49 protein-coding genes and 4 tRNA genes (1 of these 53 only partly in view) are annotated in these 48904 nt (G+C 70.3%); 38 read left to right on the top strand and 15 right to left on the bottom strand.

What is annotated here, in order from left to right; translation table 11 throughout:
- Positions 1-129, top strand: partial view of an alpha/beta hydrolase family protein gene (locus ACFWJ8_RS02550; RefSeq protein WP_378808515.1) — the 3' portion only. Its footprint begins 1026 nt before the window's first position; only the last 129 of its 1155 coding nucleotides appear in the window; the start codon falls outside the window, past its left edge; it ends in the stop codon at positions 127-129.
- A gap of 10 nt (positions 130-139) precedes the next feature.
- Here ACFWJ8_RS02550 and ACFWJ8_RS02555 read toward each other — a convergent pair whose 3' ends face one another.
- Both ACFWJ8_RS02555 and ACFWJ8_RS02560 read right to left on the bottom strand, forming a co-directional pair.
- Complete coding sequence (locus tag ACFWJ8_RS02555) at positions 140-577, bottom strand: SufE family protein (RefSeq protein WP_378808516.1); 438 nt, start codon at positions 575-577, stop codon at positions 140-142.
- 47 nt (positions 578-624) lie between these two features.
- On the bottom strand, positions 625-1530 hold the full coding sequence (locus ACFWJ8_RS02560; RefSeq protein ID WP_378808517.1) for a sulfurtransferase: 906 nt from the start codon (positions 1528-1530) through the stop codon (positions 625-627).
- 192 nt (positions 1531-1722) lie between these two features.
- Between ACFWJ8_RS02560 and zapE the strand changes: the two genes are divergently transcribed.
- The 4 genes from zapE (at position 1723) to ACFWJ8_RS02580 (ending at position 6001) form a co-directional block, all read left to right on the top strand.
- Positions 1723-2751, top strand: a complete 1029-nt coding sequence (zapE, locus tag ACFWJ8_RS02565; protein ID WP_378808519.1) for a cell division protein ZapE — start codon at positions 1723-1725, stop codon at positions 2749-2751.
- A 197-nt stretch (positions 2752-2948) separates the two neighbouring features.
- Positions 2949-4217: an ammonium transporter gene (locus tag ACFWJ8_RS02570; protein WP_378808522.1), complete on the top strand. Its 1269-nt coding sequence runs from the start codon at positions 2949-2951 to the stop codon at positions 4215-4217.
- A gap of 114 nt (positions 4218-4331) precedes the next feature.
- Entirely contained in the window at positions 4332-4862 is a 531-nt protein-coding gene (locus ACFWJ8_RS02575) for a type II toxin-antitoxin system PemK/MazF family toxin (protein WP_378808524.1), read from the top strand.
- 38 nt (positions 4863-4900) lie between these two features.
- Positions 4901-6001: a serine hydrolase domain-containing protein gene (locus tag ACFWJ8_RS02580; protein ID WP_378808526.1), complete on the top strand. Its 1101-nt coding sequence runs from the start codon at positions 4901-4903 to the stop codon at positions 5999-6001.
- A gap of 42 nt (positions 6002-6043) precedes the next feature.
- Here ACFWJ8_RS02580 and ACFWJ8_RS02585 read toward each other — a convergent pair.
- Positions 6044-6119 (bottom strand) — tRNA-Val (locus ACFWJ8_RS02585).
- A gap of 157 nt (positions 6120-6276) precedes the next feature.
- On the opposite strand from ACFWJ8_RS02585, the gene ACFWJ8_RS02590 reads away from it, so the two are divergent.
- The 4 genes from ACFWJ8_RS02590 (at position 6277) to ACFWJ8_RS02605 (ending at position 7458) form a co-directional block, all read left to right on the top strand.
- Positions 6277-6349: transfer RNA gene (locus ACFWJ8_RS02590), tRNA-Gly, on the top strand.
- Between the two features lie 53 nt (positions 6350-6402).
- A tRNA-Cys gene (locus tag ACFWJ8_RS02595) sits at positions 6403-6473 on the top strand.
- A gap of 26 nt (positions 6474-6499) precedes the next feature.
- A tRNA-Val gene (locus tag ACFWJ8_RS02600) sits at positions 6500-6571 on the top strand.
- A gap of 386 nt (positions 6572-6957) precedes the next feature.
- A complete protein-coding gene (locus ACFWJ8_RS02605) occupies positions 6958-7458 on the top strand; it encodes a hypothetical protein (RefSeq protein ID WP_378808529.1) in 501 nt (166 codons plus the stop codon).
- On the opposite strand, the gene ACFWJ8_RS02610 is transcribed toward ACFWJ8_RS02605, so the two are convergent.
- The 7 genes from ACFWJ8_RS02610 to ACFWJ8_RS02640 form a co-directional block, all read right to left on the bottom strand.
- The gene (locus tag ACFWJ8_RS02610; protein ID WP_378808532.1) at positions 7442-7846 is read right to left on the bottom strand and encodes a hypothetical protein; all 405 of its coding nucleotides are present in this window, start codon (positions 7844-7846) and stop codon (positions 7442-7444) included. The two genes, ACFWJ8_RS02605 and ACFWJ8_RS02610, sit on opposite strands and share 17 nt — an antisense overlap.
- 64 nt (positions 7847-7910) lie before the next feature.
- Positions 7911-9284, bottom strand: coding sequence for a hypothetical protein (locus tag ACFWJ8_RS02615; protein WP_378808534.1), 1374 nt, complete (start codon positions 9282-9284; stop codon positions 7911-7913).
- Complete coding sequence (locus tag ACFWJ8_RS02620) at positions 9281-9580, bottom strand: hypothetical protein (RefSeq protein WP_378808536.1); 300 nt, start codon at positions 9578-9580, stop codon at positions 9281-9283. The genes ACFWJ8_RS02615 and ACFWJ8_RS02620 overlap by 4 nt, the downstream gene beginning before the upstream one ends.
- Positions 9581-10369: 789 nt before the next feature.
- Positions 10370-11335, bottom strand: coding sequence for a helix-turn-helix domain-containing protein (locus tag ACFWJ8_RS02625; RefSeq protein ID WP_378808539.1), 966 nt, complete (start codon positions 11333-11335; stop codon positions 10370-10372).
- Positions 11332-11556: a hypothetical protein gene (locus tag ACFWJ8_RS02630; protein ID WP_378808542.1), complete on the bottom strand. Its 225-nt coding sequence runs from the start codon at positions 11554-11556 to the stop codon at positions 11332-11334. Before ACFWJ8_RS02630 ends, ACFWJ8_RS02625 begins: the two co-directional genes overlap by 4 nt.
- Before the next feature lie 239 nt (positions 11557-11795).
- Positions 11796-12044, bottom strand: a complete 249-nt coding sequence (locus tag ACFWJ8_RS02635; RefSeq protein WP_378808544.1) for an excisionase family DNA-binding protein — start codon at positions 12042-12044, stop codon at positions 11796-11798.
- Positions 12045-12218: 174 nt separating this feature from the next.
- Positions 12219-13406 (bottom strand): tyrosine-type recombinase/integrase, encoded by a 1188-nt coding sequence (locus ACFWJ8_RS02640; RefSeq protein ID WP_378808546.1) that lies wholly within the window; start codon positions 13404-13406, stop codon positions 12219-12221.
- Between the two features lie 294 nt (positions 13407-13700).
- Here ACFWJ8_RS02640 and ACFWJ8_RS02645 point away from each other — a divergent pair, with 294 nt between their 5' ends.
- From ACFWJ8_RS02645 to ACFWJ8_RS02655, 3 genes are all read left to right on the top strand, one after another.
- The gene (locus tag ACFWJ8_RS02645) at positions 13701-14381 is read left to right on the top strand and encodes a DNA alkylation repair protein (protein ID WP_378808549.1); all 681 of its coding nucleotides are present in this window, start codon (positions 13701-13703) and stop codon (positions 14379-14381) included.
- A gap of 143 nt (positions 14382-14524) precedes the next feature.
- Positions 14525-16519, top strand: coding sequence for a threonine--tRNA ligase (gene thrS, locus ACFWJ8_RS02650; protein ID WP_378808551.1), 1995 nt, complete (start codon positions 14525-14527; stop codon positions 16517-16519).
- A gap of 65 nt (positions 16520-16584) precedes the next feature.
- Positions 16585-17169: an HIT family protein gene (locus tag ACFWJ8_RS02655; protein ID WP_378808668.1), complete on the top strand. Its 585-nt coding sequence runs from the start codon at positions 16585-16587 to the stop codon at positions 17167-17169.
- Positions 17170-17220: 51 nt separating this feature from the next.
- On the opposite strand, the gene pdxY is transcribed toward ACFWJ8_RS02655, so the two are convergent.
- Both pdxY and ACFWJ8_RS02665 read right to left on the bottom strand, forming a co-directional pair.
- The gene (gene pdxY, locus ACFWJ8_RS02660) at positions 17221-18072 is read right to left on the bottom strand and encodes a pyridoxal kinase PdxY (RefSeq protein ID WP_378808553.1); all 852 of its coding nucleotides are present in this window, start codon (positions 18070-18072) and stop codon (positions 17221-17223) included.
- Between the two features lie 7 nt (positions 18073-18079).
- Positions 18080-19420, bottom strand: coding sequence for an aminotransferase class I/II-fold pyridoxal phosphate-dependent enzyme (locus ACFWJ8_RS02665; RefSeq protein ID WP_378808556.1), 1341 nt, complete (start codon positions 19418-19420; stop codon positions 18080-18082).
- 141 nt (positions 19421-19561) lie between these two features.
- Here ACFWJ8_RS02665 and pdxS point away from each other — a divergent pair, with 141 nt between their 5' ends.
- From pdxS to ACFWJ8_RS02720, 11 genes are all read left to right on the top strand, one after another.
- On the top strand, positions 19562-20452 hold the full coding sequence (gene pdxS / locus ACFWJ8_RS02670) for a pyridoxal 5'-phosphate synthase lyase subunit PdxS (protein ID WP_378808559.1): 891 nt from the start codon (positions 19562-19564) through the stop codon (positions 20450-20452).
- Between the two features lie 2 nt (positions 20453-20454).
- The gene (gene pdxT, locus ACFWJ8_RS02675; RefSeq protein WP_378808561.1) at positions 20455-21072 is read left to right on the top strand and encodes a pyridoxal 5'-phosphate synthase glutaminase subunit PdxT; all 618 of its coding nucleotides are present in this window, start codon (positions 20455-20457) and stop codon (positions 21070-21072) included.
- 10 nt (positions 21073-21082) lie between these two features.
- Positions 21083-21604: a hypothetical protein gene (locus tag ACFWJ8_RS02680; protein ID WP_378808563.1), complete on the top strand. Its 522-nt coding sequence runs from the start codon at positions 21083-21085 to the stop codon at positions 21602-21604.
- 72 nt (positions 21605-21676) lie between these two features.
- Positions 21677-22438, top strand: coding sequence for a YebC/PmpR family DNA-binding transcriptional regulator (locus ACFWJ8_RS02685; protein WP_378808569.1), 762 nt, complete (start codon positions 21677-21679; stop codon positions 22436-22438).
- Between the two features lie 81 nt (positions 22439-22519).
- The gene (gene ruvC, locus ACFWJ8_RS02690; protein WP_378808572.1) at positions 22520-23101 is read left to right on the top strand and encodes a crossover junction endodeoxyribonuclease RuvC; all 582 of its coding nucleotides are present in this window, start codon (positions 22520-22522) and stop codon (positions 23099-23101) included.
- A 66-nt stretch (positions 23102-23167) separates the two neighbouring features.
- Positions 23168-23794, top strand: coding sequence for a Holliday junction branch migration protein RuvA (gene ruvA, locus ACFWJ8_RS02695; RefSeq protein WP_378808575.1), 627 nt, complete (start codon positions 23168-23170; stop codon positions 23792-23794).
- A complete protein-coding gene (gene ruvB, locus ACFWJ8_RS02700; protein WP_378808577.1) occupies positions 23787-24812 on the top strand; it encodes a Holliday junction branch migration DNA helicase RuvB in 1026 nt (341 codons plus the stop codon). Before ruvA ends, ruvB begins: the two co-directional genes overlap by 8 nt.
- Before the next feature lie 83 nt (positions 24813-24895).
- Positions 24896-25357, top strand: a complete 462-nt coding sequence (gene yajC, locus ACFWJ8_RS02705) for a preprotein translocase subunit YajC (protein WP_378808580.1) — start codon at positions 24896-24898, stop codon at positions 25355-25357.
- Positions 25358-25400: 43 nt separating this feature from the next.
- Positions 25401-27125: a protein translocase subunit SecD gene (gene secD / locus ACFWJ8_RS02710; RefSeq protein ID WP_378808582.1), complete on the top strand. Its 1725-nt coding sequence runs from the start codon at positions 25401-25403 to the stop codon at positions 27123-27125.
- The gene (gene secF / locus ACFWJ8_RS02715) at positions 27125-28117 is read left to right on the top strand and encodes a protein translocase subunit SecF (protein WP_378808585.1); all 993 of its coding nucleotides are present in this window, start codon (positions 27125-27127) and stop codon (positions 28115-28117) included. The genes secD and secF overlap by 1 nt, the downstream gene beginning before the upstream one ends.
- Before the next feature lie 101 nt (positions 28118-28218).
- The gene (locus ACFWJ8_RS02720) at positions 28219-30468 is read left to right on the top strand and encodes a RelA/SpoT family protein (protein ID WP_378808587.1); all 2250 of its coding nucleotides are present in this window, start codon (positions 28219-28221) and stop codon (positions 30466-30468) included.
- On the opposite strand, the gene ACFWJ8_RS02725 is transcribed toward ACFWJ8_RS02720, so the two are convergent.
- The 3 genes from ACFWJ8_RS02725 to ACFWJ8_RS02735 all read right to left on the bottom strand — a co-directional run bounded on the left by ACFWJ8_RS02725 (position 30455) and on the right by ACFWJ8_RS02735 (position 33148).
- Entirely contained in the window at positions 30455-31015 is a 561-nt protein-coding gene (locus ACFWJ8_RS02725) for a hypothetical protein (RefSeq protein WP_378808590.1), read from the bottom strand. The two genes, ACFWJ8_RS02720 and ACFWJ8_RS02725, sit on opposite strands and share 14 nt — an antisense overlap.
- 132 nt (positions 31016-31147) lie before the next feature.
- Entirely contained in the window at positions 31148-32731 is a 1584-nt protein-coding gene (locus tag ACFWJ8_RS02730) for a DUF349 domain-containing protein (protein ID WP_378808593.1), read from the bottom strand.
- A 123-nt stretch (positions 32732-32854) separates the two neighbouring features.
- Positions 32855-33148 carry a dioxygenase gene (locus ACFWJ8_RS02735; protein WP_378808596.1) on the bottom strand — a complete coding sequence of 98 codons (294 nt, stop codon included), beginning with the start codon at positions 33146-33148 and terminating at the stop codon, positions 32855-32857.
- Between the two features lie 130 nt (positions 33149-33278).
- Here ACFWJ8_RS02735 and ACFWJ8_RS02740 point away from each other — a divergent pair, with 130 nt between their 5' ends.
- From ACFWJ8_RS02740 to ACFWJ8_RS02810, 15 genes are all read left to right on the top strand, one after another.
- Positions 33279-34640 carry a replication-associated recombination protein A gene (locus ACFWJ8_RS02740; protein ID WP_378808598.1) on the top strand — a complete coding sequence of 454 codons (1362 nt, stop codon included), beginning with the start codon at positions 33279-33281 and terminating at the stop codon, positions 34638-34640.
- Positions 34641-34838: 198 nt separating this feature from the next.
- Positions 34839-35468: a 30S ribosomal protein S4 gene (rpsD, locus tag ACFWJ8_RS02745; protein ID WP_141894533.1), complete on the top strand. Its 630-nt coding sequence runs from the start codon at positions 34839-34841 to the stop codon at positions 35466-35468.
- A gap of 104 nt (positions 35469-35572) precedes the next feature.
- On the top strand, positions 35573-35869 hold the full coding sequence (locus ACFWJ8_RS02750) for an ATPase (RefSeq protein ID WP_345543230.1): 297 nt from the start codon (positions 35573-35575) through the stop codon (positions 35867-35869).
- Positions 35870-35950: 81 nt separating this feature from the next.
- A complete protein-coding gene (gene alaS, locus ACFWJ8_RS02755; RefSeq protein ID WP_378808603.1) occupies positions 35951-38608 on the top strand; it encodes an alanine--tRNA ligase in 2658 nt (885 codons plus the stop codon).
- The gene (gene ruvX, locus ACFWJ8_RS02760) at positions 38605-39072 is read left to right on the top strand and encodes a Holliday junction resolvase RuvX (RefSeq protein ID WP_378808606.1); all 468 of its coding nucleotides are present in this window, start codon (positions 38605-38607) and stop codon (positions 39070-39072) included. Before alaS ends, ruvX begins: the two co-directional genes overlap by 4 nt.
- On the top strand, positions 39072-40844 hold the full coding sequence (gene mltG, locus ACFWJ8_RS02765; protein WP_378808609.1) for an endolytic transglycosylase MltG: 1773 nt from the start codon (positions 39072-39074) through the stop codon (positions 40842-40844). Before ruvX ends, mltG begins: the two co-directional genes overlap by 1 nt.
- Positions 40811-41689 carry a shikimate dehydrogenase family protein gene (locus ACFWJ8_RS02770; protein WP_378808611.1) on the top strand — a complete coding sequence of 293 codons (879 nt, stop codon included), beginning with the start codon at positions 40811-40813 and terminating at the stop codon, positions 41687-41689. Before mltG ends, ACFWJ8_RS02770 begins: the two co-directional genes overlap by 34 nt.
- 30 nt (positions 41690-41719) lie before the next feature.
- Positions 41720-42964 (top strand): chorismate synthase, encoded by a 1245-nt coding sequence (aroC, locus tag ACFWJ8_RS02775; protein WP_378808614.1) that lies wholly within the window; start codon positions 41720-41722, stop codon positions 42962-42964.
- Positions 42948-43478: a shikimate kinase gene (locus ACFWJ8_RS02780; protein ID WP_378808617.1), complete on the top strand. Its 531-nt coding sequence runs from the start codon at positions 42948-42950 to the stop codon at positions 43476-43478. Before aroC ends, ACFWJ8_RS02780 begins: the two co-directional genes overlap by 17 nt.
- Positions 43475-44551 carry a 3-dehydroquinate synthase gene (aroB, locus tag ACFWJ8_RS02785; RefSeq protein ID WP_378808620.1) on the top strand — a complete coding sequence of 359 codons (1077 nt, stop codon included), beginning with the start codon at positions 43475-43477 and terminating at the stop codon, positions 44549-44551. Before ACFWJ8_RS02780 ends, aroB begins: the two co-directional genes overlap by 4 nt.
- Complete coding sequence (locus tag ACFWJ8_RS02790) at positions 44548-45078, top strand: GNAT family N-acetyltransferase (RefSeq protein ID WP_378808623.1); 531 nt, start codon at positions 44548-44550, stop codon at positions 45076-45078. Before aroB ends, ACFWJ8_RS02790 begins: the two co-directional genes overlap by 4 nt.
- A gap of 101 nt (positions 45079-45179) precedes the next feature.
- Positions 45180-46769 (top strand): MFS transporter, encoded by a 1590-nt coding sequence (locus ACFWJ8_RS02795; protein WP_378808625.1) that lies wholly within the window; start codon positions 45180-45182, stop codon positions 46767-46769.
- Between the two features lie 21 nt (positions 46770-46790).
- Positions 46791-47249, top strand: a complete 459-nt coding sequence (aroQ, locus tag ACFWJ8_RS02800; protein WP_018170792.1) for a type II 3-dehydroquinate dehydratase — start codon at positions 46791-46793, stop codon at positions 47247-47249.
- 45 nt (positions 47250-47294) lie between these two features.
- The gene (locus tag ACFWJ8_RS02805) at positions 47295-47954 is read left to right on the top strand and encodes a TetR/AcrR family transcriptional regulator (RefSeq protein WP_378808628.1); all 660 of its coding nucleotides are present in this window, start codon (positions 47295-47297) and stop codon (positions 47952-47954) included.
- A complete protein-coding gene (locus ACFWJ8_RS02810) occupies positions 47951-48808 on the top strand; it encodes a 3-hydroxyacyl-CoA dehydrogenase (protein WP_378808631.1) in 858 nt (285 codons plus the stop codon). Before ACFWJ8_RS02805 ends, ACFWJ8_RS02810 begins: the two co-directional genes overlap by 4 nt.
- Positions 48809-48904 lie beyond the last annotated feature (96 nt).

Here is a 48904-nt window from a genome sequence, read left to right on the forward strand (position 1 = left end):
CGGCCGGACCTGGTGGAGCTGCAGGTGTTCGAGGTCGCCCGCCACACCAAGCTGTGGAACTACGACCAGGAGCGGTGGTCGGACAGCATCCGCGCCTGGCTCGAGCGCCAGGGCCTCGCGGCCGACTGAGGCGCGATCGTCAGGCCGCGGACTTCGCGCGCACCTGACGCTGTGCACGCAGGAGCATGCCGGTCATGCCCGAGATGCGCAGCGGTGACACGACGCGCGTCAGACCGAGCGTCTGCGGGTAGTCGCCCGGGACGGCCAGCGCCTCGGCGGCCGAGAGTCCGGTGAGGCCCTGCACGAGGATGCTCGCGAATCCGCGGGTCGTCGGAGCCTCGGGTGGCGCGGTGGCGTGCATTGCGACGACGCCGTCGGTATCGACGTCGACGATGATGTACACCGGCGACTGGCACTCCACGACGCGCTCGGCGAGCTCGGGGTGCCCCTCGTACTCGGCGGGCACGGCCGGCAGCTCATACGAGTACTCCAGCAGCAGCTGCAGCCGGTCGGACTCGGAGAGCTCGAGGAACTCGTCGCGGATCTCGGCGAGGCGTTCGGGAAGTACGTCAGTCATCTCGACCATTTTCCCACGTGGAGAAGGCGTGGGGTGGATGCCGCCGATCAGCGCCCGGGGACCTCACCGGGCTCGGCGCCCGTCACGATGGGCACGCGCACCGCGCTGCCCCACTCGGTCCACGAGCCGTCGTAGTTGCGCACGTTCTCGAAGCCGAGCAGGTGGGTGAGTACGAACCACGTGTGGCTCGACCGCTCGCCGATGCGGCAGTACGCGACGATCGCATCGCCGTCCGCCAGGCCGGCCTCGCCGCGATAGATGGCGTCGAGCTCGGCGCGGGGCTTGAACCCGCCGTCCTCCGCGACCACGCGCGCCCACGGCACGCTCTGCGCGGTGGGGATGTGCCCGCCGCGCAGCGCGCCCTCCTCGGGGTAAGCGGGGGCGGAGGTGCGCGAGCCGTCGTACTCCTCCGGCGAGCGCACATCGATGAGCGGTCCGGCGCCCAGGTGCGCGAGCACGTCGTCCTTGTATGCGCGCAGCAGCGAGTCGTCGCGCGTGACGACCGGGTAGTCGGCGGGCGCCGGCTTCGAGGCATCCGTCGTGATCGGCCGTCCCTCGGCGATCCACTTGTCGCGGCCGCCGTCGAGCAGGCGGACGTCCTCGTGGCCGAACAGCGAGAACACCCACAGGGCGTAGGCGGCCCACCAGTTGTTCTTGTCGCCGTAGATGACGACCGTGTCGTCGCGCGAGATGCCCTTACTGCTGAGGAGTCGCGCGAAGCCCTCGCCGTCGACGTAGTCGCGCACGACGGGGTCGTTGAGCTCGGTGTGCCAGTCCACCTTCACCGCCCCGGGGATGTGGCCGGTCTCGTAGAGAAGCACGTCCTCGTCCGACTCGACGACCACGAGCCCCGGCCGTCCGAGCCGTTCCTGAAGCCAGTCGCCGGTCACGAGGCGGCCCGGCTCGGCGTACTCGGCGAACTTCTCGGACGACGTGTCGATCTCGACGGACATGGCTTCTCCTGCGGTTCGGTGCGCCGGGATGGCGGCGCTGGTGCGGACGGCGGCCTCACGGCTGACGATGGGCACAGGGCTGACGGTTAGGGTTGAACCGTCGACTCCGACCCTAGATTCCCACGTGCCCGCGCGGCGCCGCGACGTAAGACTCCGTCACAGGCTCCCGTGAGACCGCGACAGAGGACCCGCATGACCGTCTCCGCCACCCGCACCGGCATCGTCCATCTCACGGAGCGCGCCCCGCAGCTCACCGGCGCCGAGATGGTGGCGGCGCTCGTCCCGCCGCCCCAGTTCGCGAACGCGACGTTCGACACGTACCGCGCCGATCCGGCGTACGCATCGCAGCAGGAGGCGAAGGACCTCCTGATCGCCTTCACCGGCGGCGGCACCCCCGTGAAGGGCGGCCTGTTCCGCCGTCCCAAGCGTCCCGAGATCAAGCCGGGCGTCTACCTCGACGGCGGCTTCGGCGTCGGCAAGACGCATCTCCTGGCCTCCGTCTACCACGCCATGCCTGCGCGCCGGAAGTACTTCGGATCGTTCATCGAGTACACCGCCCTGGTCGGTGCCCTCGGCTACCAGAACACCGTCGAGCTGTTCCGCGGCTCGGACCTCCTGTGCATCGACGAATTCGAGCTCGACGACCCGGGCGACACGATGGTCATGACACGCCTGCTCGGCGAACTGGTCGCCTCCGGCACGCGGCTCGCCGCGACCTCCAACACGCCGCCCAACGCCCTCGGCGAAGGGCGCTTCGCGGCACAGGACTTCCTCCGCGAGATCCATGCCATGGCCGCGAGCTTCCAGACCGTGCGCATCGACGGCACCGACTACCGGCACCGCGCCGTCGACGGCCACGCGACCACACTGTCCACCCCCGAGTACGAGGCGGCCCTCGCGGACGTGGCGACCGCTGGGCTGGTGTCCGACGACGACTTCGACGGCCTCGTCTCCCACCTCGCGCACGTGCACCCGTCGCGGTACATCCGGCTCATCGACGGCCTCGCCGTCGTCGGGCTGCGCGGCGTGCAGCCGTTCACGGACCAGTCCGCCGCGCTGCGCTTCGTCGCGTTCATCGACCGCGTGTACGACGCCCAGCTGCCGATCCGTGCGACCGGCATCTCGCTCGATCTGGTCTTCCCGGAGGAGATGCTCGCCGGCGGGTACCGCAAGAAGTATCTGCGAGCCATCTCGCGTCTCGTGGCATCCACTCTCGCCTGAGTCCGCCGCGCGCGGCCCAGCCGGTTCGAGCCCGATTCACGGGCTGCGCGGAGCGTGCCGAAACACGATGTTTACGCTCAGGACCCTCGTGTAACCGACGGGAAACACGGGATGGTCCGCTGCGGAAACGGCGCCTCGCGACACTGAGGGGACCCGACGCTATCCTGCGTCCCCCCGCAGAGAGGTTCTCCACCGAGATGGATCAAGGCAACACCGCATTCATGCTCATCGCGGCTGCGCTCGTCCTGTTGATGACGCCCGGTCTCGCATTCTTCTACGGCGGCCTGGTGAAGGCCAAGAGCGTCATCAGCATGATGATGCTCAGCTTCGGCGCACTCGGCCTCATCGGCGTGCTGTGGGTCGTCTACGGCTACGCGATCGCGTTCCCGGGCTCTGAGGGGCTCATCCCGCCGTGGTCGATCGACTGGTCCGCCATCGGGCTCACCAGCCTGCTGGAGGTTCCGGAAGGCGCCGCCTACCCGCCGCTTGCTTTCGTCGCGTTCCAGGCGACGTTCGCGATCATCACGGTCGCGCTCGTCTCGGGCGCCATCGCCGACCGCGCCAAGTTCGGCTCGTGGATGATCTTCGCTGCGATCTGGGCGACCATCGTCTACTTCCCGGTCGCGAGCTGGGTGTTCAACTTCGGCCTCGCCGATGACGGCAGCTTCGCGTACGGCGGCTGGATCACGTACGGCATGCAGGAGGTCTTCGGCGTCGGGGCGATCGACTTCGCCGGCGGCACCGCAGTCCACATCAACGCCGGTGCGGCAGCTCTCGCCCTCGCCCTCGTGCTCGGCAAGCGCCTCGGCTTCCAGAAGGGCGTGCACGTCCCGCACAACCCGCCGTTCGTCCTCCTCGGCGCAGGCCTGCTGTGGTTCGGATGGTTCGGCTTCAACGCGGGCTCCGAGCTCGCCGCCGACGGCACGGCTGCAGTCGCGTTCGTGAACACCATCGCCGCCCCGGCCGCTGCGCTGCTGGCATGGCTCGTCGTCGAGAAGATCAAGGACGGCAAGCCCACGTCGGTCGGCGCCGCCTCGGGCGCCGTGGCAGGTCTCGTCGCGATCACCCCCGCGTGCGCCTCGCTGACCCCGATCTGGGCCATCGTCCTCGGCCTCGTCGCCGGTGCCGTCTGCGCCCTGGCCATCGAGCTCAAGTACAAGTGGGGCTTCGACGACTCGCTCGACGTCGTGGGCATCCACCTCGTCGGCGGTCTGCTCGGCACGCTGTACCTCGGCTTCTTCGCCAACACGACGGGCCTCATCTACAGCGGAAACCTGACGCAGCTCCTCGTGCAGGCGATCGCCGCCGTCTCGGTGCTCGTGTACTCGTTCGTGCTCGCCTACGCCATCGGCTGGGCCATCGAGAAGACGATCGGCTTCCGCGTGAAGAACGAGGACGAGGTCGCCGGGATCGACACGGTCGTGCACGGTGAGGAGGGCTACGTGCTCGAGGGCGCCCGCGCCTGACCCGTCCCTGACCCCGAAGGGGGCGTCGCGGTTCCCCCCACCGCGAGGCCCCCTTCGGCGTTCCTGCGCCGCCGCCGGCGCGTGGATGCCGCACACGGCCGTTATCGTGATCCCGTGGCCCGCGGCATCCTCTCGTCCCTGTTGAACCTCGTCCTTCCGTCCCGCCGTCCATCGACGCCCACGGCGCCCGCCGCGTCCGGGCACGTCGTGGCCGGACGCTCCGGCGACACGGCGACGCGAGAGATCGACCCGCCGCACCGGTCCGCCCTGCGGATCACCTACAAGCCCGTGCACGACGCGGATCCCGACGCCGGCGAGATCGTCTGGACGTGGGTGCCGTACGCGGAGCGCGACGGTCGCGGAAAGGACCGGCCCGTGCTCGTCATCGGGCGGCGCGACGACGACACGGTGTACGCCGTGAAGCTCACCAGCAAGGCGCACGACGGCCAGCGGGACTTCCTGCCGATCGGGTCAGGTGCGTGGGACTCGCAGGGCCGACCGTCGTGGGTCGACATCGACCAGTTCTACCTCGTGCACCGCGCCGGCATGCGGCGCGAGGCCGCCGCGCTCGACCTGGAGCGGTTCGTCCGCGTTGCGGACGCCCTGCACCGCCGGTACGGCTGGGCTGTGGGGGAGCCGCGCTAGGCTGAGCGCGCCCCGGTCCGCCGACGGAAGGTGCCCGCGTGTCCGAGACCCTGCGCGGTTTCCTCGCCCGCCATCTCGCGGCGGGCACCATGCCCGGAGCGGTGGGACTCTTCGGCGACGACGCACCGTTCGCCATCGGTCGCGACGCCCCGGACGGCAGCGAGATCCGGACGGATGCCGTCTTCCGCATCCAGTCGATGACGAAGGTCGTCACCGCCGCCGCGACGCTGCGCCTGGTGCAGGACGGTACTCTCGCGCTGGACGATCCGGTCGCGACCTGGCTGCCCGAGCTGAGCGCGCCGCGGGTCCTGCCGCACCCGGACGCCCCGCTCGACGAGGCCCGACCGGCACGACGGCCGATCACCGTGCGTCACCTGCTCACCAACACGTCCGGCTTCGGCATGATGACGACCGACTCGCCGCTGCGAACGGCGATGGCCGATGCACGTCTCGAGGCCGGAGCGGAGCCCGTACCGCTCGGAGCGCAGGACTGGCTGGACGCGCTGGCCGCCCTCCCGCTCGCGTTCGAGCCGGGGGAGGGCTGGCGCTACCACCACTCGTTCGGGCTTCTGGGCATCCTCCTGGGGCGTCTGGACGCCGGCACCGCCGAGGAGGTCCTGCGGGCCACCGTCTTCGACCCGGCCGGCATGACCGACACCGGGTTCACCGTCCAGGCGGGCGAGGAGCACCGGCTCGTCGCGGCATATCGGCGCAGTCCGGAGGGTTTCGTCGAGACGGACCCGGCGGCCGCCGGGTTCTTCGTGGATCCGCCGTACGACGTGAGCCACTCCGAGCTCGTCTCCACCGCTGCCGACTTCGGGGCGTTCCTGCGTGCCCTCCGGGACGGCCGTCTCATCGACCGCGCGCTCGTGGACGAGCTGAGCCGCGACCAGGTCCCGGACTCGGCCAAGGCCGACGACAGCTTCTTCCCCGGGTTCTGGGAGGGCACCGGGTGGGGGTACGGCGTCTCCGTCGTGACCGACGGGGAGCACCGAGGCCGCTTCGGGTGGTCCGGCGGTCTGGGGACGGACTTCTTCGTGGATGCCGACGGCACGATCTGTGTCGTCATGACCCAGGTCGAGATGGACGAACAGGTGTTCGCCATGCTCGGGGAGCTGCAGGGCGTCGCCTCGGCGTGAGGCGGGAAACCGAAAACCCCCGGCGAACCGGGGGTTTTCGTGTGGTGGGCGATACCAGACTCGAACTGATGACCTCTTCCGTGTGAAGGAAGCGCGCTACCAACTGCGCCAATCGCCCGTTCCCCAAGGGGGGACGAGTATCGATAGTACCGGATGCCGAGGCATGCCTCGAACCACAACGGTGTGACACGCGCGGGCTGCATCTGGTTTTGCATGCAGCCGAACGTCGGCTAAAGTCTTACAAGTGCCCGGCGCGAAAGCGAAGGGAACGAAATGCGGATGTAGCGCAGTTGGTAGCGCACAACCTTGCCAAGGTTGGGGTCGCGAGTTCGAGTCTCGTCATCCGCTCAAGTGCAGGGATCCTTTCCAGGGATCACAGCACGTGGGGTCAAACCACACGCGGTGGCGTGGCCGAGCGGCTAGGCACCGGCCTGCAAAGCCGTTTACACGGGTTCGAATCCCGTCGCCACCTCGCCGACAACTTAACAGCCTTTTCAGGCGCGATTGGCGCAGCGGTAGCGCGCTTCCCTGACACGGAAGAGGTCACTGGTTCGATCCCAGTATCGCGCACGTACTGAAACCCCCGGTTTACCGGGGGTTTTCTGCATTCCGCTGTGCGGGATTTCCGGCGCGTGGGACATACGTGGGAGATCGCTCACCGGGTTCCCCCTCGCGGTGCATCATCGTCGTGACGTTGCGACAGCGGGAATCGAGCACCGGACGGTGACGATTCGTCGGCGTTGCGCTTCGAACGCATAGGGCACCGCCCGGCAGCCTCCACAGACCCCCCGCACCCCACCGTTTCCGATTTTCGAGTGTGGTATCCGGGCCTGTCCGTCGATACGGACGACCGGTATCCCTGGAGATCGCCGGTGTCCGGCGGGGACACCATCCCCTCATCCTCAGTCGGGTTTCTGTATCCCCATATCGGTGTCTCGGCGGGATACCGTCCAGCCATGAAGCAGGGGCGGAAGCTGCCCGCGGGCAGGGTGAACAACATCGACCGCAAAGCCGTGGAGGCGTGGACGATGCGCGTCGCGGGCTTCACCTGGGAAGAGATATCCCAGCGCGTCGGCTACGCGAACAGGCACAACACCATCCGCGCCGTCCGGGACTACTTCGGGGAGCTGCCACAGATCGACCGCGAAGAGCTGCGGGGCATCGCCAGAGCGCGCGGGGAGTGGCTGTGGCGGCACGCGGCAGAAGACGTAGAGAAGCGGCGCCCCGGCGCGGTGCGGGCGGCCGTGGCAGCCCTGCAGCGACAGGCAGCGTTAGACGGGCTGGACGTGCCTCAGGCGCACGTGCTCGTCACGCCGACGGAAGCGGAGTACCAGATGTTGGTGGCGCGCATCCTTGGCGCGAGCGGAATCGAGGCTCCGACTGAACCCGACGTGCTGGAGCTGCCTGGGCTGGAGAGCACGCTGGATCAGCGCGGGAGCGCTAACCCGTCTTCTTGACGAACTGGTTCACCTTGATCGTGGTTCCTGATGCGGCACACGCTCGCTCCACAGCTGTGAGGCTGTCGTTGAACTCGTCGATGTTCCCGTAGATGAGAATCTCGCTGACTTTCGGCCAGCCATCGACGACCGCGAGCATGCGATCTGACACGGTGCCCTCAGCCGTCAGCGCAATCTCATCGAACGCGTCGCGTGTGTCGTCCCATGCCGTCGCCACGTTGTCTGCGTCCAATGCATCGCCCATCGAGTTGGTCGCAGCTTCGAAGTCTTCGCATGCTTGCGCGTTGGGATCCTGTGTCGGTGTCGGTGTCGGTGTCGCGGCGCCCGATGCGCACCCGGTCAGCGCGAGGAGGAGGGCGATCGCGCAAATGCCAAGTCGGCGCTTCATGGGGCTCAGCGTAGCTTTCGGGGTACACATCCGCAGTGCAGAGCCCTCGTGCGAGGCGCACAGCTCACCAGTGCGCGGGTACCTCCACCTCCCGCTGCGCGCGTTCCTGGGCTCCCCGTTGGCTCAGCTCGCGTCGCTCGTCGTGGATCTGGGCGAGCCCGGGCTGTGCCCATGACCACGCCTGATCGACCCCGGCACAGTCTGCGGCGTGGGATCGGCAGTACGGGGTCACCCGTTCATCGGCCTCACTACCCAGCCCGATCGGCTCGCCGGTGAGCGCCTCCCAGACGACGCGGCGAATGCCCTGCGCATCGGTCGGGGCACCCCGTCGCTGCCAGACGGCGTGACAGACGCCGCACAGCGGCGCTTCGGACCCGTCGGGCCACGTCAGGGCAGCGGCGTGCATCGGCTCGGCGCTGCGGTGCCACCGGCGGGCCTCACGACGCCCACACAGCCCGCACGCGCCGTCATCGGATGCTCCAGGGGTGCTCGCACGCTCCGCGACGCTCAGCGTGTCCAGGAGCTGCCTGCGCTCGTCGTCGGTGACGTGTCCCCACGGCGTGCCGGTGCCCTGTTCGCGTTCGATCGCGAAGACGAACACCCCGACCAGTCGCAGCGGCGTCCCGGCGGCGTCCAGCTCCCACCTGCGCAGCATCGACAGCGCCGCCCGCGCGTCACGTTCGGCCACCGGGCGACCCGCGAGCCGGGAGAACGCCTCAGCAGCGATCTCGCCTCGCCGGGCAGCGTCGGCGCACGTCGCGCAGGCGCGGGTCCACTGCATGGCCCGCGGAGGCTGGGCAGCCGCCCACTGTTCGCGCAGGACCTTCACCGCGCGCTCCGGCGTCTCGCCGCCAGCAGGGTGCGGAGGGATCAGGGGCCGCTCGGGCTCCACGGTGCCCTCACCGGCAGCGGCGATGCCTCCGCAGTACCGGCACCATGCCTCCGGGAGCTGCGCGCGTCGTGCACGCTCGTCAGAGTCCAGCGAGATCCGCTCGCGAGCACGCTGGAGCACACCCCGACGGGCAGGCTTCGGGCTATTGACGGTCTGGTCAGTGTCGGGCTCGGTCATCGGTTCATCCTTCGGGGTCGCGCAGTCGGGGCAGCGGGTGAGGATTGCGACGGCGTGCGATCCGAGCGTGATGACGTCCTGCCGTCCGCCGGCGGTGTCGGCCGCGCCGCACAGCGCGCAGCAAGCGCCGGCCTGCGCCCGCGACAGTGCGCACGTGGGGCACTCACTGGTGATGATCGGCCCGCCGGAAGCGTCAGCGGCGCCCAGAACACGCCACAGCGCCGGGTGCGGGCATTCCACGGGGCTTGAGTCCGCCAGGGTGCGCAGCCACACCCGGGCGCCGTCGTCCAGCTCCGCGGCGCCGACGGGCACCAGACCGGACTCCAGCGCGGCGGTGAACATCAGGTTCTCCGGGGTCTCGTCCATCATCGGCCGGGCCATCCCGCCTCGAACGCATCCAGCGAAGCATCTACCGCGCTGACGCTGCGCTGCGGGTCCAACCCGTGCGCCGTCATCGACTTCCTCAGCGCCGACTCCAGGCGTGCCCGCACCTGCGGCCAGGGCTCGAGCGGTGACGTCGGCCAGGGATCGAGCACGCTGTGTGCAGCGGCGGCCGCGAGCGCCTCCACGGGCACGCTCAGCTCCGCGAGGATCTGCCCGGACGGGCCCACGATGCGCGCGGGCACCATGTCGCGCTCAGGGTCGGTGTGGTCGTGCGTGGTCATCGGTTCTCCTTCGGGGTGTCTCGCCGTCGTGGGCCGGTCAGCCCGTGGATCGCTCTGGTGTCGCGCTCGTCGCCCGGGAGGATGCCCAGCACCGCGCGGAAGGCGTCCGAACCGCAGTCGCGGCAACGCCCGCCATCCCGGCTCCCGCAGCGTTCGCACGTCGGCTGTCTGATCACCGTGTTCTCAGGCATCGCATCTCCTTCACTGCCTCAGATCTCGGGATTCCTCGAGCGGCTGCGTGGACTTCCCTCGTCGCACGGGCTGAGCACATCTGCCAGGGCAGCGCCGGTCGTCGTCGGCTGGCAGGTCGGCAGCGCAGTCGAAGGACGACCGCAGCGCAGCGGAGGTCGGCCGCGTCAACCGAAGCGAAGCGAAGCGCGACAGCCCCGATGCGCGGTCCGGGTGCTGGGAGCTGCCGACAGCCCCGAGCTGGTGCGGCACCGTTGCGTGGGCGCACGCCTGTCGCTCGTCCGGCTGTCCGCCGCTGGGATCGGGTCCGGGATCCCTGGCGCGAGCGTCGTCGACGTGTGCGGTCCTCCTGGCGGGCTGCGGTCTCGTTCATTCTGCCGCCCTGGCGGTGTCGCATGGGATACAGCGGGTCGGGTACAGCTCGCCACGGTCTAGACGTTCGTGCAGTGTCCGGCAGGAACATACCCACTGCCTCCCGTCGTCGGCGTGCAGCCGGTGCTGCGCAGTGCAGTCGTGCGCGCACAGCATCGCAGCGAGCGTCGGCAGGTCGGGTGCGTCGAGCAGCCACCTCTCCCGCAGGCAAGTCACCCACACACGGCATCACCGTTCTCCGCTCTCCAGCTGCGCGATCAGACGGGCCACCAGCGCCAGATCCACCCTGTCCGCCAGGTCCGATCCGGGCGGGCTGTTCGCGGCGATTCGCGCACGGATCTCCGCGAACCTGTCACCGGCCATCCCCGGCTCCGCAGGGTCATCGTCAGGGCTCGCCGAGACCCCGGAATCAGCGTTCCGCGCGCCGCCAAGAAGGGGGTCTCCGTGGGCGCGTTCAGAGGCGACCACAGAACGCGCGCGAGGCCCGCTCTTAACGGAATCGCCTGTGGTTACTTCATCTGTAGCGGAAGTGACTACCCCTGAGGTAGCCACAATCGGGGGTTCCGCCTGACGCCCGGTCTCAGATTGTGACTCTCTCTCTGAGTCACAATCTGGGCCATTTGTGACTACCCCTGAGGTAGTCACAAATTCCACCGTCCCGGAGGCTCTGAGGGCATCCTCCGGCAGTGCCGCGTCGCCGTCCCCGGGATCCCTCCCCGATCCGTGCCCGGTTGGGTCCGGTGGGGCGAGGTCGAGCAGCACCGGGGCATCCGGAAGGACGTTCGGGGGAGGGGTGTCGGGCGGAGCGCCGTCGCCGCCATCCGGGACGGAATCGACAGCTACCCAGTCGGACGAATCCGGCGGGAGAACCGCGCGCCGGGTCGGAGCTTGGAGAGTGCTCTTCCGCAGCGGTACCGGCATCCGACGCGGGACCCTGTACCCCGTCGAGAGCGCACCGCGAGGATCGCACTCGATCGAGATCAGCTCCAGCTCGATCAACCGAGCGAGCTTGAGCTGCACGGTGCGCAGACTGAGGTTGATCTCCGCTGCCAGCGTCCGCGCGGCGACCGTCGCGTCACCGTCGGGGTCGGCGTGCGCGCACACCGCGAAGAGCACCAGCGCCTCCGTCGCCGACAGGCCATAGACCCGCGGCGCGCGCTCGCGGATCGCCCACTGCACATGCGCCCAGCTCATCGGCACTCACCAACTTTCGGCCAGGTATCCCGGTAGTAGGCCAGCCGTTCGCGCCGATCGAGCGTCAGCGTGAGATCCGTGAACGTGGCTTCCACGCAGCACTCGGTGATCGCGAACGACCGCAGCACGCCAAGCCCCACGAACTCCACGCCGACGTGTCGCGGGGTGAGCCCGTACGCGAACAGGCTGGTGATCCGCAGGCGTTCCTGGGCGTCCTTCACGCTGACGCTCATCGCAGACCGCCGGGGGAGACCTGACCGGACGCATCGAGCATGCCCAGAGGCGGGCGCCCGGCTTCCAGCTCGTGCCCCGCGTGGCCCGCAAGCGGACGCGCGGAGTCCGCAGAGGTGGTGACCACGGGCGATCCCTCCAGCCCCGACACGTCGCCGCCCGCAGAGGAGTCGACGTTTCGGGGGTCTGTGAGGCGATCGCGCTGCGCGTCATGCGACAGCGCCACCGATCAGCCCGCCTTGCGAGCAGCAGCGCCGCCGATCGGCACGCCGATGCGGTCGGGGGAGACCTGGCGCAGGTCAAGCCGGACATTGCGTGCACCGACGCGGTACGCCGTGATTCGCCCAGAGGCGATCCACCGGCGAATGGTCGAGAGCTCCACCGTGGCCCGCTCGGCGGCCTCCGCCATGGTGCCCCACTCGGGGCGGTCGTCGGCGGGGTCCACGGGGGACGCGGGGAAGTGAGCGAGACTGGTCATGCGGACTCCGGGAAGGTAGCGCAGATACCCCAGCACCCGAACGGGTGGAGGGTGCTCCTTCCAGGGAGTCGCGTGCAGTTGCCTGCCAGCTACTGACAGATTAGGGCGCTCCTCGAACGAAGGCGAGAGGGGCACCGGCGAGTCTTCGCCTGGTGCCCCTCTCGTCGCGAGTCGCTACGCCGTCCCTGCGTTGCGGCGCATCATCCGCGCGGCGAGTTCGTCGTCACGGTTCCCCGCATGCTGGTAGCGCATCGCCGCACCCAGCGACGCGTGCCCCAGCCGCGCCATCGTCTCCCGGGGCGTCGCGCCAGCCTGCGCGTATCGCGTGCCCGCGTAGTGCCGCAGCGCGTGGAACGGCATGTCGCCTCGTCCTGCGACCACGCGCGCCCGGTTCCAGTGCCGCCAGAATGCCGACTCATTCAGGAAAGACACCCCGTCGGCAGCGGGCCACAGCAGCGCATCCCCGATGAGCCCTCGCACATGGTCCGCAACGATCTCCGCGTCGGGCCCGAAGATGGCCACCGACCGCTCGCCCGCCGCGCTCTTCGTCGAGCCCGCGACGATGCCGGAGCTGGTGCGCACCGCGCCCCGCTCCACGCGCAGCCGCACCGACACCACAGCGCCCGCGTCGTCGCGCTGCACGGTCACGTCCTTCGCGCGCAGCGCCGTCGCCTCCCCGTACCGGAGGCCACCGACAGCCGCAACGATCACCAGTGCGCGGAACCGGGGCAGGATCACCTCCAGGATGCTCTCCAGCTCCGCATCCGTCGGCGGGATCACCTTGCGCCCCGTGCTCGTGACCTGCCCGCCCTTGATCGTGCACGGGTTGCTGGGCAGTAGCCCGTCACCGACCGCGGTCGCCAGGATCGACGACAGCAGCCCGTACGCCCGGGACGTCTGCGTCTTCCGCCCCGTCGCGAGCTGATCCGACCGCCAGCCACGCACCACCTGCGGGGAGATCGCCGCGAGTGGCATCCGCAGCAGTGCTGCCAGCGGACCGCCCGCGTCGCCCTCGCCGGAGGACGGGCGCAGCAGTCTGCGGTACTCGTCCAGCGTGCGGGGGCGGAGGTGATCGCCCTTCGCGTTCGTCCGCGACGTCAGCCATCCATCCGCGTACGCCTGGAGCGTCTGCGCGCGCTCTGCGCGGGCGGCTGCGGCGACATCGGGAGGACACCAGATTCCGGTGGCGATCTCGGTGTGACGGGCCGCGAGCCATGCGCGGGCGTCGGTCATGGTGTCGAACGTGGCCGGTGCGCTGTGCCGGTTGCCGTCGGGCCCGGTGTAGCGCGCCCGGTACCGCCCGCTCGGCAGCTTGTCGAGCTGCCCGAATGTCTCGCGTCGCTTGCGCTTGGTTGCTGGCATGTTGCTTGACCCGATCGTTGATTGACCCCCGCGCGTTGAACCGCGCATGCGAACCGCCCGGGCCGGTGCCCGTGGGAGATCGTGGGATATCTTATGCCGGTTCGTGGGATATCGTGCCTTCTCCTGCCACATGTGGTACCTAGCGCGTCCCCAGTGCTAGCAAGGGATCCGGCCCGATTCGACGGGGGAACGAACATCCCGTGCGTACTGGTTCGATCCCAGTATCGCGCACAGAAGAAAACCCCTGAGAGATCAGGGGTTTTTTGCTGTTCCAGGGACCGGTACGGTGAGCCCGTGACCCTCGCCGAAGACATCCGCTCCGCGCTGCGCGAGGCCGCTGATCCGGACCGGGCGCCCGGCCAGCAGGCGTACATGAAGTCCGACATGCCGTTCCTCGGCGTCCGCGTGCCCGATGCGCGTCGCGTCGCCAAGAGCCGGGCGAAGGGGAGGGATGCCGCCGCCCTGCGCGCCACTGCGCTCGAGCTGTGGGATGCCGCGGATCACCGGGAGGAGCGCTACGCCGCCATGGCGCTGCTGTCGCTCGCGCCCGTGCGCGCCGACCCGGCAGTCGTCCCTCTCGTTGAGCACATGGTTCGCACGGGGCAGTGGTGGGACTACACCGACGAGCTCGCGCACCGTCTGGCCGAGCTCCACGATGCTCGGCCCATCGAGACCGCCGCGCTGGTGCACACGTGGGCCCGGGATCCGGACCTGTGGATCCGGCGCATCGCGATCCTGTCGCAGCTGGGGCGCGGCATCCGTCTCGATCCTGCGGTCCTCGCCGACACGATCGCCCCCAGCACCGCCGACCCCGAGTTCTTCCTGCGCAAGGCGATCGGGTGGGCGCTGCGCGAGTATGCGCGCGTCGCCCCGGAGTGGGTGCGCGCCTACGTGGACGAGCACGAGGTCAGCCCGCTCACGCGCCGCGAGGCGCTCAAGCACGTGGGCGCCGGCCCCGGCCCGGTCACTGGGTAGAATCGACGCGTGGAACTCGTCTGGTCGACCGCTGCAGCGGCACTCAAGACCATCACGCGAACGCTCGGCGCCTGAGCGGGCGGGGCGTGGCGTGCGCCTGAAGCTGAGTAGCCTTGATCCGAGCCATTCCCAGGAGAGTTTCCGTGACTGACGCTGTGCCTTATCCCGCTGACGGCTTCGCCCTGTTCCCCGACCGATCGGTGGTCGCACTGAGGGTGAACGGCGAACTGAAAGACCTCGCGACGGTGGTGACCGAGACGGATGCCGTCGAGCCGGTCACCATCGACAGCCCCGACGGGCTGGCGATCCTGCGCCACTCGAGCGCGCACGTGCTGGCCCAGGCGGTGCAGCGCATCAACCCGCAGGCCAACCTCGGCATCGGCCCGCCCATCACCGACGGCTTCTACTACGACTTCGGCGTGGAGCACCCCTTCACACCCGAGGACCTCAAGGCCATCGACAAGGAGATGCAGCGCATCATCCGCGAGGGGCAGCGTTTCGTCCGTCGCGTCGTGACCGACGAGGAGGCGCGCGCCGAGCTTGCTGCGGAGCCGTTCAAGCTCGAGCTCATCGGGCTGAAGGGCGGCGGCGCCGAGAAGACCGAGGGCGCCTCGGTCGAGGTCGGCGCGGGCGAGCTGACGATCTACGACAACGTCGACCGCGACGGCCAGACCGTGTGGAAGGACCTGTGCCGCGGGCCGCACCTGCCGAACACCCGCCTGATCGGCAACGGTTGGGCGCTGCAGCGCATCGCCGGCGCCTACTGGCGAGGCAGCGAGAAGAACCCGCAGTTGCAGCGCATCTACGGAACCGCGTGGCCCACGAAGGACGAGCTGCGGGCGTACCAGACCCGCCTCGAGGAGGCGGCCAAGCGCGACCACCGCAAGCTCGGCAAGGACCTCGACCTGTTCTCGTTCCCCGACGAGATCGGCTCGGGCCTGTCGGTGTGGCACCCGCGCGGCGGCATCATCCGCGGCGAGATGGAGCAGCACGCGCGGCGACGCCACATCGCGGGCGGCTACACCTACGTGTACACCCCGCACATCTCGAAGCAGGACCTGTTCCTCACGTCGAACCACCTCGTCACCTACAAGGAGGGCATGTTCCCGCCCATCGTGATGGACGAGGAGCGCGACGAGCACGGCGAGATCACCAAGCAGGGCCAGGACTACTACCTGAAGCCCATGAACTGCCCGATGCACATCCTGATCTACAAGGAGCGTGCGCGCAGCTACCGGGATCTGCCGATGCGTCTGGCCGAGAACGGCACGGTCTACCGCAACGAGCTCTCGGGCGCGCTGCACGGCCTCACCCGCGTGCGCGGGTTCACGCAGGACGACTCGCACCTGTTCGTCACCCCCGAGCAGCTCGAGGGCGAGGCGACCCGCGTGCTCGAGTTCGTCATCTCGATGCTGCGCGACTTCGGCCTCGACGACTTCGAGCTCGAGCTGTCGATGCGCGACGACGAGAAGGACAAGTGGATCGGCTCGGACGAGTTCTGGGAGTACTCGACGAACGCGCTGCGCAACGTCGCGGTCGCCAGTGGGCTGAAACTGACCGAGGTGCCCGGCGAGGCGGCGTTCTACGGTCCCAAGATCGACCTCAAGACCCGAGACGCGATCGGTCGGACCTGGCAGCTGTCGACCGTACAGGTCGACCCCAACCTGCCGGAGCGCTTCGAGCTGGAGTACACCGACCGCGACGGCCAGAAGAAGCGGCCGATCATGATCCACCGCGCGCTGTTCGGCTCGATCGAGCGGTTCTTCGCGATCCTGCTGGAGCACTACGCGGGCGCGTTCCCGGTGTGGCTGTCGCCGGTGCAGGTCGTGGGCATCCCGGTCGCTGAGGAGTTCGCCGACTACCTCGGCGAGGTCGTCGACCTGCTGAAGGCCGAAGGCGTCCGCGCCGAGCTCGATCACTCCGACGACCGCATGCAGAAGAAGATCCGCACGCACACCACCCAGAAGGTGCCGCTGCAGCTGATCGCGGGCGCACAGGACCAGGCCGCCGGCACGGTGTCGTTCCGCTTCCGCGACGGGTCTCAGGAGAACGGCGTGCCGATCGCCGACGCGGTGCGTCGCGTGCGCGCGGCGATCGCCTCGCACGCACTGGTGAACACCGCGGAGGACTTCGCGTGAGCGACGACCCGCTTGCGGGGAGTCGCGAAGGCGAAGTCACGGTTCCCGAGCCTGTCGAAGGGCGCGTGACGAACGTCGACGAGCCCGGGTCGGGCGTTCCCCAGGGAGATGCTCCTGACGCGGCCCTCGTCGACGCCGCCTCGTTCGCGGGTGTGCCGGACGAGTTCCAGCGTCTGTGGACGCCGCACCGCATGGCGTACATCCAGGCAGGTCCCGAGGTGCTGCGCAAGGAATGCCCGTTCTGCGAGGCTCCGCGCAAGTCCGACGAGGACGGCCTGATCGTCTTCCGCGGCCGGACCGCGTACGCGCTGCTCAACCTGTTCCCGTACAACTCGGGACACCTGCTGGTGTGCCCCTACCGCCACATCGCGACGTACGACCAGGCGACCGACGAAGAGGTCGCCGAGATCGCCGCGCTGACCCAGCAGGGCATGCGCGTGCTGCGTCAGGTGTCGCGGTGCGACGGCTTCAACATCGGCATGAACCAGGGCCAGGTGGCCGGGGCAGGCGTCGACGAGCACCTGCACCAGCACATCGTGCCGCGGTGGGCGTCCGATGCGAACTTCTTCCCGATCATCGCCCGGACCAAGGCGCTGCCTCAGCTGCTCGGCGACGTCCGTCGCGCGATCTCGGACGCCTGGAACGTGTGAGGACGTGAGAAGGGGATGCCGCGAGCCGCGGCATCCCCTTCTTCACAGCCTTCAGCGCACCTGCTGGACGGCGAACTGCAGGCGCGGGTTGGCGTAGGCGTCCTGCGACTCGATGAGCTGCAGCTCGCGCTCGCCCGATGCGTGGGTGCGCTCGAGCAGGTCGTACACGCTCGAGGTGGTGCGGGCGAGGGCGTCGGCCGCGTCGCCGGTGCGGCGGTAGTGGGCGGTGAAGAGTGCCGCGGTCACGTCGCCGGAGCCGTTGGCCTTCATCGGGATGTGCGGGGTCTGCACGATCCACGCGCCGTCGTCGGTGACGGCGAGCATCTCGATCGTGCCCTCCGGGCGGTCGGGACGCTCGACGCTCGTGACGAGCACCGTGCGCGGACCCATCTCGCGTGCGAGGTCGGCGGAGGCGAGGGTGGACTCGAGGTCGGCGGGCTCGGTCTCGGTGAGGAAGCCGAGCTCGAACTGGTTCGGCGTGATGATGTCCGCGGCAGGCACGACGCGGTCTCGCAGGAGCACCGGGATCGCCGGGGCGACGAAGCAGCCGGACTTGGCGTTGCCCATCACGGGATCGCACGCGTAGACGGCATCGGGGTTCGCGGCCTTCACGCGCGCGACGGCGTCGAGGATCACGTCGGCGATGCCCTCGCCGCCCTGGTAGCCCGAGAGGATCACGTCGATCTGCGGGAACGCGCCGCGATCCTCGATGCCGACGATCACCTCGCGCACGTCGTCGGGGCTGATCATCGGACCGCGCCACGCGCCGTATCCGGTGTGGTTGGAGAAGTTGACCGTGTACACCGGCATGACCTCGACGCCGATGCGCTGGAGCGGGAACACGGCTGCCGAGTTGCCGACGTGGCCGTAGGCGACCGCCGACTGGATCGAGAGGATCTTCACCGGTCGATCATCCCACTTCCCGCACGCGGGCCCGGCCGCGCGCCGCTGCCACGGCGGCCGCCAGGTCGGCAGCCAGCTGCCCGGCTGCGGCATCGTCGAGGTCGTGGACGGTCAGTCGCAGCCGGTGCGAGGGCTCGTCGCCGGCCAGCACGAACTCGTCGCCGGGCCGCGCCAGCCAGCCACGCCGCATGAGCTGCTCCGAGACCGCGCGCGCCGGCACCGGGAGCGGGATCCACAGGTTCAGCCCGTCCCCGGCGTCCGCGTCGAGCCCGTGCGCGCGCAGGCGTGCGAGGAACGCCTCGTTGCGCGCCGCGTAGTGCGCCCCGGCGCGTCTGATCGACGCGGCGGTGGCGGCATCCGTCACCAGCGCATGCGTGAGTCGCTGCAGCAGATGGCTGACCCACGTGGTGCCGGGCGTCAGGCGCATCGCGAGCCGCTCAGCGGTCTCGGGGTCCGACGCCGTCACGGCCAGGCACATGTCGGGCCCGAGGAACTTCGACACGGATCGCACGAGCGCCCAGCGGCGGTGGTCGGGCGAGATCAGCGAGTGGAAGGGCTGCTGCGACAGCATCGAGAAGTGGTCGTCCTCGATCACGAGCACGTAGGGGTGATCGCGCAGGACGTCGCGCAGCAGCGCCGCGCGGCCGGCCGACAGGCTCGCACCCGTCGGGTTCTGCGCGCGCGGCGTGTGCACGACCGCCCGGACGCCCTGCTCGAGGGCGGCGCGCAGCCCCGTCACCGTCATGCCCTCATCGTCGACGGGCACCGGAACGGGCCGATAGCCGCCGATGCGGACGGTGTGGATGCTCGTGAGGAAGCAGGGATCCTCCAGCGCCACCGCGTCGTCGCGGGTGAGCGCCTGCGCGAGCAGCCGCTCGACGGCGTCGGCCGCGCCGCTCGTGATCGTGAGCCGGAGATCCTCGGCGGCGAGTCCGTCGCTCATCCAGTCGCGCGCCCAGCCCTCCAGAGCCGGGTCGATGACCGGCTCGCCGTACAGGACAGGTCGCCCGGCCATGCTCGCCAGCGCTGGCGCGATGTCGGGGATGAGGTCCGGATCGGGGTTGCCCGTGCCGACGTCGCGCAGCACGCTGTCGGCGGCGAAGCCCTCCTGGGCGACGGGGGAGAGTTCCGCCACGCGCGTGCCGCCACGACCGCGTGTCACGACGACCCCCGCCTGCGTCAGCTGACGGTAGGCAGCCACCACCGTGTTGCGGTTGACGCCGAGCTCGTCGGCGAGCGACCGCACCGGGGGGAGCGCATCGCCCGCGCGCAGTCGTGAACGCTCGATGAGGGCGCGCACGCTGTCGGCGATCTCGGTCGCGGATCGGCCGCGGATGTCGGAGGTCATGGCACCGTCCCTGCTGTTCGCCGGTCCGCCGATTGTAGGACGCAGTCCATGCTATCTTTTGGCCTAGGTCAATGACTGCATTGTCCTCATCCGTCGCGCTGACGGCGGGACCCGCCGAAATCCAGATAAGGGAGAACCCTCGTGACCACTGCCGACACGGGAACCGACCGCGTCAAGCGCGGCCTCGCCGAGATGCTCAAGGGCGGCGTCATCATGGACGTCGTCACGCCCGAGCAGGCCAAGATCGCCGAGGACGCCGGCGCCGTCGCCGTCATGGCGCTGGAGCGGGTCCCCGCGGACATCCGCGCCGAGGGCGGCGTGTCGCGCATGAGCGACCCCGACATGATCGACGGCATCATCGAGGCCGTCTCGATCCCCGTGATGGCCAAGGCCCGCATCGGCCACTTCGTCGAGGCGCAGGTGCTGCAGCAGCTCGGCGTGGACTACATCGACGAGTCCGAGGTGCTCTCGCCCGCCGACTACGTGAACCACATCGACAAGTGGAACTTCACCGTGCCGTTCGTGTGCGGCGCGACCAACCTCGGCGAGGCTCTGCGCCGCATCAACGAGGGTGCCGCCATGATCCGCTCCAAGGGCGAGGCCGGCACGGGCGACGTGTCCGAGGCGACCAAGCACATCCGCAAGATCAACGCCGAGATCAACGCGCTGCGCTCCATGAGCAAGGACGAGCTGTACGTGGCCGCGAAGGAGCTGCAGGCCCCCTACCAGCTGGTCGCCGAGGTCGCCGAGACGGGCAAGCTGCCCGTCGTGCTCTTCGTGGCCGGCGGCGTCGCGACGCCGGCCGACGCGGCCATGATGATGCAGCTCGGCGCCGACGGCGTCTTCGTCGGCTCGGGCATCTTCAAGTCCGGCAACCCGGCCGAGCGCGCCGCCGCGATCGTCAAGGCCACCACGTTCTACGACGACGCCCGGGTGATCGCCGACGTGTCGCGCGGCCTCGGCGAGGCGATGGTCGGCATCAACGTGGCCGATCTCCCCGCCCCGCACCGGCTCGCCGAGCGCGGCTGGTGAGGATGCCGCGCGTCGGCGTCCTCGCACTGCAGGGCGATGTCCGTGAGCACGTGCGCGTGCTCACGGACCTGGGCGCCGACGTCATTGCCGTGCGTCGGCCGGAGGAGCTCGCCACCGTCGACGGCCTCGTGATCCCGGGCGGCGAGTCGAGCGTCATCGACAAGCTCGCCCGAGCGTTCGGGATGCGGCATCCCCTCCGCGAAGCGATCGCCGACGGGATGCCGGTGTACGGGACGTGCGCCGGCCTCATCCTGCTCGCCGACCGAATCGCCGACGGCGCGCCGGGGCAGCAGACGTTCGGCGGGCTCGACGTGACGGTGCGGCGCAACGCGTTCGGCAGCCAGGTGGACTCTTTCGAGGTGGACCTCGACGTGCCCGTGCTGGGCGACCCGCCCGTGCACGCGGCGTTCATCCGGGCGCCGCTCGTCGAAGAGATCGGCCAGGGCGTCGAGGCGCTCGCGACGCTCGACGACGAACGGATCGTCGCAGTGCGCCAGGGGGCACTGCTCGGCACGTCGTTCCACCCCGAAGTGACCGGAGATCACCGGTTCCACCGACTGCTGCTCGATCTCGTCGACGAGCGCGTGCGCCGGGCCGGCGCGGACGACACCGCGAGGTAGATTCGGAGCCATGACGATCAACGACTGGTGGCGCGAGCACCCGGAGGAGCGCTACTGGATGATCGCGCCGTCGCGCGGCATCGTCGGAGACGCACTGTCGGCTCCCAAGGCGCGGGACGAGCACCGGTTCGAGTGGTCGCACGAGCTCGTCGGGTTCACCGAGCCGGGTGACACGCTGTTCGTATGGGACCGCACGCTCGCGGTGCCGGGGATCGCGGCCTGGGGCCGTGTGCTCGGACCGCTGGGCGAGGAGACGCGCGACCGGCGCGGCGACGATCTGCCGCACTGGCGCATGCCGATCAGCGACACGCTGCGCCTGGCATCGCCCATCACCCTGCCGAGCCTGCGCCGCGTCGGGTCCGAGATCGTCGCGGTGCGCGACCGGGTCGAGACGCTCACCGACGGGCCGGTCTACTTCCCGTTCATCGGTGCGCCCGACACGCTGGCACCCGCACCGGCGTACCTCACGAAGGTGCCGCGCGACCTGGTCGCGCTGCTGTCGTCGCGGTTCGGTTTCGAGTTCGCCCTGTAGCCGGGGGATAAACTAGTCCGTCGGGCGAGGCGTTGACGCGTCTTCCGCCGACGAGCGTAATTCAGGAGGACCATGTCCGGGCATTCCAAGTGGGCAACGACCAAGCACAAGAAGGCGATCATCGATTCGCGCCGTGCCAAGTCGTGGGCCAAGCTCATCAAGAACATCGAGGTCGCCGCGAAGCTGGGCGGACCTGACCTGCAGGGCAACCCGACGCTGTTCGACGCCGTGCTCAAGGCGAAGAAGACGTCGGTCCCGAAGGACAACATCGACCGCGCCATCAAGCGCGGCGCGGGCATCGGCGGCGAGTCGGTCGAGTACGCGTCGATCATGTACGAGGGCTACGGCCCCAACGGCGTCGCGCTCATGATCGAGTGTCTGACCGACAACAAGAACCGCGCGGCCGCCGAGGTGCGCACGGCGCTCACGCGCAACGGCGGCACACTGGCCGACCCCGGCAGCGTGGCGTACAACTTCACCCGCAAGGGCGTGATCGTCGTCGGCGGCGAGGGGACCAGCGAGGACGACGTCATGCTCGCGGTGCTCGAGGCCGGCGCCGAAGAGGTCGAGCCGCACGCGCAGGGCTTCGAGGTCATCACCGAGGCGTCCGACCTCGTCGCGGTGCGCTCCGCGCTGCAGGAGGCCGGCATCGACTACGAGTCGGCCGACGTCGAGTTCGTCCCCAACCTCAAGGTCGAGGTCGACGCCGACACGGCACGCAAGGTGTTCCGTCTCATCGACGCGCTCGAAGACAGCGACGACGTGCAGAACGTCTACAGCAACTTCGACCTCACCGCCGAGGTGCAGGCCGAGCTCGAGTCCGACGAGGACTGACAGCACGCGGACAGGCGGATGCCTCGGCCCGGCGCAGCGCGCCTGGCCAAGGCATCCGCCTCTCTCATCTAGCGTGGGGGAGTGCGAACCGGCAGCTCGCGCGGCACTCTCCGCGTCCTCGGAATCGACCCCGGCCTGACCCGCTGCGGCGTCGGAGTGGTCGACGTGGCCGCCGATCGCTCGGCGCAGCTCGTGCACGTGGGGGTCGTCAGATCTGACGTGGACGCGCCCATCGAGGAGCGCCTGGCCGTCATCGCGGCGGGGCTCCGGGCCGTGCTCGAGGCGCACGCCCCCGATGTCGTGGCCGTCGAGCGCGTGTTCGCCCAGCACAACCGGCAGACCGTCATGGGCACGGCCCAGGCGAGCGGCATCGCTCTCCTGGTCGCGGGGGAGCGCGGCATCCCCGCGGCCACGCACACCCCCTCGGAGGTCAAGGCGGCGATCACCGGCTACGGGAACGCCGACAAGCGCCAGGTGCAGACGATGGTGGCCCGCGTGCTGCGGCTCGAAGAGCTGCCGAAGCCCGCCGACGCAGCCGACGCGCTGGCGCTCGCGCTGTGCCACGCGTGGCGAGGCGCACCGGTCGCGACCGCGCGGTCGTCGTCCACGCTCACCCCCGCCCAGCGCGCGTGGGCCGACGCCGAGCGCGTCGCCCGGCGCTGAGGTCATCGACGCCTGCGCGTGCGTGTCGCTCGAACAAACGTCCGAACCAGCCCGTAGGCTCGCAGCATGATCTCCTCAGTCCGCGGCACCGCCGTGCACGTCGATGCGGATTCGGTCGTCGTCGAGGTCGGGGGAGTCGGGCTGCACGTCGCGGTCACCCCCCAGATCGCCCACGCGACCCACCTCGGCGACACCGTGCTGCTGCACACGACCCTGATCGTCCGCGAGGACGCACTGTCGCTGTTCGGCTTCGAGTCGCGCGAAGAGCTGACGGTGTTCGGACAGCTGCTGGGGGTCACCGGCGTCGGCCCGAAGTCCGCGCTCGGCGTGCTCGCCACCCTCACCGTGCCTCAGATCGCCGACGCCGTCGCCTCCGACGACGACGCCCCTTTCCGCCGCGTCTCCGGCATCGGCCCCAAGACGGCGAAGCTCATCGTGGTGCAGCTCGCCGGCAAGATCGCCGTCACCCGGCCCACGGGGACGAGCGGAGGGGATGCCGCCACCTCGGCGGCCGTGCCGGCACAGGTCGTGCAGGCCCTGGTCGGCCTCGGCTGGTCCGAGCGCGTGGCGGCCGAGGCGGTCGAGGCCGCGGCATCCGACGCGTCCGAGGGCGACCGCTCGTCGGTGCCCGCGCTGCTGCGCCTGACGCTGTCGGCGCTGGGGCCGGCACGGAAGGAGACGGTCGGTGGTTGACGTCCACGACGACGCCGAGCCCGTCGACGAGACCGAGCTCGCGATCGAGGGCGCGCTGCGTCCGACGTCGCTCTCCGAGTTCGTCGGCCAGCAGAAGGTGCGCGGGCAGATGCAGCTGCTGCTTGACGCCGCACGCATCCAGCAGCGCCCCGCCGACCACATCCTGCTGTCGGGGCCTCCCGGACTCGGCAAGACCACGCTCGCGATGATCGTCGCCCACGAGAGCGGCCGCCCGCTGCGGCTGTCGAGCGGTCCCGCGATCCAGCATGCGGGCGACCTCGCGGCGCTGCTGTCGAGCCTCACGCCCGGCGAAGTGCTGTTCATCGACGAGATCCACCGGATGGCGCGCTCGGCCGAAGAGATGCTGTACCTCGCGATGGAGGACTTCCGCATCGACATCATGGTCGGCAAGGGGGCCGGCGCCACCAGCATCCCGCTCGACCTCGCGCCGTTCACACTCGTGGGCGCCACGACGCGGTCGGGACTGCTGCCCAACCCGCTGCGCGACCGGTTCGGCTTCACCGCACACCTCGAGTACTACGAGCCCGAGGAGCTGGAGCGTGTCATCGAGCGCTCCGCGGTCATGCTGGGGGTGTCGCTGCCGCCGGCCGCCCGTGCCGAGATCGCGCGCCGATCGCGCGGCACCCCTCGTATCGCCAACCGCCTGCTGCGCCGAGTGCGCGACTACATCGTGGTGCACGGGCGGACGGGGGCGGACATCGCCACCGTCGACGCCGCGCTGGACCTCTACGACGTCGATTCGATCGGCCTCGACCGCCTGGACCGGGCCGTGCTGGACGTCATCGTCCGGCGCTTCCGCGGCGGGCCCGTGGGGCTCAGCACCCTCGCGGTGGCCGTCGGCGAGGAACCCGACACGATCGAGTCGGTGGTCGAGCCGTACCTCGTGCGGATCGGCTTCATGGGACGCACTCCGAGGGGTCGCATCGCGATGCCCGAGGCTTACGCACATCTGGGCGTGGCGAGCGTCGAATCGGTGCTCGGATTCGATGACCTATAATCACTGGAGGCTCTCGCCTACCCCCCTCCTGCAAGGCAGCGCCGCCCCGGCGCGTGCCTGACCCGAAAGGTGCCACCGGCTCCATGGACTTCGCTGCCTTCCTGAGCAACTACGGCCTCATCATCCTGCTGGTCGTGCTCCTCGTCTTCATGTTCTGGAGCTCCCGCCGCCGTATGCAGAAGCAGAAGGCCGAGCAGGAGCAGAAAGCGCGCCAGACGGTGCCCGGCTCGGAGGTCCTCCTCCAGGGCGGCCTCTACGGCACGATCGTGTCGTACGACGCCGACAACCTCGACCAGCCCGCGATCGTCGAGCTCGCGCCCGGCGTCGAGATCAAGGTCCACAGCCAGGCCATCCTGCGCGTCGTGACCCCTGGCGCCGACTCCGTCACCGAGGACGAGTACCTCGAGGCCGAAGAGAGCCACGCCGAGTATGCCGAGGGCGTCGCCAACGGCGACATCAGCTCGATCAGCGACGACGCCGCCAAGGCGAAGGACAAGGACGCCGACAAGGGCGACGCCGATTCCGGCACAAAGGCCCAGGACTAAGGTCTGACCGTTCGCCCGTTCGGGCACTCCAGAAAGCGAAGACGTGGCGACATCCACTCCCGTCCGGCATGCGTGGCGCGCGCTGACCGGCCTTCTCGTCATCACCGCGATCCTGTTCGGCATCAACGCCCTCGGCGTCTATGTCTTCGGGAAGAGCTCGTGGACGCCGTCCCTTGCGCTCGACCTGCAGGGCGGCACGCAGATCGTCCTCGAGGCGCAGACCGAGAACGGCGCCGACCCCTCTGCCGAGCAGATGGAGCAGGCGGTCACGATCATCCGTCAGCGCGTCGACGCCTCCGGCGTCGGCGAGGCCGACGTGACCACGCAGTCCGGCAACCAGATCGTCGTGCAGATCCCCGGTCAGGCCGATGAGGAGACGCGCAACCGCATCGAAGCGTCCGCGCAGCTGCAGCTGCGCGCGGTTCTCTACACCGGCGCGCCCGCGAACACCTTCGTGGGCGACGACGGCAACGAGACGCCATATCCGACGCCCGACCCGTCGCTGCAGGCCACGCCCACCACGTCGCCCACCAACGGCAGCGACACCGCGTGGATCACGCCGGCGCTTCAGGCCGAGTACCTCGCGTACGACTGCTCCGACCCGGCGAACGACCCCGCGAACGCGCCCAAGGACGAGCCGCTCATCACCTGCGACGCGGACGGCACGGTCAAGTACATCCTCGGTCCGGTCGAGCTCGACGGCTCGTCGATCGACGACGCGACGTTCGGCCTGCAGACGAGCAACAACCAGTGGGCCGTCAACCTGCAGTTCGACGACGAGGGCACCACGACCTTCGGCGAGATCAGCCAGCGCCTGTACGGCGCCACCGCACCGCTGAACCAGTTCGCGTTCGTGCTCGACGGCTACGTGCTGTCGGCGCCGTCGATGAACGGCGTGATCATGGACGGCAAGCCGAGCATCACGGGCAGCTTCACCCAGGAGAGCGCGAAGGTGCTCGCCGACCAGCTCAAGTACGGTGCTCTGCCGCTGAGTTTCAGCGTGGTCAGCTCGGACTCGATCTCGGCGACGCTCGGCTCGCAGCAGCTCATGATCGGCCTCATCGCGGGTCTGATCGGTCTGGCACTCGTCGCGATCTACTCGCTGATCGTCTATCGCGCGCTCGGCTTCATCATCATCGCGTCCCTCGTGGTGATGGCGGTGCTGACGTACATCACACTGTGCATCCTCGCCTGGCGCATGGGCTTCCGCCTGTCGCTCGCCGGTGTCGCGGGCCTCATCGTGACGATCGGCTTCACCGCCGACTCGTTCATCGTGTACTTCGAACGCATCAGGGACGAGCTGCGAGACGGCAAGTCGATCACGTCCGCCGTCGAGGACGGCTGGGGTCGCGCCAAGCGCACGATCTACATCTCGAAGTCGATCAACATCCTCGCGGCCGTCGTGCTGTACATCCTCGCGGATGCCACGGTCAAGGGCTTCGCCTTCACCCTGGGTCTCACGACCGCGATCGACGTCCTCATCTTCATCCTGTTCACCCACCCGGTGCTGCAGCTGCTGGCGCGGACGAAGTTCTTCGGCTCGGGACACCCGCTGTCGGGTCTCGACCCCACGGCCCTCGGTGCGGTCTACCGCGGGCGCGCGCAGTTCCGCGACCCCGTGCTGACGACGGGGACCGCCGGACGCCGCAACGCGAAGTCCCGCGGCGAGGCGGCGCGTCGTCAGACGATCGCCGAGCGCAAGCAGGCGGAGCAGGCGGCCGCTGAGACCAGCAAACCCGTCACGACCGTCAAGGAGGGAGACGACTGATGCGCTCCATGAGCCAGCTCGGCAACGACCTCTACTCCGGCAAGACGTCGTTCCCCTTCGTCGGCCGCCGGCGTCTGTGGTTCCTCATCGCCGCGATCCTCGTGATCGCGTCGGCGCTCGTGCCGCTGTTCCGCCCGATCCAGTTCTCGATCGAGTTCACCGGCGGTTCGCAGTTCACGGTGACCGGCCTGTCAGCGCCCATCGACCAGCTCGCCGCCACCGAAGCGGTGCACTCGGTCGTCCCCGACGCAACCACGAAGGTCGCGACGGTCGGCGACAGCGCGATCCGCGTGCAGACCGACCAGCTGACCGATGCCGAGAGCCGTGAGGTCTCGGCGGCCCTCGCAGACGCCTACGACGTCCCCGCCAGCGAGGTCAGCGCGTCGTTCATCGGCCCCAGCTGGGGAGCGGACGTCACGCGCCAGTCGCTGTGGGGTCTGGCGATCTTCCTCGCTCTGACGTTCCTGATCCTCGCGCTGTACTTCCGCACCTGGAAGATGTCGGTCTCGGCCATCATCGGCCTGGTGGACGTGCTCGTGATCACGATCGGCGTGTACGCGCTGTTCGGCTTCGAGATCTCGCCCGCGGCCGTCATCGGCTTCCTGACGATCCTGTCGTACGCGCTGTACGACACGACGGTCGTGTTCGACAAGATCCGGGAGAACACCAGCGAAGACGGCGAAGTATCGGGACGCACATTCGGCGAGTCGGTCAACCTCGCGGTGAACCAGACGCTCGTGCGCTCGATCAACACCACTGTCGTGGCGATCCTCCCGACCGGCGCGATCCTGTTCATCGGCATCGTCTGGGTCGGCGCGCAGACGCTCACCGACCTGTCGCTCGCGATCTTCGTGGGCACGATCGTGGCCGCGTACTCGACGCTGTTCGTCGCATCGCCGCTGTACTCGCTGCTGCGCGAGAACGAGCCCGCGATCAAGTCGCGCGACACGCGCGTGCTCGACGCGCGCGCACTCGCGGGCACCCCGGTCTGAACGCGACGCCTGGGCCGGTATGACCGGCCCAGGCGTCCGCGGCCGGGTGCCCCCGGTCGCGGGCGTAGGATTGTGGGATTCGGCGGAGGGGAGGGGATCGTATGACCGAGACCATCCCGCCCGCCCAATCGTCCTCGCTGCGCCGCCTGGTGCCGAGGATCTTCTCGCGTTCGGCCCGGCGCGACGACGTCGAGCAGCTCCTTCGGACGGTGCGCACGCACCATCCGAAGGGCGATCTGTCGATCATCGAGCGCGCCTACTCCGTCGCTGAGCGCGCGCACTCCGGCCAGGCTCGTCAGAGCGGTGAGCCGTACATCACGCACCCGCTCGCGGTGGCGCAGATCCTGGCCGATCTCGGCCTCGGGCCGCGCGCGATCGCCGCCGCCCTGCTGCACGACACCGTCGAAGACACCGAGTACTCGCTCGAGACGCTGACGGCCGAGTTCGGCGACGAGGTCGCGATGCTCGTGGACGGCGTCACGAAGCTCGACAAGGTCAAGTACGGCGAGAGCGCGCAGGCCGAGACGGTCCGCAAGATGATCGTCGCGATGTCGCGCGACATCCGGGTGCTCCTCATCAAGCTCGCCGACCGGCTTCACAACGCCCGGACGTGGGGCTTCGTGCCTCCCGAGAAGGCGCGCAAGAAGGCCACCGAGACGCTGGAGATCTACGCTCCGCTCGCGCATCGGCTCGGCATCCAGGCGATCAAGTCCGAGCTCGAGGACTTGTCGTTCGCCGTGCTGCAGCCCAAGCTGTACGCCGAGATCGACAGCCTCGTCAAGCAGCGCACCCCGCAGCGCGAGCAGTACGTGCAGAACGTGATCGACGCCGTCGACAGCGATCTGCGCGAGCTGCGCATCCGCGGCCGCGTCATGGGACGCCCGAAGCAGCTCTACTCCGTGTACCAGAAGATGGTGGTGCGCGGTCGCGAGTTCGACGACATCTACGACCTGATCGGCATCCGCATCCTCGTGGGCAGCGTGCGCGACTGCTACGCGGTGCTCGGCGCGATCCACGCGCGGTGGACGCCGCTGCCCGGCAGGTTCAAGGACTACATCGCCACCCCGAAGTTCAACCTCTACCAGTCGCTGCACACGACGGTGATCGGTCCCGGCGGCCGTACGGTCGAGATCCAGATCCGCACGCACGAGATGCATCAGCAGGCCGAGTACGGCGTCGCGGCGCACTGGAAGTACAAGGAGCGGATGAACGGCGGCAAGACGGACTCCAAGTCCGTCGACACCGACATGGCGTGGCTCGCGCACATCTCGGACTGGCAGGCCGAGACCGCGGACCCGGGCGAGTTCCTCGACTCGCTGCGCTTCGAGATCGGCGCGAAAGAGGTCTACGTCTTCACGCCCAAGGGTCGCGTCATCGGGCTGCCCGCCGGTGCGACCCCGGTCGACTTCGCGTACGCCGTGCACACCGAGGTCGGCCACCGCACGATGGGCGCGAAGGTGAACGGCCGCCTCGTGCCGCTGGAGTCCGAGCTCAAGAGCGGCGATGTGGTCGAGGTGTTCACCTCGAAGAACCCCGACGCCGGGCCGTCGCAGGACTGGCTGGGCTTCGTCAGGAGCACGCGCGCCCGCAACAAGATCCGCGGCTGGTTCACCAAGGAGCGGCGCGAAGAGGCGATCGAGCAGGGCAAGGAGTCGATCGCGCGCGCGATGCGCCGGCAGAACCTGCCCCTGCAGCGCCTCATGAGCCAGGACTCCTTCTCCGAGGTGGCGCACCTGCTGCGCTACGAGGACGTCTCGGCGCTGTACGCCGCGGTCGGCGAAGGCCACGTCTCGACCCAGTCGGTGATCGAGAAGGTCACCGCCCTCGTCGCGGCCAACGACACCACCACCGGGCCCATCGACCTTCCGCCGGTCGGCCGCTCCCGGGCGCCGCGCGGCGGCGACTCGGGCATCCTGGTGCGCGGTGCGCCCGACATCCTGGTCAAGCTCGCCAAGTGCTGCACCCCCGTGCCCGGCGATCAGATCGTCGGATTCGTGACGCGCGGCAGCGGCGTCTCCGTGCACCGTGCCGACTGCACGAACGTGAAGTCGCTCATGGAGGACCCGGAGCGCCTCATCGACGTCGAGTGGGCACCGACGACCAAGAGCGTGTTCCTCGTCCAGATCCAGGTCGAGGCGCTCGACCGCTCGGGCCTGCTGAGCGACGTGACCCGCGTGCTCAGCGAGCACCACGTCAACATCCTCTCCGCGACGGTGTCGACGACCAACGACCGCCTGGCGCTCAGTCGCTTCGTCTTCGAGATGGGCGACATCGTGCACCTGGACCGCGTGCTCAACGCGGTGCGGCGCATCGACGCGGTCTACGACGTGTACCGCGTCACGTCCTCCTGACGCTCTGCGACAGCTCGGCCTCGACGGCGCGCAGCACGACCAGCGCGGCGTTCTTGTGCGGCAGCGTCCCCTGCTCCAGCCGGCGGATCGCCGGCCCGACCGCCCTCGGATGCGCACTGGCGAGCAGGCCGGCGGCGCGTGCATGGGCGGCATCCGTCGTCCTCGCGAGATCGATGAGGGTTCGCACGGTCGTCGCCACCCGGACCCCGCCGATCAGCTCCAGGTCCGCCGCGGGCACGGCCACATCGCGGTAGACGACGTGGCGGTCGGGCATCACGTGCAGGCGACGCGGCACGCCGCGCTGCACGGTGTGCCGCGCGGGCGGCTGGGGGAGGCCACCGTGGATCCAGGCCGCAGTCAGATGCGTGGCGGCCAGCGTCTCGCCCAGCAGCCGGGACAGCGCGCCCGCACGCAGAGCCGTCGTCTCGACGGCGTCGGCCGGGATGTAGGCGTCGCCGAGCTCGACGAGGTGTCCGTCCAGGCACGCGGCCGTCAGTTCGGCACGCGACAGACGGTCGTCGGCGAAGTACAGGAACGGCGAAGCCATGCGTGAAGTGTGCCGCACTCACGCGGGTCGACGGAGGCTGCGGGCGCCCGACTGTGGAGAACCCGCGCACGAAAAGGGCCTCCGGCCGGCACGCGGTGCCGGCCGGAGGCCTGAATTCGATCGTGCTCGACGTCAGCCGCCGAGTGCCTTCAGCCACGACTTGCGGGCCTCGAGCGCGTCGGACGCCTGCGCGATGGCCTTCTTGTCGCCGGACTTCTTCGCGGCGGCGAGTTCGTCCTCGAGCTTCTGGATCGCGTCGGTGAGCTGACGCGTCATGTCGTTGGCGCGCGCCTTCTGTTCGGGGTCGTTGCGCTTCCAGTCCGCGTCCTCGCGCCCGCGCAGGGCGTTCTCGATGCGACGCAGCTCGTCGTCGAGCGAGCGCTCGGCGTCGCGCGGGAAGATGCGGCCGATCTCGTCCCACTGACGCTGGATGGCCGTGAGGATCGAGCGGGCCTTCGCGATGTCGCGCTCGTCCCCGACGACCTTGGCCTCATCGAGGAGCGCGCGCTTGGCGTCGATCTTCTCGCGGGAAGCCTCGGCATCAGCGGCCTCGCGCTCGACGCGCGCACCGTAGAGCGCGTCGCCGGCGGCCTTGAACCGCGCCCACAGCGCGTCGTCGACCTTCTTGCCGGCCCGGCCGGCCGTCTTCCACTCGTCGAGCAGGTCGCGGTAGGCGGGGATGCCGTCCTCGCCCTTGGGCGCGAGCGCCTCGGCCTTCTCGACCAGGCGCGTCTTGCGGTCGCGGACGCCCTTGTGCGCTTCGTCCAGCTCGGCGTAGAACGCGCGACGGTGCTTGTCGACCGTGGCGCGCGCGTCACGGAATCGCTTCCAGAGCTGCTGGGCCGTCGACTTGGGAAGACGCGGCCCGTTCTGCTGCTGCGACTGCCACTGGTCGAACAGGCCGTTGATCTCGGCTGTCGCCTGCTTCCACTGCACGGTGCGCGGGTCACGAGCGGCGAGGGCCTCGGCCTTCTCGACGAGCTCGGTGCGCGCCTTGACGGCATCGTCGACGGCCTCACGCGCGGCGACGGCCTCGGTCTCGGTCTGCGCCGCGAGCGCCTTCGTCAGCGCCGCGACACGCGCCACGAGGCTGGCGAGGTCGCCGACCGCCGCAGCGTCGACGAGCTTGCCGTTGATCGCGCGTGCGGTGGCGCGCAGATCGGACGCGGATGCGCCGCCGCGGCGGTGACGCACCTCGAGGAGGGTCACCTCGCTCGCGAGGTCGGCGTACTTGCGCTCGAAGTAGGCGAGCGCCTCTTCGGAAGAGCCGTCGGGGTACTGGCCCACGACGCGCCAGCCGTCCGCCTCGCGCACCGACACCGTGCCGTCGTCGTCGACGCGGCCCCACGGCTCGTCCGAGCCGGCGGCCGCCGGAGCAGCGTGCTCGACCACGATCTCGGTCACCTCGACGGCGACCACGTCGCCCTCGGCGTCTTCGACCACTTCGACGATCTCGACCGCTTCGACCTCGACCGCCTCGACCTCGACCACCTCGGCGTCAGACGCCGCGGCGTCAAGGGCCTCGACGTCGATCGTCTCGGCATCGGAAGCCTCGGCGGCCTCGGGGACGTCTGCGGCGTCGGTCGCGGCATCCGCCTCGACCGCGTCGTCGGCGACGGGGGTCTCGGCAGGATTCTCGGCGGGGGCGGACGTCGTCTCGGGCTCGGGGAGCTCGGGGGCGTCGGTCTCGGGCTGGGGGTCTGCTGCGGCAGTCACGGGATGCACCTCATCGCGGCTTGCGCCGTCTGTGGGAGTAGGACGGCTCACAGCCTAGTACGGCGGATGCCCCATCCCGATGCTGTTGCGCACGGCGTCGGCATCCACGGCCGACCGTCGCCGTCAGGGCGTGGGTGTCGGCGTGGCGCTCGGGGTCGGCTCTTCGGTGGCCACGGGCGTCGGCGACGGGGTGGACGTCGAGGTCGGCGACGGCGCCGGCGCACCGGGTCCGGCCACGAAGTAGGCCGTCTGGATGCCCACGATGCCGAGCACGAGGATGCCGCCGACGATGCCGGCGATCAGGTTGTCGCGGGTGCGGCGACGGGCCTGATCGTCGTGGAACTGACGACGGGCCTGATAGGTCCGCGTCCGGTCACGTGCGGCACGTGCGTCTCGATCCTTGCCACCGCCGGCCACGGGGCCTCCTCTTGTCGTCGTCCCAGGCGCTCACCGGTCACAGGCCCGGGGCGGGTTGATCCTACGGCCCGGCGCCACGGCGGCCAAACCGGACGGATCCGCTGTCGTGCCCCCGGGATAGCCTGGGACGGTGACTTCGCCGACCGCACTGTTCCAAGGCCTGACGCCGTTGGCCGTGCGGATGCGTCCCTCGTCGCTCGACGAGGTCGCGGGCCAGTCCCATCTGCTGCGGGCCGGGTCGCCGCTGGTGACGCTGGCGAACCCGGATGCCGCGGCCCGAGCCGCGACGTCGGTGATCCTCTGGGGTCCTCCGGGCACCGGCAAGACGACGCTCGCACAGGCGATCGCGCGCTCGTCGGGCCGCCGCTTCGTCGAGCTGTCGGCGGTGACGGCCGGAGTCCGCGACGTGCGCGAGGTCATGCAGGAGGCGCTCACCCAGCGCGACCTGTACGGCCAGTCCACGATCCTGTTCCTCGACGAGATCCACCGCTTCACCAAGGCGCAGCAGGACGCGCTGCTCCCCGGTGTCGAGAACGGCTGGGTCGTGCTTATCGCTGCGACCACCGAGAATCCCTCGTTCTCCGTCATCTCGCCCCTGCTGTCGCGCTCCCTGCTGCTCACCCTGAAGCCGCTCACCGATGCCGACCTCGCCATGCTGCTCGACCGCGCGGTGACCGACGCACGGGGCCTCGCCGGCGCCGTGCGGCTCGGAGACGATGCGCGCGATGCACTGGTGCGGCTCGCGTCGGGCGATGCGCGCCGGGCCCTCACGGCGCTCGAGGCTGCGGCATCCCTCGCGACCCCCGAGGAGCCGGACGAGGAGGACGACGCGGACGCGGATGCCGACGCCGCCATCCCCGAGATCACGGCCGACCAGGTCGCACAGGCGGTCGACCGGGCGCTCCTGCGCTACGACCGGCAGGGCGACGAGCACTACGACGTCATCAGCGCGTTCATCAAGTCGATCCGCGGCTCGGACGTCGATGCGGCCATGCACTACCTCGCGCGCATGATCGAGGCGGGGGAGGACCCACGCTTCATCGCCCGTCGCCTGATCATCTCGGCCGCCGAAGACATCGGCCTGGCCGACCCGCAGGCGCTGCCGATCGCCGTCGCCGCAGCGGACGCCGTGCAGTTCATCGGGATGCCCGAGGGGCGCATCCCGCTCGCCGAGGCGACCGCGTACCTCGCGACGACGGCGAAGTCGAATGCCGCCTACCTGGCCATCGACGCGGCGATCGCGGACGTGCGCTCGGGCGGCTTCGGCCGTGTGCCGATGCATCTGCGCGACGCGCACTACCCGGGCGCCAAGCGGCTCGGCCACGGCAAGGGGTACGTGTATCCGCACGACTCCGAGATCGGCATCGCAGCGCAGCAGTACCTGCCGGACGAGCTGCGCGGCCGCCGGTACTACGAGCCGAAGGCGCTCGGCGCCGAGCGCGACGTGCAGGCACGGCTGGAGAAGATCCGTCGCATCCTCAGCGGCGCCTGAGGTCCTGAACGTCGGCTGACCGGGGCGAAAGCCCACGTCTGGTAGGCTTGAGCGGCTCGAAACGACGTTTTCGGGCATCCCCTCTCTTCTTGACCTACCTTCCGGCATGCCCCGGCGTGCAGTCCGGACAGGGCGAAGACAGGGCGATACGTCCGCGGGCCGTGAAAGACACGGCCGCGTCATCGAAAGGAACACTTCGTGGCAACGAAGTCCCAGGACCGCCGCAAGGTCCGTCTGTCCCGCGCTCTCGGCGTGGCCCTCACCCCGAAGGCCGCCAAGTACCTCGAGAAGCGCCCCTACGCTCCGGGTGAGCACGGCCGCACGAAGCGCAAGCAGGACAGCGACTACGCCGTCCGCCTCCGCGAGAAGCAGCGTCTGCGCGAGCAGTACGGCATCCGCGAGAAGCAGCTGCGCATCCAGTTCAACGAGGCCCGCCGCACCCAGGGCCTGACGGGTGAGAACCTCGTCGAGCAGCTCGAGATGCGTCTGGACGCCCTCGTCCTGCGCGCCGGCTTCGCCCGCACCACCGCGCAGGCGCGCCAGATGGTCGTGCACCGCCACATCCTCGTGGACGGCCAGCTCGTCGACCGCCCGTCGTTCCGCGTGAAGCCGGGTCAGCTCATCCACGTCAAGGCCAAGAGCGAGGGCATCGAGCCCTTCCAGGTCGCAGCTCTCGGCGGTCACGCCGAGGTCCTGCCCCCGGTTCCGGGCTACCTCGAGGTCGAGCTCGACAAGCTGCAGGCCCGTCTCGTGCGTCGCCCCAAGCGCGCCGAGGTCCCCGTGGTCTGCGACGTCCAGCTCGTCGTCGAGTACTACGCAGCTCGATAAATCTGCGAACACGCGAAGGGCGTCGGGGTCACCCGACGCCCTTCGTCGTTTCCCCTTACGATGGAGGGATGCCGCGCCCCGGCGGCCCGCGAGGAAGTGGTGACATGAAGAACCTGGTGTGGTTCCTGCTCGGCATCGCCGGAGGATTCGTCGTGGCGCACTTCATGAACAAAGACCCGCGCGGACACGAGATCCTCGCCGACGTCGACGCGCGCATCACCGAGTTCACCGATCGCATCGGCGACGCCTACCGCGAGCAGGAGGCCCGGTTCGCCGGCATCGTCGACGACGTGCGGGATGCCGCGGCCGAAGCCGCCGGCACCGCCAAGGACGCGGCATCCACCGCCGCGGACGCGGTCGTCGACGCCGCGAAGAGCGCGGCCGACAAGCTCACCGACTGACCCGCCGCACATCCGCTCACCGGCAGAGCCGGAGAGTCGGCGTGCCGCCCGATACGCATCCGCACGCACAGAAGGACCCGCATGAAGACCGCCGAGATCGCGCAGCGCTACCTCGATTACTTCGAGAAGAACAGCCACACCATCGTCCCCTCGGCGTCGCTCGTGACCGACGACCCGGCGCTGCTGTTCACGGTGGCCGGCATGGTGCCGTTCATCCCGTACCTGTCGGGCGACGTGCCCGCCCCCTACGCGCGCGCGGCCGACAACCAGAAGTGCATCCGCACCAACGACATCGAAGAGGTCGGCAAGACGCCGCGTCACGGCACCTTCTTCCAGATGCTCGGCAACTGGTCGTTCGGCGACTACTTCAAAGAGGGCGCGATCCGCTACGCGTGGGAGCTGCTGACCAGCTCCGAGGCCGACGGCGGGCTCGGGTTCGACCCGAAGGACCTGTGGGTCACCGTCTACGAGGAGGACGACGAGGCCCGCGAGCTCTGGCTGCAGCTGACCGACCTGCCCGCCGAGCGGATCCAGCGTCTCGGCAAGGACACGAACTACTGGAGCACCGGGCTCCCGGGCCCTGCCGGTCCGTGCTCCGAGATCTTCTTCGACCGCGGTCCTGCGTACGGCGTCGACGGGGGCCCTGCGACCGACGACGACCGCTACGTCGAGATCTGGAACCTCGTGTTCATGCAGTACGAGATCACGAACGTGCGCTCGAAGTACGACTTCGACATCGTCGGCGAGCTGCCGAACAAGAACATCGACACCGGCATGGGCCTGGAGCGCATCGCGTTCATCAAGCAGGGCGTCGACAACATGTACGAGACCGACCAGGTGCGTCCCGTGCTCGACAAGGCTGTCGCGCTCTCGGGCCGCACGTACGGCGCGAACCACGAGGACGACGTGCGCTTCCGCGTCGTGGCCGACCACATCCGCTCGTCGCTCATGCTGATGTCGGACGGCGTGACGCCCTCCAACGACGGCCGTGGCTACATCCTGCGCCGCCTCATGCGCCGCGCGATCCGTTCGATGCGCCTGCTGGGAGTCGACGGGCCGACGTTCGACGTGCTGTTCACGGCATCCCGCGACGCCATGAAGAGCGCCTATCCCGTCGTCGAGGCCGACTGGGCCCGAATCTCGCAGTACGCACTTGCCGAAGAGGCCACGTTCCTGCGCACGTTGGCGGCGGGGGAGTCGATCCTCGAGGAGTCGCTCGTCGAGACCAAGTCCTCAGGCGGCACCACGATCGCCGGCTCCGAGGCGTTCCTGCTGCACGACACCTACGGGTTCCCGATCGACCTGACGCTGGAGATCGCCGAGGAGGCGGGCCTGTCGGTCGACCGCGCCGCGTTCGACAGCCTCATGCAGGAGCAGCGCGCCCGCGCGAAGGCCGATGCCCGCGCCCGCAAGCGCCAGCTCGCCGACACGAGCGTCTACCGCGACCTGCGCGCGCTCGGCGAGACCGGGTTCACCGGATACTCCGACCTCGAGACCGAGTCACGCGTGCTCGGCATCCTCGTCGACGGCGTGTCGGTCGACCGCGCCACGACCGGCCAGATCGCCGAGGTGATCCTCGCCGAGACCGCGCTGTACGCGGAGTCGGGCGGCCAGGTCGCCGACAAGGGCGTCATCGTCGGCCCGGGCTACGAGCTCGAGGTGCTCGACGTGCAGAAGCCCGTGCCCGGCCTCATCAGCCACACCGTCGAGGTGTCCTCCGGCGAGGTCGGCGTCGGCCAGCCGGCGACGTCGGTGGTGGATGCCGCCAACCGTCGTGCCGCCCGCCAGGCGCACTCGGCCACCCACCTCGTGCACGCAGCGCTGCGCGACACGCTCGGCAAGACCGCGACGCAGGCGGGATCGCTCAACCGCGCCGGCTACATGCGCTTCGACTTCTCGTGGGGCCAGGCGCTGTCGGACGACACCAAGAGCGAGATCGAGGAGATCGCCAACAACGCGGTCCGCGACAACCTCGAGGTGACCACGCGGGTGCTGCCGCTCGACGAGGCCAAGTCCCTCGGCGCGATGGCGCTGTTCGGCGAGAAGTACGGCGACACCGTGCGCATGGTCGACATCGGCGGTCCGTGGTCGCGCGAGCTGTGCGCCGGCACCCACGTGTCGACGAGCGCCGAGATCGGCCTCATCAACCTGGTGGGCGAGTCGTCGGTCGGCGCCTCCAACCGCCGTGTCGAAGCCCTCGTCGGCCTCGACGCGTTCCGGTCGCTGGCGGCCGAGCGCGCGCTCGTGTCGCAGCTGACGTCGTCGCTCAAGGCGCCGCGCGAGCAGCTGCCCGCGCGCATCGCCGAGCTCCAGGCGAACCTCAAGGCCGCCGAGAAGAAGATCGCCGCGTTCGAGGCGAAGGCGCTCGGCGACCGGCTCCCCGCCCTCGCCGCGGCAGCCACCCGGATCGGCTCCACGCTCGTCGTCGCCGAATCGCTCGGCTCGGCGGCGTCGGCGGACGACGTGCGTTCGCTCGCGCTTCAGGTGCGCGACCGCCTCGGCTCCGACGCGGCCGTGATCGCGCTCGGCGCGGTGGTCAACGACCGGCCCGTCGTGATCGTGGCGACCAACGACGCGGCCCGCGCCGGAGGAGCCAAGGCGGGTGTGCTCGCCAAGACCGCAGCCGGTGTGCTCGGCGGCGGTGGCGGCGGACGCGACGACGTCGCCCAGGGCGGCGGAACGGATGCCGCGGCCCTGCCGGCCGCGCTGACCTCGGTGAAGGACGCCCTCGGCGCGTGACTGACTTCAGACGGGGCACCCGGCTCGGCATCGACGTGGGCAAGGCCCGCGTCGGGGTGGCCAAGTGCGACCCCGACGGCCTGCTCGCAACCCCCGTCGAGACGGTGCCCCGCGACGACGCGTCGGTGGCGCGGATCGTGGCGCTGGCGGAGGAGTACTCGACGTTCGAGCTGTACGTCGGGCTGCCCCTCAACCTGCGCGGCGAGGACACGCCGTCGACGCAGGACGCGCGCGATTTCGCCGCGGCGCTGGCCGCGGCATCCGGGCTCACCGTGCGCCTCGTCGACGAGCGGCTCTCGACCGTCTCGGCACACGCGGCGCTGCGCAGTTCGGGCAGATCCCAGCGATCGTCGCGTAGCATCGTTGACCAGGTCGCCGCTGTCGTGCTGCTTCAGCAGGCGCTCGACGTCGAGAAGAGCACCGGCCGGCCGCCCGGAACCCCCGTCTCCCAGGAGCCCGCCTGATGCCCGACTCATCGCCCGACGGCGCCGCAGCACCGCTGTCGCGCCGTGCCGCCCGTGAGGCCGCCGCTCGGCAGGCGGCGACCGGAGCGACGCCGGTGACGCCGCAGGCGGAGTCCGCACCGGTGCCGGTGTCGGCGGCATCCCTTCCCTCGGCGCACGCCCCGGCCACGCCTGTTCCCGCGCAGGCGCAGTCGTCCGCACCGGCTCCCGCAGCCGCTCCGGTGTCGTGGGAGTCGCTCATCACCGGTGCGACGCCCATCGTCGGGAGCGGTCCCACCGCCCCGCACTCCCCGCACTCCCCGGGCGCCACCGTCGCCCCCGCCGCCCCGGCTGCGGAGGCCGCCCCCGCGGATGTGTCCGGCAGCGGCTTCCAGCCGGTGCCGCTGCGCGCCCCGCGGCCGACCCGCACCGACGCCGACGCCACGCCCGAGAACGATCCGTGGCTGTTCTCAGGAGACACCGCGCCCGCGATGCCCTACAGTCGGGGCAACACCGGCGCGACCGCGACGGTGACCGCCACGGCGACCCGAACGGCGACGCTGCCGGAAGAGCCGCCCGCACAGGCGCCGCAACGCCCCGCCACGGGCACGCTCGACGATCTGTTCAGCGGTTCGACCTCGACGGACGACATCGGACACGTGCCACCGCCCAAGAACAAGAAGCGCCGCCGCATCGGCGGGTGGATCGCGCTCGGCGTCGTGCTGCTGGTCCTCGGCGGGATCGCGGCAGGCGGCCTGTACGTGTGGAACACGTACGAGGACAAGATCCGCGAGGTCATGGGCTGGGAAGAGCCCAAGGACTACGAGGCGGGTCTCGCCAACGGCGAGACGAGCGTCACGATCTCGTCCGGCGACACCGGTCAGCCGATCTCGGAGGCGCTCCACGCAGCCGGCGTCACCAAGACGGCGGACGCGTTCTACGACTACCTCATCACGACCGACCAGAACCCCATCTTCCAGCCCGGCGTCTACAAGCTGCAGAAGCAGATGACGAGCGAGGCGGCCCTCGCGGCCCTCCTGGACCCCGCCAACCGGCAGGAGTTCACTGCGCAGATCCCCGAGGGCTACACCGTCGACGGCACGCTGCAGCGTCTGTCCGAGGGGACCGGCATCCCGCTCGCCGACCTGCAGGCGGCCGCCGCGGACCCGGCGGCCTACGGCGTCCCCGTCGACCCCGCTGTCGCCGCCGCGGGCGGACAGCCCCTCGAAGGCTGGCTGTTCCCCGCGACGTACACGTTCGACCCGGGCGTGACGGCCCAGACCGCCATCCAGACGCTCGTGAACCGCACGATCGAGTCGCTGGATGCCGCCGGCGTGCCCGCCGCGGATCGTCAGCGGGTCCTCACGACGGCCTCGATCATCCAGCGCGAGGCACGGTTCGAGGCCGACATGCAGAAGGTCTCGCGCGTCATCCTGAACCGGCTCGACCCGAACAACCAGGAGACGTTCGGCCTGCTGCAGATGGACTCGACCGCCCAGTACGGGTACGGCGAACTGCACGCCGGCAGCGCGAGCACGTCGGACGAGGCCCAGAACGACCCCAACCCGTGGAACACCTACGTGCACGCCGGGCTGCCGATCGGCCCGATCGCCAATCCCGGCGACGTCGCGATCGACGCGGCGATGCACCCTGCCGACGGCCCGTGGCTGTACTTCGTGACGGTCAACATGGACACCGGCGAGACGATCTTCTCCGAGACGTACACCGAGCACCTGAAGTACGTGAAGCAGATGCAGCAGTGGTGCTCCGAGCACCCGGACTCGGGGTGCTGAACCCCGCAGCCGCCCGCCTGGAGGTGTGGGGCGACCCCATCGCGCACAGCCGCTCGCCGCAGCTGCACGCCGCCGCGTACGACGTGCTGGGGCTCGACTGGAGCTACGGCCGACGTCGCGTGGACGAGGCGTCGTTCGGTGCGGAGCTGGCCGGACTCGACGGGTCCTGGCGTGGGCTGTCGCTCACCATGCCGCTCAAAGGGGTCGCGCACGCAGCCGCCGTGAGCCGCGATCGTCGCGCCGAACTCACCGGGGCCGTCAACACGATGCTGCTCGACACGGACGGCCCGCGCGGCTTCAACACCGACGTCGGCGGCATCGTCCGCGCCCTCGCCGAGGAAGGCGTCACCGCGGTGCCCCGTGCGCGGATCGTCGGCGCGGGAGCGACGGCGACCTCCGCCCTCGTGGCCCTCGGCGAGCTCGGCGCCGACACCGTCGAGATCGTCGCCCGCCGCCCGGAGGCCGTCGAGCCGCTGACGGTGCTCGGCGGACGCCTCGGCATCGAGGTCACGGCCGCACCGTTCGCCGCATCCCCCTCGCACGACGTGCCGCTCACGATCGCGACGCTCCCCGGCGATGCGCCGGTGGGGGATGCCGCCGCCGATGCGCTCGCGCAGACCGGCGGGCTGCTGCTCGACGTCGTCTACGGTCATTGGCCGACAGCGCTGTCCGCGGCGTGGGGGCGTGCCGGCGGGACGGCCCGATCAGGGCTCGGGATGCTGCTGCACCAGGCCCTGCTGCAGATCCGGATCTTCGGCCACGGCGACCCGGACGCGGTCCTCGACGCCGAGCCGGAGGCCCTGCAGGCGATGCGCCGAGTGCTGGAAGCACCCGCGACGGCGTAACCCCCGTCTCGGGCGTGGGAGACTGGAGCAATGCTCCGCGTGCTCACGGCCGGCGAATCGCACGGCCCCGAACTCGTCGCCGTCATGGAGGGTCTGCCTGCGGGCGTCCCGATCTCGCGCGCCGCGATCCAAGCCGATCTCGGGCGCCGCAAGCTCGGCTACGGCCGCGGCTCGCGCATGAAGTTCGAAGAGGACGAACTGACCATCTCGTCGGGCGTCCGCCACGGCTACACGCTCGGCAGCCCGATCGCCCTGCGCATCGGCAACACCGAGTGGCCGAAGTGGGTCGAGGTGATGAGCCCTGAGCCCATCGAGCTCACCGACAAGTCCCGCGGCCGCGGCGCCGCGCTCACGCGCCCCCGCCCCGGCCACGCCGACCTCGTCGGCATGCAGAAGTACGGGTTCGACGAGGCTCGCCCGATCCTCGAGCGCGCCAGCGCACGCGAGACCGCGGCCCGGGTCGCCCTCGGTGCGCTCGCCCGATCATTCCTCGGCGAGCTCGGCATCCGCCTCGTCAGCCACACACTGTCGATCGGCCCGGTGCAGGTGCCGGCCGGTTCCGCGCTGCCCACGCCCGACGACGTCGACGCGCTCGACGCCGATCCGCTGCGCTGCTTCGACCCGGCCACGAGCGCCGCGATGGTCGAAGAGGTCGACGCCGCCAAGAAGGACGGCGACACGCTCGGCGGCATCGTCGAGGTGCTCGCCTACGGCCTGCCGCCCGGGCTCGGCTCCCACGTGCAGTGGGACCGCCGCCTCGACGCGAAACTCGCGCAGGCCCTCATGAGCATCCAGGCGATCAAGGGCGTCGAGGTCGGCGACGGCTTCGAGACCACCCGCCGCCGCGGCTCGGCCGCGCACGACGAGCTGTACACGGCCGAGGACGGCATCACCCGCTCCAGCGACAAGGCCGGCGGTACCGAGGGCGGCATGTCGACCGGCACCGTGCTGCGCGTCCGCGCGGGCATGAAGCCGATCGCGACCGTCCCGCGGGCGCTCCACACCGTCGACGTCGCGACCGGCGACGCCGCGCAGGCGCACCACCAGCGCTCCGACGTGTGCGCCGTGCCCGCCGCGGGCGTCGTCGCCGAGGCGATGGTCGCCGTGGTGCTCGCCGAGGTCGTGCTCGAGAAGTTCGGCGGCGACAGCGTCGCCGAGACCCGCCGCAACCTCGAGGGCTACCTCGCGGCGATCCCCGACGCCCTGCGCACCGCCGCCGAGAGCGACACCGCCCTGACGGGCGACGTCGCTGTCAGCCATGACCTCGCCCTCTGACGCGGTCGTGCTGATCGGCCCGATGGGGGCCGGCAAGACCAGCATCGGCAAGAAGGCCGCGCGCGCCCTGGGTGTGCCGTTCTTCGACACCGACGCGGCCGTGGTGCGCGACCACGGACCCATCGAACGGCTGTTCGCCGAGCACGGCGAGGCGCACTTCCGTGCGCTGGAGCGCGCCGCGGTCGCCGAGGGGCTCGCCACGGGCGGCATCGTGTCGCTCGGCGGGGGAGCGGTGCTGCATCCCGAGACGCGCGCCGACCTCGCGCAGCGTCGCGTCGTGCTGCTGACCGTCGCACCGCGCGTGGTCGCGGGCCGCGTCCGCGACTCCCAGCGCCCGCTCCTGCAGGGCGATGACGCGATCGAACGGTGGACGGCCATCTACGAAGAGCGCCGCCCCGTGTACGAGCAGCTCGCCGACGTGACATTCGACACGTCGAGCGGCCCCATCCAAGACATCGTCGACGCGCTGGTCGCGTGGGTGCGCGGCGAGGACGACCCGGAGGAGACGGCATGACGGATGCCACGACCATCACCGTGCGCGGAGACGCGAGCTACGACATCACCGTGGGCCGCGGCATCCTCTCGTCCCTCGGCGAGGCGCTGCCGCCCGCGGCGCGAAAGGTGCTCGTGATCCACCCGCCGACCCTCGCCGCCGAGGCGGAGCGTCTGCGCGCTCAGCTGGTGAGCGACCGCGAGGTGCTGCTGGCCGAGATCCCGGACGCCGAGGCGGGAAAGCGCATCGAGGTGGCGGCCTTCTGCTGGCAGGTCATGGGCAAGGCCGACTTCACCCGCACCGATGCCGTCGTCGGCTTCGGCGGGGGTGCGGTGACCGACCTCGCGGGATTCGTCGCCGCGACGTGGCTGCGCGGGGTCGAGGTCGTGCAGGTACCGACGACCGTGCTCGGCATGGTCGATGCGGCCGTGGGCGGCAAGACGGGGGTCAACACCGCCGAGGGCAAGAACCTCGTCGGCGCGTTCTGGGCACCGCGCGCCGTTCTGTGCGACCTCGACCTGCTCGACACGCTGTCGCGGAACGAGCGCGTCGCGGGCTACGCCGAGGTCGTGAAGGCGGGCTTCATCTGGGCGCCGGAGATCCTCGATCTCGTCGAGGCCGACCCCGAGACGGCCGTCGATCCGCAGAGCGCGGCGTTCCGGCGCACGATCGAGCTCGCGATCGACATGAAGGCGCGCGTCGTCGGCGAGGACCTGCGCGAAGCAGGGCTGCGCGAGATCCTCAACTACGGCCACACGCTCGGCCACGCCATCGAGCACGCCGAGCGCTACCGCTGGCGCCACGGCGCCGCGATCTCGGTCGGCATGGTCTTCGCCGCAGAACTGTCGCGCCTGGCGGGCCGGCTTCCGGATGCCGCAGCCCAGCGCCACCGCGACATCCTCGAGTCGCTCGGACTGCCGACGAGCTACCGCCCCGGCGCCTGGCCCCAGCTGCTGTCGACCATGCAGCGCGACAAGAAGAGCCGCGGCGGCATGCTGCGCTTCATCGTGCTGGACGACATCGCCAAGCCGACGGTGCTGCAGGCGCCGGACGAATCGCTGCTCTTCGCGGCGTACCAGGAGGTCGCGGGATGAGCATCCCGGCGGTGCGCCGCATCCGGGCCGACGAGTGGCCTGCGGTGCGCGCGCTGCGCCTGGAGTCGACGAGCGACCCCGATGCCGCCATCGCGTTCCTGGAGACCCCGGAGCAGGTGGCCGCACGCACCGACGACTTCTGGCGCGACCGCACCCTGCGGGCCGCCGAGAGCGAGATCGCCGCGCAGTTCGTGGCCGAAGCCGACGGCGCCTGGGTCGGAAGCCTGTCGGTGCTCATCCGCGCCACCGGGCAGACCGACCACCTGGGGCGGTTCGTCGACGATCGCCGGGCCGACGCGGTGGGGGTCTACGTCAGCCCTGGATACCGCGGCACGGGCACCGTCGACGCGTTGTTCGACGCGGCGGCCGCGTGGGTCGCATCCCAGGGTCTCACCCGGCTCACGCTCGACGTGCACGCCGACAACGCCCGCGCCCAGGCCGCCTACCGCCGGAACGGGTTCACCCCGACCGGCGTCGCCTTCACCGGGCCGATCGGGCCCGAGATCGAGATGGCGCGCACGCTCTGAGCCGCCGGCCGAGGCAGTCGCCGCACGAGCGGTGATGGCATGCCGGCGGTCCGACTGCCACAATGGCGACGCGCACCACCCGCGGGTCGGACGGAGACGGCATGAGCACCACCACCACCACCGCGCCGGCCCGCGCCGGTGCGATCCTGTCGACGCTGATCATCGTCGCGGCGGTGGCCAATCTGCCGCTCGCGGTGGCGAATGTCGCGCTCCCCGACATCGGCAGGGCCTTCGACGCGTCGCAGACGCAACTCGACCTCGTGGCCGTCGGCTACTCGCTGGGCCTCGCCGCGTCCGTGCTGTGGCTCGGCGCGGTGGGCGACCGCTACGGCCGCAAGATGATGCTGCTCATCGGCGTGCTGCTGTCGCTTCCCGCGTGCCTCGTCTGCGCCTTCGCGCCGTCCGTCGAGGTGCTCATCCTCGCGCGCATCGTGGGCGGCGTCGCGGCGGGCATGGCGTATCCGACGACCCTGGCGCTCATCACCGCGCTGTGGTCGGGGCCCGCGCGCACCCGGTCGATCGCCCTGTGGTCCGCGACCGGCGGGGCGATCTCCGCGCTCGGGCCGCTGCTGGCGGGGCTGCTCCTTGCGAAGTTCGCGTGGGGATCGGTGTTCCTCGTCACGCTCCCGCTCATCGTGGTCGCCGTCCCGCTCATCATCCGGCTCGTCCCGAGCCATGTGAACGAGTCGACCGAGTCGGTCGACCACCTCGGCGGCGTGCTGTCGGTGATCCTGGTCGGCGGCGCGATCCTGGCCATCAACTTCGCGGCGGTCCCCGGCAAGGGGATGCTCGTGCTCGGGCTCGCGATCATCGGCATCGCGGCGATCATCGCGTTCGTCATCCGTCAGCGCCGCGCGAAGAACCCGCTCTACGACCTCACGATCGCGGCACGCCCGATCTTCTGGGTGGCCGCGTGCGCCGGGATGATCGTCTTCGGCTCGCTCATGGGTGCCATGTTCATCGGCCAGCAGTACCTGCAGAACGTGCTCGGCTACTCGACGATCGAGTCCGGGTTCGCCATCCTCCCCGCGGCGGTCTTCATGGTGCTGCTCGCGCCGCGCTCGGCGAAGCTCGTCGAGGCTCGCGGCGCACGGTTCACCCTGCTGGTGGGGTACGCGGCCGTGCTCCTCGGATTCCTCACGATGCTGATCCTCTGGCGCGGCGAGGCGCCGTACTGGGTGGTCGGTCTCGGCTACGCCTTCGTCGGTGCCGGCGTGGGCCTCGCCGGTACCCCCGCGTCGCGTTCGCTGACGGGTGCGGTCCCGGTGCGCCGCGCCGGCATGGCGTCCGGCACGGCCGACCTGCAGCGCGACCTCGGCGGCGCCGTGATGCAGTCGATCCTCGGCGCGCTCCTTACCGCCGGGTACGCCTCGGCGGCCGGAGCGCAGATCGCCGACGCGCCGAACGCCGATCAGATCACCTCGTCGGTGCAGGCGCAGCTGACGCAGTCGTTCTCCAGCGCGGCGAACATCGCGCAGCAGTACCCGCAGTACTCCGACGCCATCATCAAGGCCGCGCGCGCGTCGTTTGAGCAGGGGCAGAACTGGGCGTACCTGGCCGGTCTCATCGCGGTGCTCATCGGCGCAGCGCTCGTCGCCTGGAAGTTCCCCCACGCGGCGCGGGAGCGCGAGCTGCTGGCGCAGTACCACGCGGAGGACGAACCGTCTCCGCAGGCCCCGGACGCAGCCTGAGGCGGCGGTAGGGTGGGGCGCGTGACCACGCCGCGCCGCCTGCTCCTCGTCAACGGACCCAATCTCAACCTGCTGGGCACCCGCGAACCCGACATCTACGGCACGCAGACGCTCGCCGACGTGGAGCAGACGACAGTGGATGCCGCCGCCCGGCGCGGCTTCGAGGTCCGGGCCGTGCAGAGCAACCACGAGGGAGTGCTGCTGGACGCCATCCACGCCGCCCGCGAGGACTGCGCCGGCATCGTCATCAACCCCGGCGGCCTCACCCACACGTCGGTGGTGCTGCGCGACGCGCTGTCGGGCGTAGGACTGCCGGTGGCCGAGGTGCACATCTCCGACGTCCGCGCGCGCGAGGAGTTCCGGCACCACTCGTACGTCGCGGACGTGGCCGTCGTACACGTCGTCGGCGAGGGAGTCGCCGGGTACGCCACGGCGACGGCACGCCTGATCGACATCCTCACCGGCCAGGCGGAGGGCTGAGTCCGCAAATTTGAAGTGTACTCATTTTTGAGTACACTCATTTATATGAACGCGGACAGTGCGGAGTCCCACCCGGCGGGGCGGCGCGAACGCAACAAGGACGCCAAGCGCGCAGCCATCTTCGACGCCGCCGCGACGCTCTTCGAGGCTCACGGATTCGCGGCCGTCACAACCCAGCAGATCGCCGAACACGCCGACGTCGCAGCCGGCACCGTGTTCCGCTACGCCTCGTCGAAGGCGGAGCTCCTCCTGATGGTCTACAACGTCGAGTTCGAGCGCGCCGTCGCGCGCGGGCAGGACGCGGCCGTCCGCCACGCGGCCCGCGAGGCCGCCGTCACCGCGCTTCTCGCCCCCCTCCTCGAATGGGGGAGCACGCACGCCGAGAACACGCTGGCCTATCAGCGCGAGCTGCTGTTCGGCACGGCGAACGAGCGATACCGGGCCGAGGGCCTGGAGCTCGCAGCCGATCTCGTCGCGCGCATCGCCGCGATCATCACCCGCCCCGAGCCGTCCGGCGACGACGCCCTCCAGGCCGCCCGTTCGGTGTTCGGAGCCCTTCATCTCGCCCTGATCGAGGTCGCCACCGGCGTCTGGCACATCGCCGATCCCGTCGCGACCCTGTCGACCCAGGTGCGCCAGATCATCGCCGGAGCGGACCGCGTGGCCCGGCATCCCGACGATCACGGAAAGGAAGCACAACCATGACCGACAACAAGATCACCACGGTCGCCGTCCTCGGCACCGGTGTACTGGGGGCGCAGATCGCCTTCCAGACCGCTTATCGCGGCTTCCCGGTGACCGCCTACGACATCAGCGACGAGGCGCTCGAAGGCGCCCGTGAGCGCTTCATCCGCCTCGGCCACACCTACGCCGCGGAGGTGGAGGGCGCGACGCCCGACACCATCGAGGCCGCGCAGGCCCGGCTGCACCTCACGACCGATCTTGCGGTGGCCGCCCAGGCCGACCTCGTCATCGAGGCCGTGCCCGAGGTCCTCGACCTGAAGCGCTCGACGTTCGAGAAGCTCGGCGCCCTGGCGCCGGCATCCACGATCTTCGCCACCAACTCGTCGACGCTGCTGCCGAGTCAGATCAGCGATGCGAGCGGTCGCCCCGGCCGCTTCCTCGCCCTGCACTTCGCCAACCGCGTATGGCAGTTCAACACGGCCGAGGTGATGGGCACTCCCGAGACGGATCCGGCCGTGTTCGACGAGGTCGTCCGCTTCGCCACCGACATCGGCATGGTGCCGATCGAGCTGCACAAGGAGAAGGCCGGGTACGTCCTCAACTCGCTGCTCGTGCCCCTGCTGAACTCTGCGATCGCACTGGCTGCCGGCGGGTACGCCGAGGTGGACGACATCGACCGCACGTGGCGCATCGCCACCGGTGCGCCGTTGGGTCCGCTGCAGATCCTCGACATCATCGGGCTCACCACTCCGTACAACATCCTCACCCACGGGTCGGGCGCCGACGCGGAGCTGGCGTTGTGGCTGAAGGAGAACTACATCGACAAGGGCCAGCTCGGTGTGGCGACAGGGCAGGGCTTCTACAGCTACGCCTGACGTCGCGGACGGGGGTTGCGCCGCCTGTCGGCCGGCGCGCCCCCCCCCCCCCCCCCCGGCGGCGCCCCACCCCGGGGTCCCGCACCAGCCGCACGC

The organism is Microbacterium sp. NPDC058389 (genome assembly GCF_042722305.1).
GTDB lineage: Bacteria > Actinomycetota > Actinomycetes > Actinomycetales > Microbacteriaceae > Microbacterium.

What these genes read in the sequence shown, in the direction of transcription:
- ACFWJ8_RS02685 (WP_378808569.1), top strand. Translation starts at nt 21,677, where the DNA reads ATGTCCGGGCATTCCAAGTGGGCAACGACCAAGCACAAGAAGGCGATC.
- ACFWJ8_RS02620 (WP_378808536.1), bottom strand. Translation starts at nt 9,580, where the DNA reads ATGACCACGCACGACCACACCGACCCTGAGCGCGACATGGTGCCCGCG.
- ACFWJ8_RS02555 (WP_378808516.1), bottom strand. Translation starts at nt 577, where the DNA reads ATGACTGACGTACTTCCCGAACGCCTCGCCGAGATCCGCGACGAGTTC.
- ACFWJ8_RS02805 (WP_378808628.1), top strand. Translation starts at nt 47,295, where the DNA reads ATGAACGCGGACAGTGCGGAGTCCCACCCGGCGGGGCGGCGCGAACGC.
- aroC (WP_378808614.1), top strand. Translation starts at nt 41,720, where the DNA reads ATGCTCCGCGTGCTCACGGCCGGCGAATCGCACGGCCCCGAACTCGTC.
- pdxT (WP_378808561.1), top strand. Translation starts at nt 20,455, where the DNA reads ATGCCGCGCGTCGGCGTCCTCGCACTGCAGGGCGATGTCCGTGAGCAC.
- ACFWJ8_RS02720 (WP_378808587.1), top strand. Translation starts at nt 28,219, where the DNA reads ATGACCGAGACCATCCCGCCCGCCCAATCGTCCTCGCTGCGCCGCCTG.
- ACFWJ8_RS02790 (WP_378808623.1), top strand. Translation starts at nt 44,548, where the DNA reads ATGAGCATCCCGGCGGTGCGCCGCATCCGGGCCGACGAGTGGCCTGCG.
- ACFWJ8_RS02680 (WP_378808563.1), top strand. Translation starts at nt 21,083, where the DNA reads ATGACGATCAACGACTGGTGGCGCGAGCACCCGGAGGAGCGCTACTGG.
- ACFWJ8_RS02810 (WP_378808631.1), top strand. Translation starts at nt 47,951, where the DNA reads ATGACCGACAACAAGATCACCACGGTCGCCGTCCTCGGCACCGGTGTA.
- ACFWJ8_RS02750 (WP_345543230.1), top strand. Translation starts at nt 35,573, where the DNA reads ATGAAGAACCTGGTGTGGTTCCTGCTCGGCATCGCCGGAGGATTCGTC.
- zapE (WP_378808519.1), top strand. Translation starts at nt 1,723, where the DNA reads ATGACCGTCTCCGCCACCCGCACCGGCATCGTCCATCTCACGGAGCGC.
- yajC (WP_378808580.1), top strand. Translation starts at nt 24,896, where the DNA reads ATGGACTTCGCTGCCTTCCTGAGCAACTACGGCCTCATCATCCTGCTG.
- mltG (WP_378808609.1), top strand. Translation starts at nt 39,072, where the DNA reads ATGCCCGACTCATCGCCCGACGGCGCCGCAGCACCGCTGTCGCGCCGT.
- ACFWJ8_RS02665 (WP_378808556.1), bottom strand. Translation starts at nt 19,420, where the DNA reads ATGACCTCCGACATCCGCGGCCGATCCGCGACCGAGATCGCCGACAGC.
- ACFWJ8_RS02625 (WP_378808539.1), bottom strand. Translation starts at nt 11,335, where the DNA reads ATGAGCTGGGCGCATGTGCAGTGGGCGATCCGCGAGCGCGCGCCGCGG.
- aroB (WP_378808620.1), top strand. Translation starts at nt 43,475, where the DNA reads ATGACGGATGCCACGACCATCACCGTGCGCGGAGACGCGAGCTACGAC.
- ACFWJ8_RS02780 (WP_378808617.1), top strand. Translation starts at nt 42,948, where the DNA reads ATGACCTCGCCCTCTGACGCGGTCGTGCTGATCGGCCCGATGGGGGCC.
- ACFWJ8_RS02640 (WP_378808546.1), bottom strand. Translation starts at nt 13,406, where the DNA reads ATGCCAGCAACCAAGCGCAAGCGACGCGAGACATTCGGGCAGCTCGAC.
- ACFWJ8_RS02615 (WP_378808534.1), bottom strand. Translation starts at nt 9,284, where the DNA reads ATGATGGACGAGACCCCGGAGAACCTGATGTTCACCGCCGCGCTGGAG.
- secF (WP_378808585.1), top strand. Translation starts at nt 27,125, where the DNA reads ATGCGCTCCATGAGCCAGCTCGGCAACGACCTCTACTCCGGCAAGACG.
- ACFWJ8_RS02610 (WP_378808532.1), bottom strand. Translation starts at nt 7,846, where the DNA reads ATGAAGCGCCGACTTGGCATTTGCGCGATCGCCCTCCTCCTCGCGCTG.
- ruvA (WP_378808575.1), top strand. Translation starts at nt 23,168, where the DNA reads ATGATCTCCTCAGTCCGCGGCACCGCCGTGCACGTCGATGCGGATTCG.
- ACFWJ8_RS02560 (WP_378808517.1), bottom strand. Translation starts at nt 1,530, where the DNA reads ATGTCCGTCGAGATCGACACGTCGTCCGAGAAGTTCGCCGAGTACGCC.
- ACFWJ8_RS02725 (WP_378808590.1), bottom strand. Translation starts at nt 31,015, where the DNA reads ATGGCTTCGCCGTTCCTGTACTTCGCCGACGACCGTCTGTCGCGTGCC.
- ACFWJ8_RS02635 (WP_378808544.1), bottom strand. Translation starts at nt 12,044, where the DNA reads ATGACCAGTCTCGCTCACTTCCCCGCGTCCCCCGTGGACCCCGCCGAC.
- ACFWJ8_RS02605 (WP_378808529.1), top strand. Translation starts at nt 6,958, where the DNA reads ATGAAGCAGGGGCGGAAGCTGCCCGCGGGCAGGGTGAACAACATCGAC.
- alaS (WP_378808603.1), top strand. Translation starts at nt 35,951, where the DNA reads ATGAAGACCGCCGAGATCGCGCAGCGCTACCTCGATTACTTCGAGAAG.
- ACFWJ8_RS02570 (WP_378808522.1), top strand. Translation starts at nt 2,949, where the DNA reads ATGGATCAAGGCAACACCGCATTCATGCTCATCGCGGCTGCGCTCGTC.
- ACFWJ8_RS02795 (WP_378808625.1), top strand. Translation starts at nt 45,180, where the DNA reads ATGAGCACCACCACCACCACCGCGCCGGCCCGCGCCGGTGCGATCCTG.